The 55,314-nt window shown below is 65.9% G+C and carries 55 protein-coding genes, 1 tRNA gene and 1 riboswitch; of the genes, 22 read left to right on the top strand and 34 right to left on the bottom strand.

The window, feature by feature from the left end; translation table 11 throughout:
* The first annotated feature begins 200 nt into the window (after positions 1–200).
* Positions 201–836, top strand: a complete 636-nt coding sequence (locus TSA1_RS02290) for a LysE family translocator (RefSeq protein WP_100174919.1) — start codon at positions 201–203, stop codon at positions 834–836.
* A 173-nt stretch (positions 837–1,009) separates the two neighbouring features.
* On the opposite strand, the gene TSA1_RS02285 is transcribed toward TSA1_RS02290, so the two are convergent.
* Positions 1,010–1,636 carry a glutathione S-transferase family protein gene (locus tag TSA1_RS02285; protein ID WP_100174918.1) on the bottom strand — a complete coding sequence of 209 codons (627 nt, stop codon included), beginning with the start codon at positions 1,634–1,636 and terminating at the stop codon, positions 1,010–1,012.
* Between the two features lie 201 nt (positions 1,637–1,837).
* Between TSA1_RS02285 and pyrE the strand changes: the two genes are divergently transcribed.
* Both pyrE and TSA1_RS02275 read left to right on the top strand, forming a co-directional pair.
* The gene (gene pyrE, locus TSA1_RS02280) at positions 1,838–2,401 is read left to right on the top strand and encodes an orotate phosphoribosyltransferase (RefSeq protein WP_100174917.1); all 564 of its coding nucleotides are present in this window, start codon (positions 1,838–1,840) and stop codon (positions 2,399–2,401) included.
* 297 nt (positions 2,402–2,698) lie between these two features.
* Positions 2,699–3,478 (top strand): DUF2865 domain-containing protein, encoded by a 780-nt coding sequence (locus tag TSA1_RS02275; RefSeq protein ID WP_174718708.1) that lies wholly within the window; start codon positions 2,699–2,701, stop codon positions 3,476–3,478.
* A gap of 126 nt (positions 3,479–3,604) precedes the next feature.
* On the opposite strand, the gene TSA1_RS02270 is transcribed toward TSA1_RS02275, so the two are convergent.
* The 7 genes from TSA1_RS02270 to TSA1_RS02240 all read right to left on the bottom strand — a co-directional run bounded on the left by TSA1_RS02270 (position 3,605) and on the right by TSA1_RS02240 (position 11,390).
* Positions 3,605–4,036 (bottom strand): hypothetical protein, encoded by a 432-nt coding sequence (locus tag TSA1_RS02270; RefSeq protein WP_100174916.1) that lies wholly within the window; start codon positions 4,034–4,036, stop codon positions 3,605–3,607.
* Positions 4,037–4,152: 116 nt separating this feature from the next.
* Complete coding sequence (gene pdeM / locus TSA1_RS02265) at positions 4,153–4,824, bottom strand: ligase-associated DNA damage response endonuclease PdeM (RefSeq protein ID WP_174718707.1); 672 nt, start codon at positions 4,822–4,824, stop codon at positions 4,153–4,155.
* Positions 4,825–4,878: 54 nt separating this feature from the next.
* Positions 4,879–7,455, bottom strand: coding sequence for a ligase-associated DNA damage response DEXH box helicase (locus TSA1_RS02260; RefSeq protein ID WP_100174914.1), 2,577 nt, complete (start codon positions 7,453–7,455; stop codon positions 4,879–4,881).
* Between the two features lie 271 nt (positions 7,456–7,726).
* Positions 7,727–8,092, bottom strand: coding sequence for a nuclear transport factor 2 family protein (locus TSA1_RS02255; protein WP_100174913.1), 366 nt, complete (start codon positions 8,090–8,092; stop codon positions 7,727–7,729).
* A 213-nt stretch (positions 8,093–8,305) separates the two neighbouring features.
* Positions 8,306–8,656 (bottom strand): RidA family protein, encoded by a 351-nt coding sequence (locus tag TSA1_RS02250; RefSeq protein WP_100174912.1) that lies wholly within the window; start codon positions 8,654–8,656, stop codon positions 8,306–8,308.
* A gap of 151 nt (positions 8,657–8,807) precedes the next feature.
* Positions 8,808–9,728, bottom strand: coding sequence for an extracellular catalytic domain type 1 short-chain-length polyhydroxyalkanoate depolymerase (locus TSA1_RS02245; protein ID WP_100174911.1), 921 nt, complete (start codon positions 9,726–9,728; stop codon positions 8,808–8,810).
* 3 nt (positions 9,729–9,731) lie between these two features.
* Positions 9,732–11,390 carry an FAD-binding dehydrogenase gene (locus tag TSA1_RS02240; protein ID WP_100174910.1) on the bottom strand — a complete coding sequence of 553 codons (1,659 nt, stop codon included), beginning with the start codon at positions 11,388–11,390 and terminating at the stop codon, positions 9,732–9,734.
* Positions 11,391–11,665: 275 nt separating this feature from the next.
* Here TSA1_RS02240 and TSA1_RS02235 point away from each other — a divergent pair, with 275 nt between their 5' ends.
* From TSA1_RS02235 to TSA1_RS02215, 5 genes are all read left to right on the top strand, one after another.
* The gene (locus TSA1_RS02235; protein WP_174718706.1) at positions 11,666–12,187 is read left to right on the top strand and encodes a hypothetical protein; all 522 of its coding nucleotides are present in this window, start codon (positions 11,666–11,668) and stop codon (positions 12,185–12,187) included.
* Between the two features lie 125 nt (positions 12,188–12,312).
* Positions 12,313–12,507: a hypothetical protein gene (locus tag TSA1_RS02230; RefSeq protein WP_100174909.1), complete on the top strand. Its 195-nt coding sequence runs from the start codon at positions 12,313–12,315 to the stop codon at positions 12,505–12,507.
* Positions 12,508–12,531: 24 nt separating this feature from the next.
* On the top strand, positions 12,532–13,122 hold the full coding sequence (locus TSA1_RS02225) for an SCO family protein (protein WP_100174908.1): 591 nt from the start codon (positions 12,532–12,534) through the stop codon (positions 13,120–13,122).
* Positions 13,123–13,340: 218 nt separating this feature from the next.
* Entirely contained in the window at positions 13,341–14,291 is a 951-nt protein-coding gene (locus TSA1_RS02220; protein WP_100174907.1) for an ABC transporter substrate-binding protein, read from the top strand.
* Positions 14,292–14,444: 153 nt separating this feature from the next.
* Positions 14,445–16,088: a lysine--tRNA ligase gene (locus TSA1_RS02215; protein WP_100174906.1), complete on the top strand. Its 1,644-nt coding sequence runs from the start codon at positions 14,445–14,447 to the stop codon at positions 16,086–16,088.
* A gap of 97 nt (positions 16,089–16,185) precedes the next feature.
* Here the strand turns inward: TSA1_RS02215 and TSA1_RS02210 are convergent, their stop codons facing one another.
* Together TSA1_RS02210 and TSA1_RS02205 are read right to left on the bottom strand one after the other, a co-directional pair.
* Entirely contained in the window at positions 16,186–16,938 is a 753-nt protein-coding gene (locus TSA1_RS02210; RefSeq protein WP_100174905.1) for a carbonic anhydrase, read from the bottom strand.
* Positions 16,939–17,071: 133 nt separating this feature from the next.
* Positions 17,072–17,725 (bottom strand): S24 family peptidase, encoded by a 654-nt coding sequence (locus TSA1_RS02205; RefSeq protein ID WP_100174904.1) that lies wholly within the window; start codon positions 17,723–17,725, stop codon positions 17,072–17,074.
* A gap of 192 nt (positions 17,726–17,917) precedes the next feature.
* Between TSA1_RS02205 and TSA1_RS02200 the strand changes: the two genes are divergently transcribed.
* The 5 genes from TSA1_RS02200 to TSA1_RS02180 all read left to right on the top strand — a co-directional run bounded on the left by TSA1_RS02200 (position 17,918) and on the right by TSA1_RS02180 (position 23,370).
* Positions 17,918–18,262, top strand: a complete 345-nt coding sequence (locus tag TSA1_RS02200) for a DUF952 domain-containing protein (RefSeq protein ID WP_100174903.1) — start codon at positions 17,918–17,920, stop codon at positions 18,260–18,262.
* Positions 18,259–19,356 (top strand): quinone-dependent dihydroorotate dehydrogenase, encoded by a 1,098-nt coding sequence (locus TSA1_RS02195; RefSeq protein WP_100174902.1) that lies wholly within the window; start codon positions 18,259–18,261, stop codon positions 19,354–19,356. Before TSA1_RS02200 ends, TSA1_RS02195 begins: the two co-directional genes overlap by 4 nt.
* A 194-nt stretch (positions 19,357–19,550) precedes the next feature.
* Positions 19,551–19,865: a hypothetical protein gene (locus TSA1_RS02190; protein WP_100174901.1), complete on the top strand. Its 315-nt coding sequence runs from the start codon at positions 19,551–19,553 to the stop codon at positions 19,863–19,865.
* Positions 19,866–19,935: 70 nt separating this feature from the next.
* On the top strand, positions 19,936–21,237 hold the full coding sequence (locus TSA1_RS02185; RefSeq protein WP_100174900.1) for an efflux RND transporter periplasmic adaptor subunit: 1,302 nt from the start codon (positions 19,936–19,938) through the stop codon (positions 21,235–21,237).
* A 6-nt stretch (positions 21,238–21,243) separates the two neighbouring features.
* Positions 21,244–23,370, top strand: coding sequence for a transglycosylase SLT domain-containing protein (locus TSA1_RS02180; protein ID WP_100174899.1), 2,127 nt, complete (start codon positions 21,244–21,246; stop codon positions 23,368–23,370).
* A 20-nt stretch (positions 23,371–23,390) separates the two neighbouring features.
* Here the strand turns inward: TSA1_RS02180 and TSA1_RS02175 are convergent, their stop codons facing one another.
* The 5 genes from TSA1_RS02175 to TSA1_RS02155 all read right to left on the bottom strand — a co-directional run bounded on the left by TSA1_RS02175 (position 23,391) and on the right by TSA1_RS02155 (position 28,969).
* Positions 23,391–24,719, bottom strand: a complete 1,329-nt coding sequence (locus TSA1_RS02175) for an MATE family efflux transporter (RefSeq protein ID WP_100174898.1) — start codon at positions 24,717–24,719, stop codon at positions 23,391–23,393.
* A 1-nt stretch (position 24,720) separates the two neighbouring features.
* On the bottom strand, positions 24,721–25,455 hold the full coding sequence (locus TSA1_RS02170) for an MBL fold metallo-hydrolase (RefSeq protein ID WP_100174897.1): 735 nt from the start codon (positions 25,453–25,455) through the stop codon (positions 24,721–24,723).
* A gap of 31 nt (positions 25,456–25,486) precedes the next feature.
* Positions 25,487–25,789: a DUF6460 domain-containing protein gene (locus TSA1_RS02165; RefSeq protein ID WP_100174896.1), complete on the bottom strand. Its 303-nt coding sequence runs from the start codon at positions 25,787–25,789 to the stop codon at positions 25,487–25,489.
* Between the two features lie 268 nt (positions 25,790–26,057).
* On the bottom strand, positions 26,058–27,935 hold the full coding sequence (locus TSA1_RS02160) for an ATP-dependent DNA ligase (RefSeq protein WP_100174895.1): 1,878 nt from the start codon (positions 27,933–27,935) through the stop codon (positions 26,058–26,060).
* Positions 27,932–28,969, bottom strand: a complete 1,038-nt coding sequence (locus TSA1_RS02155; protein ID WP_100174894.1) for a ligase-associated DNA damage response exonuclease — start codon at positions 28,967–28,969, stop codon at positions 27,932–27,934. Before TSA1_RS02155 ends, TSA1_RS02160 begins: the two co-directional genes overlap by 4 nt.
* Positions 28,970–29,037: 68 nt before the next feature.
* Here TSA1_RS02155 and TSA1_RS02150 point away from each other — a divergent pair, with 68 nt between their 5' ends.
* Positions 29,038–29,964: a class I SAM-dependent DNA methyltransferase gene (locus tag TSA1_RS02150; protein ID WP_100174893.1), complete on the top strand. Its 927-nt coding sequence runs from the start codon at positions 29,038–29,040 to the stop codon at positions 29,962–29,964.
* A 116-nt stretch (positions 29,965–30,080) separates the two neighbouring features.
* Complete coding sequence (locus TSA1_RS02145) at positions 30,081–31,310, top strand: ABC transporter substrate-binding protein (protein ID WP_100174892.1); 1,230 nt, start codon at positions 30,081–30,083, stop codon at positions 31,308–31,310.
* 21 nt (positions 31,311–31,331) lie between these two features.
* Here the strand turns inward: TSA1_RS02145 and TSA1_RS02140 are convergent, their stop codons facing one another.
* The 12 genes from TSA1_RS02140 to TSA1_RS02085 form a co-directional block, all read right to left on the bottom strand.
* Complete coding sequence (locus TSA1_RS02140; RefSeq protein ID WP_100174891.1) at positions 31,332–32,183, bottom strand: amidohydrolase family protein; 852 nt, start codon at positions 32,181–32,183, stop codon at positions 31,332–31,334.
* A 3-nt stretch (positions 32,184–32,186) separates the two neighbouring features.
* Positions 32,187–33,164, bottom strand: coding sequence for an aldo/keto reductase (locus TSA1_RS02135; RefSeq protein ID WP_100174890.1), 978 nt, complete (start codon positions 33,162–33,164; stop codon positions 32,187–32,189).
* Between the two features lie 101 nt (positions 33,165–33,265).
* Positions 33,266–34,198 carry a sugar-binding protein gene (locus TSA1_RS02130; RefSeq protein ID WP_174718705.1) on the bottom strand — a complete coding sequence of 311 codons (933 nt, stop codon included), beginning with the start codon at positions 34,196–34,198 and terminating at the stop codon, positions 33,266–33,268.
* A 94-nt stretch (positions 34,199–34,292) separates the two neighbouring features.
* A complete protein-coding gene (locus TSA1_RS02125) occupies positions 34,293–35,363 on the bottom strand; it encodes an ABC transporter permease (RefSeq protein WP_174718704.1) in 1,071 nt (356 codons plus the stop codon).
* A complete protein-coding gene (locus tag TSA1_RS02120) occupies positions 35,363–36,121 on the bottom strand; it encodes an ATP-binding cassette domain-containing protein (protein WP_100174888.1) in 759 nt (252 codons plus the stop codon). The genes TSA1_RS02125 and TSA1_RS02120 overlap by 1 nt, the downstream gene beginning before the upstream one ends.
* Positions 36,122–36,133: 12 nt before the next feature.
* Positions 36,134–37,456: a xylose isomerase gene (gene xylA, locus TSA1_RS02115; RefSeq protein WP_100174887.1), complete on the bottom strand. Its 1,323-nt coding sequence runs from the start codon at positions 37,454–37,456 to the stop codon at positions 36,134–36,136.
* Positions 37,457–38,911: a xylulokinase gene (gene xylB / locus TSA1_RS02110; RefSeq protein ID WP_100174886.1), complete on the bottom strand. Its 1,455-nt coding sequence runs from the start codon at positions 38,909–38,911 to the stop codon at positions 37,457–37,459. It lies immediately after the preceding gene.
* Positions 38,912–38,993: 82 nt separating this feature from the next.
* A complete protein-coding gene (locus TSA1_RS02105; protein ID WP_100174885.1) occupies positions 38,994–40,034 on the bottom strand; it encodes a LacI family DNA-binding transcriptional regulator in 1,041 nt (346 codons plus the stop codon).
* A gap of 90 nt (positions 40,035–40,124) precedes the next feature.
* Positions 40,125–40,589 carry a GNAT family N-acetyltransferase gene (locus tag TSA1_RS02100; RefSeq protein ID WP_174718703.1) on the bottom strand — a complete coding sequence of 155 codons (465 nt, stop codon included), beginning with the start codon at positions 40,587–40,589 and terminating at the stop codon, positions 40,125–40,127.
* Positions 40,590–40,591: 2 nt separating this feature from the next.
* Positions 40,592–41,104, bottom strand: a complete 513-nt coding sequence (locus TSA1_RS02095; RefSeq protein ID WP_174718702.1) for a GNAT family N-acetyltransferase — start codon at positions 41,102–41,104, stop codon at positions 40,592–40,594.
* Positions 41,104–41,685: a helix-turn-helix domain-containing protein gene (locus TSA1_RS02090; RefSeq protein WP_174718701.1), complete on the bottom strand. Its 582-nt coding sequence runs from the start codon at positions 41,683–41,685 to the stop codon at positions 41,104–41,106. Before TSA1_RS02090 ends, TSA1_RS02095 begins: the two co-directional genes overlap by 1 nt.
* A gap of 170 nt (positions 41,686–41,855) precedes the next feature.
* Positions 41,856–41,929 (bottom strand) — tRNA-Gly (locus TSA1_RS02085).
* Between the two features lie 174 nt (positions 41,930–42,103).
* Here TSA1_RS02085 and TSA1_RS02080 point away from each other — a divergent pair.
* The 5 genes from TSA1_RS02080 (at position 42,104) to TSA1_RS02060 (ending at position 45,232) form a co-directional block, all read left to right on the top strand.
* On the top strand, positions 42,104–42,682 hold the full coding sequence (locus tag TSA1_RS02080; RefSeq protein WP_100174882.1) for a methylated-DNA--[protein]-cysteine S-methyltransferase: 579 nt from the start codon (positions 42,104–42,106) through the stop codon (positions 42,680–42,682).
* Positions 42,683–42,776: 94 nt separating this feature from the next.
* On the top strand, positions 42,777–43,616 hold the full coding sequence (locus TSA1_RS02075) for a helix-turn-helix transcriptional regulator (protein ID WP_100174881.1): 840 nt from the start codon (positions 42,777–42,779) through the stop codon (positions 43,614–43,616).
* Between the two features lie 55 nt (positions 43,617–43,671).
* Positions 43,672–44,031 carry a VOC family protein gene (locus TSA1_RS02070; RefSeq protein WP_174718700.1) on the top strand — a complete coding sequence of 120 codons (360 nt, stop codon included), beginning with the start codon at positions 43,672–43,674 and terminating at the stop codon, positions 44,029–44,031.
* 157 nt (positions 44,032–44,188) lie between these two features.
* The gene (locus TSA1_RS02065) at positions 44,189–44,590 is read left to right on the top strand and encodes an SRPBCC family protein (protein WP_100174879.1); all 402 of its coding nucleotides are present in this window, start codon (positions 44,189–44,191) and stop codon (positions 44,588–44,590) included.
* A 129-nt stretch (positions 44,591–44,719) separates the two neighbouring features.
* Positions 44,720–45,232, top strand: coding sequence for a hypothetical protein (locus TSA1_RS02060; RefSeq protein ID WP_174718699.1), 513 nt, complete (start codon positions 44,720–44,722; stop codon positions 45,230–45,232).
* Between the two features lie 79 nt (positions 45,233–45,311).
* On the opposite strand, the gene TSA1_RS02055 is transcribed toward TSA1_RS02060, so the two are convergent.
* The 4 genes from TSA1_RS02055 to TSA1_RS02040 form a co-directional block, all read right to left on the bottom strand.
* Positions 45,312–46,754, bottom strand: coding sequence for an MATE family efflux transporter (locus TSA1_RS02055; RefSeq protein ID WP_100174877.1), 1,443 nt, complete (start codon positions 46,752–46,754; stop codon positions 45,312–45,314).
* A gap of 166 nt (positions 46,755–46,920) precedes the next feature.
* Positions 46,921–47,973 carry a hypothetical protein gene (locus TSA1_RS02050; protein WP_100174876.1) on the bottom strand — a complete coding sequence of 351 codons (1,053 nt, stop codon included), beginning with the start codon at positions 47,971–47,973 and terminating at the stop codon, positions 46,921–46,923.
* Between the two features lie 105 nt (positions 47,974–48,078).
* Positions 48,079–48,495 carry a PAS domain-containing protein gene (locus TSA1_RS02045; protein WP_100174875.1) on the bottom strand — a complete coding sequence of 139 codons (417 nt, stop codon included), beginning with the start codon at positions 48,493–48,495 and terminating at the stop codon, positions 48,079–48,081.
* A gap of 105 nt (positions 48,496–48,600) precedes the next feature.
* The gene (locus TSA1_RS02040) at positions 48,601–49,737 is read right to left on the bottom strand and encodes a 2'-deoxycytidine 5'-triphosphate deaminase (RefSeq protein WP_100174874.1); all 1,137 of its coding nucleotides are present in this window, start codon (positions 49,735–49,737) and stop codon (positions 48,601–48,603) included.
* A gap of 80 nt (positions 49,738–49,817) precedes the next feature.
* Positions 49,818–49,897, top strand: a riboswitch (SAM riboswitch).
* A 74-nt stretch (positions 49,898–49,971) separates the two neighbouring features.
* On the opposite strand from TSA1_RS02040, the gene TSA1_RS02035 reads away from it, so the two are divergent.
* Positions 49,972–51,159 (top strand): O-succinylhomoserine sulfhydrylase, encoded by a 1,188-nt coding sequence (locus TSA1_RS02035; protein WP_174718697.1) that lies wholly within the window; start codon positions 49,972–49,974, stop codon positions 51,157–51,159.
* A 175-nt stretch (positions 51,160–51,334) separates the two neighbouring features.
* Here the strand turns inward: TSA1_RS02035 and TSA1_RS02030 are convergent, their stop codons facing one another.
* Genes TSA1_RS02030 through TSA1_RS02020 form a run of 3 tightly spaced genes read right to left on the bottom strand, consistent with a single transcriptional unit; the run spans position 51,335 to position 54,405 of the window.
* Entirely contained in the window at positions 51,335–52,339 is a 1,005-nt protein-coding gene (locus TSA1_RS02030) for an SGNH/GDSL hydrolase family protein (RefSeq protein WP_100174873.1), read from the bottom strand.
* A 12-nt stretch (positions 52,340–52,351) separates the two neighbouring features.
* Positions 52,352–53,125, bottom strand: a complete 774-nt coding sequence (locus TSA1_RS02025; protein WP_100174872.1) for an SGNH/GDSL hydrolase family protein — start codon at positions 53,123–53,125, stop codon at positions 52,352–52,354.
* Positions 53,125–54,405, bottom strand: a complete 1,281-nt coding sequence (locus tag TSA1_RS02020) for an OpgC domain-containing protein (protein ID WP_100174871.1) — start codon at positions 54,403–54,405, stop codon at positions 53,125–53,127. The genes TSA1_RS02025 and TSA1_RS02020 overlap by 1 nt, the downstream gene beginning before the upstream one ends.
* A gap of 209 nt (positions 54,406–54,614) precedes the next feature.
* Between TSA1_RS02020 and apaG the strand changes: the two genes are divergently transcribed.
* Positions 54,615–55,007, top strand: a complete 393-nt coding sequence (gene apaG / locus TSA1_RS02015; RefSeq protein WP_063199673.1) for a Co2+/Mg2+ efflux protein ApaG — start codon at positions 54,615–54,617, stop codon at positions 55,005–55,007.
* Positions 55,008–55,314 lie beyond the last annotated feature (307 nt).

Raw genomic sequence — 55,314 nt, 5'->3', positions numbered from 1 at the left:
ATAGCCACAGGATCGCGTGGGGCGAAGATTGCCCATGACCATGCCGTGTCAAACTTCTCCCTGGGGGTATGGGTCCCCCGCGTTCGCGGGGACGACACTGAAGTGGTCTGCGGGGACCGAATTGTCCTCCGAGCAATTGCACGATGGCCCAGTGCGGCCTTGCATATTAGAACCGTACCGTCTTCCACCCCGGTTCACCCATGCCCCACACATCCGCCCTGCTCGGCTTTGCCCTCGTCTGCCTCGGTCTCGTGCTGACGCCGGGGCCGAACATGATCTATTTGATCTCGCGCTCGATCACGCAAGGACCGGCTGCCGGCATCGTCTCGCTCGGCGGCGTCGCGCTCGGCTTCGTGTTCTACATGCTGTGCGCGGCGTTCGGCATCACCGCGCTGCTGCTCGCTGTTCCCTTTGCCTATGACGCGCTGCGCTTTGCCGGCGCCGGCTATCTGCTGTGGCTCGCCTGGCAGGCGGTGAAGCCGGGCGGACGCTCGCCATTCCAGGTAAAGCAGCTCGCGATCGACAGCCCGCGCAAATTGTTCGCGATGGGCTTTGTCACCAATCTGCTCAATCCGAAGATCGCGATGCTGTATCTTGCGCTGCTGCCGCAGTTCATCGATCCCGCCGCCGGCAGCGTGCTGACGCAGTCAGTCGTGCTGGGCGCGATCCAGATCGCGATCAGCGTCAGCGTCAACGCGATGATCGCGCTGGCCGCCGGATCGATCGCGCTGTTCCTGGCGAACCGGCCGAGCTGGATGCTGGTGCAGCGCTGGCTGATGGGCACGGTGCTGGCCGGGCTTGCCGTGCGGATGGCGGTGGAAGCGAAGAAGGTGTGAGATATTTCTTCACCCTCCCCTGGAGGGGGAGGGTCGGCTCGCATTGAGCGCAGCGACGGGGTGGGGTGAGAGTCCCTCCCCGCCGAACACTGCCCGCGTTGAGAGATCACCCCACCCCGCTCGCGCTGCGCGCGATCGACCCTCCCCCTCCAGGGGAGGGTAGGAGCTTCCCATCAATCCAGCTTCGCCTCCATGCCCCGCTTCACCGCCGGGCGGGCCATCAGGGCCTCGTACCAGCGCTTGACGTTGGGAAAATCGGCCAGATCAACCTTGTGGCGAGGATGGCGCCAGGCCCAGCCCAGGATGGCAAAATCGGCAATCGAGAGGTCGCCGGCGACGAAGTCGTGGTCGGCGAGGCGGCGGTCCAACACGCCGTAGAGCCGGCGCGTCTCGGCCATGTAACGCTTCAGGCCGTAGGCACGGTCCTGCTCGTTTTCGAGCGCGATGAAATGGTGCACCTGGCCGGGCATCGGGCCGAAGCCGCCCATCTGCCACATCAGCCATTCGTAGACCGGGACGCGCGCGCCCAGCGATTTCGGCAGGAATTTGCCGGTCTTTTCACCGAGATAGAGCAGGATCGCGCCGGATTCGAAGATGCTGACGGGCTTGCCGTCCGGGCCGTCGGGGTCGACGATTGCCGGGATCTTGTTGTTCGGGGAGAGCTTCAGGAATCCCTCGGCCATCTGCTCGCCCTTGGTGATGTTCACCGGGAACACCTTGTAGGGCAGCCCCATCTCCTCCAGCGCGACCGAGATCTTGCGGCCGTTCGGCGTGTTCCAGGTGTGCAGCTCGATGGTCATTTTCGCTTCCTTCCCATGCCCGTTTCCTCCCGGAGGAGGCGTCGGCCCGATCCGGGCTCTCACCTACTCCAGAAGGTCGCGCCCCCACAACCGGCGGCCGGGGATGGCCGATCCCTGTTGACGAGGGACGCCCCCTCTGGAATGTCGCTGCTGTCGCGGATAAATTCCGCCTTCTTTAAAAACGTTGTTCGAGGGACCGCTGTGTCGAAATCTGCCTCCCGCGCCCGCCTGTTCGAAATCATCCGCCGGCGCTCCTTCGGCCGCGGCGAGGTGACGCTCGCGTCGGGCCGCAAGAGCGATTTCTACTTCAACCTCAAGCCGACCATGCTCGACCCCGAGGGGGCGACGCTGCTCGCCGAACTGACCTATGAGACGCTGAAGGACGACAATCTCGATTTCATCGGCGGGCTCGAGATGGGCGCGGTGCCGCTCGCCGGCGCGCTGGCGCAGATCTCATGGATCAAGGGCCATCCGATCGCGGCGTTCTTCGTGCGCAAGAAGCCGAAGGAGCACGGCGCCAAGCTCGCGATCGAAGGCCTGCCCAAGGGCGAGACGCTGGCCGGCAAGCGCGTCGTGATCGTCGAGGACGTCACCACGACGGGTGGCTCGGCGATGAAGGCGGTGGAATCCGTGCGCGAGACCGGCGCCGAAGTGGTGCTGGTGCTGACCATGGTCGACCGCGAGGAAGGCGCCACCGACACGTTCGGCGCGGCCGGCCTGCCGTTCCGCTCGCTGTACAAGGCCTCGGAATTCTTGAAGGGGTAGCGATTCTCGCTCCCGTGTCCCGGGCGCGGCGCAGCGCCCCCGGCGATGCGCCGCTGAACCGGGACCCAGTCTTGTTTTCCGATCCGCATGGGCCCCGGCTCTGCAGCGCACCGCTGAAGGAGCGCTGCGCAGCGTCCGGGGCACGAGACCGGCTCCCTCCTCAACCGCTCATTTACCATCCCACGTTATGGTGAATCATGTGCTGAGTTCCCTTGGGGATCCCGGCCGGTTCAGTAGCGTCGGGTGGAGTGAGCGTTGCGTACAGTCCTGTCCCATGCGCGCCGGCGGCGTCGCGCGATGCTTGTAGCCGCCGCGCTTGCAGCACCGCTGCTTGCGGCTCCCGCCCCGGTTTCGGCCGAAGGCCTGTTCGACTTCTTCTTCGGCGGCATGCAACAGCAGCGGCCGCAGCGCGAGGTGCCGCAGCAGGCGAACTCCTACGCCGATCCCTTCACCGGCCAGCAGAATGCCGCAACCCAGCCATATGTGCCGCCAACCCGCTCGGCTGCCGCCGGCGGCTCCGGACCTGCCTTCTGCGTGCGCAGCTGCGACGGCAAATATTTCCCGCTGATGCGCGGCCTCGCCTCGCCGGCGCAGATGTGTCAGGCGTTCTGTCCCGCCAGCGCGACCAAGGTCTATTTCGGCTCCTCGATCGACGGTGCGGCGTCGCAGACCGGCGAGCGCTATGCCGACAGCGAGAACGCCTTCGCCTATCGCAAGGCGCTGCGTTCGGACTGCACCTGCAACGGCCGCGAGCCGGTCGGCCTTGCCCCGGTCGATCTCGCGCTGGACTCCTCGCTGAAAGCCGGCGATGTCATTGCCACCACCGACGGCCTCGTCGCCTATACCGGCATTCGCGTCGGCAACGACCAGGCTGCCGACTTCACCCCGGTCGCCTCCTATCCCGGCCTCACCGCCCAGGTCCGCGCCCGCCTCGGCGAGATGAAGGTGGCCCCGGTGCGCGCCGAGACGGTGTCGGCGGATGCGCCCGCCGCGGAGATCGTGCGTGAGACGCTGCCCAATGTGACGGTGCCGAAGACGACGGCGCAGAAATCGGCGAAGCGGGCTGGGTTGGAGTAGTAGCAAGGATTGTCATTCCGGGACGATGCGACAGCATCGAACTATGGTGCGCAATTGCGCACCTGAGAATCTCGAGATTCCGGGTTCATCGCTGCGCGATGCCCCGGAATGACGGCGAGCGCGCCGTCACCTCCCGATGATCACCCCGATCACGTTCGGCGCCGCCAGATATTTCTCCTCGATCGCCGCGCGCGCGGCCGCGCGGTTTTCCGCCGTCAGCAATCCGCGCTTCTCCGCCAAAATCATCCAGCAGAACCCCCACCAGTCCGTCAGCATGCCCTGATCGCCGACGAGGTCGTAGCCCTGCTCCGCCGCGAAGATACGCGCCTGCGCTTCGTCCAGCGTGTCCAGGAAAAGATGATCCTCGGTCGAGAACAGTTCGTCGCTGACGTCGTCGATGGTGTAGCCCCAGATCGACTGGCACACCGCGTTGAACTCGCGGTCGAACTGGTCGTCGTCGATCCGCTGGCGCCGCGCCGCCTGATGCAGCCGCGACAGCGAGCGCGCGAAATCGGCGATCCGGGTGAGGGCAAATTGATCGAAGGCGATGGTGGACATCTAGTCCTCGCAAAGTCTGACAGACGCTAGATATTGTGTCGGCAACGCGCCGAATCACAATGATATATCAAAGACTTGCTAAAGTGTTCTTAATTTGTTCTGGACACGCCGAAATTTCAGGAGCAGCGCGAGGCCGCAATGGCGTGGACGCGGCGGTCGCCGAGCAGATGCGCCACAAAGCCCCGGGCCGGAAAGATCTTCGCGAAGGCGGCATCGCGGATGCTGAGGCCGCCGGCATAGGCGCCGAACGCCGGCATCACCGCGCGCATCCCGTCGGAGGCGAAGCAGCGGCGCTCCAGGAAGCGGCCGCGCGCCGAGACCCGCGCCTTGGGATGGAGATGGCCGGCGACCTCGCCGCGCGCGCCGGTCGGCTCGTGACGGAAGGTGATCGGACCGATCGCAACCTCGTCCGCGACTGTGCCGCCGAGATCGCGCGGCAGCATCGGATCGTGGTTGCCGGAGATCCAGATCCAGTCGCGACCGGTCTGGAGCGCGGCGACGGCATCGCGATCGTCCGGCGACAACCGCTCATGTGCGAAGCGATCGTGAAAGCTGTCGCCGAGTGCGATGACCGTGCGCGGATCATGGCGGGAGATGACTGCAGCCAGGCGGCTCAGCGTCGCCAGCGTGTCGTAAGGCGGCAGCAGCACGCCGCGGGTGGCGAAGCTGGAGCCTTTTTCCAGATGCAGGTCGGAGACGACGAGCAGGCGCTGCTCTTCCCAGAACAGTGCGCCGGAGAGATCGGCGGCGAAGGTCACATCGCTGATGGCAACTGTGGACACGCGCATGTCGTCGACATCCCCCGAAACCTGCGCGCCTGTCGTCACGTCAAGAACCTGCTGCTATCCCATCGCCTCTTTGACGAGCTCGTCGGCGGCTTCCGCCAAGAGCTCGTCTGCAGCTTCGCCATAGACTGACTCGCGGCCGATTTCCAGCATTACGGGCACGGCCAGGGGGGAGACGCGGTCGAGTTCCCGGTGCGTGATGCGGCCGTGGATGCGCGTCAGCATGTCGCTGAGGCGGCGCAGATCGAGCAAGCCGGTAGCGGCATCGGCGCGCGCGGCGCGCAGGAGGACGTGATCGGCCTGGTGCTTGCGCAGCACGTCATAGACGAGATCGGTCGAAAACAGCACCTGGCGTCGGCTCTTCTCTTCGCCGGTGTGCCGGCGGGCGATCAGGCCGGAGATGATGGCGCAGTTTCGGAACGTGCGCTTCATCAGCGCGGACTCGGCGAGCCAGGCCTCAAGATCGTCGCCGAGCATGTCGGGGTCGAACAGCGCGTTGAGATCGATGCGGCCGTCGCGGATCATGGAGGAGAGATCGCCGAGCCCCCAGATCGCCACCGCATATTCATTGGCGACAAAGCCGAGCGGGCGCGCGCGGGCGCGCTCCAGCCGGCGCGTCAGCAGCATGCCGAGGGTCTGATGCGCGAGACGTCCCTCGAAGGGATAGCAGACCAGATAATGCTTGTTGGCGCGCGGAAAGCTCTCGACCAGAAGCTCGCGCACCGCGGGCACGCGGCTGACGTCCTTCTGCAGCGACAACCAGTCGCGCACCTGCTCCGGCAGGCCACGCCAGGCGCGCGCATCATCGAGCAGCCGGCGCACGCGTTCGGCGAGATAGGTCGAGAGCGGGAATTTGCCCCCCATATAGGACGGCACTTTCGGGTCCTTGTCATGCGCGCGCGAGACACAGACCTGGTCCTCGACCAGCGTCTCGTAGCGCACCACCTCGCCTGAGAACACGAAGGTATCGCCGGGCGAGAGGCCCTCGATGAAGGCTTCCTCGATCTCGCCGAGCAGCCGGCCGCCGCGTGCGATCACGCCGGTGGAGCCCGTACCGCCGCCGCGCGAGCGCACCAGGCGAACCTTGAGCATGTCGTCCTCGACGATGGTGCCGACATTCATCCGGTAGCTCTGCCGCACCTTGGGATTGGCGACGCGCCAGCGTCCTTCCTTGTCCTGCTTGATGCGCGCGAAGCGCTCATAGGTCTTCAGCGCGTAGCCGCCGGAGGCGACGAAATCGACGACATCGTCGAAATCCTGCCGCGACAAATCGGCGTAAGGCGCAGCAGTGCGCACCTCGGCATAGAGTTCATCAGAGAGGAACGGCTCGCCGCAGGCGCAGCCCAGCACATGCTGCGCCAGAACGTCGAGCGCGCCGGTGCGCAGCGGCGGCGTGTCCTGTGCATTCTCGGCAATGGCGTCGATCGCGACGCGGCACTCCAGCACCTCGAAACGATTGGCCGGCACCAGCACCGCGCGCGAGGCCTCGTCGAGGCGATGGTTGGCGCGGCCGATGCGCTGCATCAGGCGCGAGGAGCCCTTGGGCGCACCGATGTTGACGACGAGATCGACGTCGCCCCAATCGACGCCGAGATCGAGCGAGGACGTGCAGACCACGCCGCGCAGCCGGCCCGCCGACATCGCGTCCTCGACCTTGCGGCGCTGGGCAACGTCGAGCGAGCCGTGATGCAGCGCAATCGCAAGGCCGTCGTCGTTCATGGCCCAGAGATTCTGGAACATCATCTCGGCCTGGCTGCGGGTGTTGACGAAGACCAGCGTGGTCTTGTTCGCCTTGATCAGCTCGTAGATCTCGGGGAGCGCGTGGCGCGCGCTGTGACCGGCCCAGGGCAGGCGTTCGCGCGTGTCGAGCATCTCGACTTCAGGCGGCGCGGCACCACCGGCGACGACGATGTCGGCTGCTCGCTCCCGGCCATCGGGCTGCGGCACCAGGAAACGCGCGAGCTGCTCCGGCTCGGCCACGGTCGCCGACAGGCCGATCGCGCGCATCTGCGGCGCCAGCCGCCACAGCCGCGCGAGGCCGAGCGAGAGCAGGTCGCCGCGCTTGGACGTCACCAGCGCATGCAATTCGTCGAGCACGATGCGCTTGAGGGAGGAGAACAGGAACGGCGCATCGTCGGAGGACAGCAGCAGCGCGAGCTGCTCGGGCGTCGTCAGCAGCACATCAGGCGGATAGCGCCGCTGCCGCTGGCGCCGCGATACCGGCGTATCGCCGGTGCGGGTCTCGACCTTGATCGGCAGGCCCATCTCCGCGATCGGCCGCTCGAGGTTGCGCGCGATGTCGACGGCCAGCGCCTTGAGCGGCGAGATGTAGAGCGTGTGCAGGCCGCCGGTCCGTTGCAGGCCGCGGCCGGTGGAGACGAGGCTTTGCTTCGCGCCTGCGTCCCGCTCGACCGCCTGGGTCGAAAGCTCAACCAGCGTCGGCAGAAATCCCGCCAGCGTCTTGCCCGCGCCGGTCGGCGCAATCAACAGGGCCGAGCGGTCCTCACGCGCCTTCTCCAGCAGCGCCAATTGATGCGCACGCGGCGACCAGCCGCGGCTCGCGAACCACGCCTTGAAGCGGTCGGGCAGCAGCGCAGGCGTCTCGGCCTGACTTTTGAGGATACGGCGCGTCACGCCATGACAGGTAAGCCGCGAGAGTGGCTTCGTCGAGGGGTGTGCCCTCCCCGCTGCACGGGGAGGGTGGTCGCTCATGGCATACGGCGCGACCTGAGCACGCGCCTCGTCCTTCGAGACGGCGCTTCGCGCCTCCTCAGGATGAGGCTAAGCAGCATCAGTGCTCGTTGGAACTAGCGCAACGCACACAATCCTCATCCTGAGGGCCCGCCAAAGGCGGGCGTCTCGAAGGATGGCCACAGGCGAGATCGCTCCGCGACGGGCCGCGGTCTCACGCCCCGGCCGGCACCTGATCGAGAAATCCGGTCACGCTTCTGATCCGGCCGTCCTTCAGCACGGCGAAATCAGTGCCCTTGATCGGACTGTCGGCGCCGTCGGGACCGAGGCCCCAGGAAAAGCGGATGTGGTCGCCATAACCGTTGGGCTCGCCGATCAGAGCGAATTTGAAATCGGGAAAGCGCTGCTGCACACCCGCGATCAGCGCCTCGATGCCGTCGCGGCCATCGCCCTTCATCAGGGGATCGACATAGCTCGCATCATTCGTCCAGTTCTCGCCGAGCAGCTCGCGGCGGCGGCCGGCCGAGCGCTCGTTCCAGAGCTCGATGTAGCGGCGGGCGACGGTGGTGGGGTCGGTCATGATGCTCTCCTTCGATGGCGCCGTATTCGGCTGCCGTCACTATCGAAGGTTCGGGAGCGCCAATCGATTACCTCGCAGGTCATGCGCATGATCCGGAAAAGTGTGGAGCGGTTTTCCGATCAGATCATGCGCAAAGAGAACAAAGTCGCGCAAAAAAGAGAGCGCGATGACGTCGTCATCGCGCTCTCTTCGTATGCCTGTAGTTTGCGAAGATTACTTCGCGGCAACCACCATGATCTCGACGGTGTATTGCGGCGCAGCCAGCTTGGCTTCGACGGTGGCGCGCGCCGGGGTGTTGCCGGGCGAGACCCAGGCGTCCCACACCGCGTTCATCTCGCCGAAGGTCTTCATGTCGGTGATGTAGATCGTGGCGGAGAGCAGCTTCGACTTGTCGGTGCCGGCCTTGGCGAGATGGCCGTCGATGGTGGCCAGGATGTCCTGGGTCTGCTTCGTCACGCTTTCGCCGGCCGCCTTGTTGGCGACGACGCCGGCGAGATAGACGGTGTTGCCGTGCACGACGACCTGGCTCATGCGCGGACCGGCTTCGAAACGCTGAATGCTCATTTACGGATCTCCTCACTGGAATGGCGGCCCTGTCTAGCCCAGCACCTCGCGCTCTGCCACCCCTGGCACGCATTGCGTTGCAGGGCACGCATGTGTTGCCCCGCACGCATGCGTTGCCTGCGGCGCATGCGCCGGAGCGGCGCTTGGCGCTTCAAGGAAACTGACTGAAAAAAGCCCAGATCGTCTCGGCGCCGTCGATGTCGCCGTTCTGCGGCCCGAGCAGGCTGGCAGCGACCTTTGGGAAGCGGGCATCCGGCGCAAATCCGGGCATGCGATGGCCGCCATGGTTGACGCGATAGAGCACGACGTCGTGGCCTCCAGGGCAGCGCGATGAGATCCGCGTCACCGTGGACTGGTCCGCAGCGTTGCTGTCGGGCAGATCGGACCGTGCCGCATCGTCGGTCTCGCAGCCGTTGAGCTTGCGCCAGAAGGCCAGCGTCTCCTCGGTCGACCAGAATCCGTCTGCGGCAAAATAGCTCGATCCGCGTCCGCCGGCGTAGGGCACCAGCGGATCGGCCGTGCCGTTCATGAGCAGCATCGGCAGCGGCCGCGACGGATGGCAGGTGACGGCGGACTCGTCGGTGAGGTTCATGATCACGCTCGCGCCGGCCGCGAACAGGTCGGCGCGGGCGCAGAGAAGCGTCATCGCCATGGCGCCACCATTGGAGACTCCGGTGACATAAACCCGCTTCGGGTCGGCGGTGCCGTTCGTCACCAGCTTCTCGACGAGCTTTGCGATGAAGGCGACGTCGTCGGTGCCCTCGGGCGGGCCGCGGAGCGCCGGCCCCGCCTTGGTTCGCGCATCGGCCCATGCATGGTTGAGGCCGTCGGGAAACACCACGGCAAGACCTTCACGCTTGGCGACCTGCGGCCACGCCGTCCGCGCCACCATGTCGGCGCCGCGCTGGGTCTTGCCGTGCAGCGCGACCACGAGCGGCGCCGGCGTCTTCGCCGGAAGCTGCGCCGTGTAGGAGCGCTTCACACCGTTGACGTCGATCGTCTCGGCGGATGCTCCTGATGCGGCGGCCAATGCCGCGACCAGCGCGCCGATGCGCAGCATCCACCGCCGCATCAGCTACCCCACCGCTTTCGCCGCAGCACGGCCGGCATTGCGGCCCGAGAACAGGCAGCCGCCGAGGAAGGTGCCTTCCAGCGAGCGATAGCCGTGCACACCGCCGCCGCCGAAGCCGGCGGCTTCGCCGACCGCGTAGAGGCCGGGAATGACGCTGCCCTCGGCGCCGAACACGCGCGAGTCGAGATCGGTCTCGAAACCGCCCAGCGTCTTGCGGGTGAGGATGTTGAGCTTGACCGCGATCAGCGGTCCCTGCGCGGGATCCAGGATCCTGTGCGGGGACGCGGTGCGGATCAGCTTGTCGCCGATGTAGCGCCGCGCATTGTGGATGTTCATCACCTGCGCATCCTTGACGTAAGGGTTGGCGATCTCGCGGTCGCGCGCCTCGATCTGCAGCTTGATGTGCTCGAGCTTGAGGAGGTCGCTGCCGGCAAGCTTGTTCATCTCCGCGACAAGATCCTCGAGCTTGTCGCGTACGATGAAGTCGACACCATGGCTTTTGAACGCCTCCACCGGCGCCGGTGCACCCTTGTTGGTGGCGCGCTTGATCGTCATGCGCCAGCTCTTGCCGGTCAAATCGGGGTTCTGCTCCGAGCCCGACAGCGCAAACTCCTTCTTGATGATGCTCTGGGTCAGGATGAACCAGGAATATTCATAGCCTGATGACATGATGTATTTGAGCTGGCCGAGCGTATCGGAGCCAGGGAACAGCGGCGCCGGCAGCCGCGTGCCTGTGGCGTCGAACCACATCGAGGACGGGCCCGGCAGGATGCGGATGCCGTGGCGCGGCCAAATGGGATTCCAGTTCTGGATGCCCTCGACATAATGCCACATGCGGTCGCGATTGATCAGGCGCGCGCCTGTCTTCTCCGTGATACCGATCATGCGGCCGTCGACATGCTCGGGCACGCCGGAGATCATGAACTTTGGCGGCGTGCCGAGCCGCTCCGGCCAGTTCTGGCGTACCAGCTCGTGATTGCCGCCGATGCCGCCGGACGCCACGATCACGGCCTGCGCCTTCAGCGCAAATTCGCCGACCACGTTGCGGGAGGAGCTCTTGCCACGCTCGACATCATCGGGCGCGAGCACGGCGCCGCCGACGCCATCCACCGTGCCATTGGTGATGGAGAGCGCATCGACGCGGTGGCGGAACCTGAAGATCAGCCGGCCGCTCTTGACCGCCTCGCGCGCGCGGCGCTCGAACGGCTCGACGATCCCAGGCCCGGTGCCCCAGGTGACGTGAAAGCGCGGTACCGAATTGCCGTGCCCCATCGCATCGTAACCGCCGCGCTCGGCCCAACCGACCACGGGGAAGATGCGATGGCCCATCGCGCGCAGCCAGGCGCGCTTCTCGCCGGCCGCGAACGCGACATAGGCTTCGGCCCATTGGCGCGGCCAGAAATCCTCGTCGCGGTCGAAGCCGGCGGTGCCGAGCCAGTCCTGCATGGCGAGATCGTAGGAGTCCTTGATGCCGAGCCGGCGCTGTTCCGGCGAATTGACCAGGAACAATCCGCCGAACGACCAGAACGCCTGGCCGCCAATCGACTGCTCGCCTTCCTGGTCGACCACGATCACGCGCTTGCCCGCGTCCGCGATCTCGGTCGCAGCGACGAGGCCCGACAGCCCGGCGCCGACGACGATGACGTCCGTCTCCTCAGCCATGTATTTCCCCCTGCACTATTATTCCCACCTCGATGGGTTCCCCTGTATTCGCCCGGATTGAAGCCAGCGGTTGTAACTGAGATCAAGGCCGTGGCACGCAAGACATCCTTAACTTGTTCCACTTTGGGATAGAGACCCAGCGAGTGCAGCGCGGACGCAACACTGGATTTGAATTTGTTTTGATCGAGCCGGCCTGCCTAGACAAAACCTCGGTTACGACGGACGCTAGCCGTGCATCACCACCGGACACGCAGATTCGACTGGGGCGGGGGACAATGAGGTTTCTGACGGGGTTGCTTGCGGCGGTTCTGTTGATCGCTGGCATGGGGGCTTCTCACGCGGTGGTTCGGATCGCGGATGACCGCGGTGGCCGGATTGGAACCTACGTCGACAAGTACCAGGACCTGCGTCAATCCGGCGAAACCGTCATCATCGACGGCCTGTGCGCCTCCGCCTGTACCATCGTCCTCGGCGCCATCCCGCATGACCGCATCTGCGTGACCTCGAGCGCGACGCTCGGCTTCCACGCTGCGTGGGATTTCGGCAGCAATGGCCGCGCCGTCACCAATCCCGAGGCGACCCAGATGCTCTATGCGATGTACCCCTCGCAGGTGAAGCGCTGGATCAGCCAGCGCGGCGGTCTCACCCCGCACATGCTGTTCCTGAAGGGCAAGCAGCTCCAGGCCATGTACAAGCCCTGCTACCTGGACGCGCAGGCCTCGACCATCAAGCCGTCGCGCCGGCCGCTCCCCCAGGCCGATCAGCTCGAATCCGCCCGCGGCCAGCTGCTGCGCTGACGTTCCCCGGACTGACGTTCTCGACCTGACCGGATCGTTCCGGCCCGCCGGCAGCGCTTGCCCGCGGGCGGGCCAGAGCCTATCTGAAGGCTTGGAACCGGGGCCTTCGCCCCCCGATCGTTGTCATGGCTCAACCTCTGCACCCCTCGCATCCGTTACAGGACAATTCGTCCACTGCCGGCCGGACGCCGTCCGTGCTGCTGTGGGCGGGCGTGGCGACCTTTGGATTGCTCGTGCTCGGCGCGCTGGCGCTGTGGTTCCACTACGGCACGCAGATGTTCTTCGAAATGATCCGGGCCGGTTTCGCCGCCTGCTTCTGATCCGCGACAGGAAGTTTTCCGCTCATGAGCTCCGCCACCCGTCCGCTGGTGATCGCAACCGCCTTCGCCGCAAGCCTCGTTGTCGGGCTCCTGATCATGTTCTGGGCCATGGGCGGGGTCAGCAAGGTGGCCCAGCCGGCCGCGATCGGCGGCCCGTTCCAGCTTACCGACCAGAACGGCAAGACCGTCACCGACAAGAGCCTGAAGGGCAAGCCGACCCTGATCTTCTTCGGCTACACCCATTGCCCCGACGTCTGCCCGACCTCGCTGTTCGAGATCTCGGAAGTGCTGCGCGCGCTGGGCAAGGATGCCGACAAGGTCAATGCCGTCTTCATCTCGGTCGATCCCGAGCGCGACACGCCGGCGACCATGAAGGACTATCTGTCGAGCTTCGATCCGCACCTCGAAGGCCTGTCCGGCGATCCCGCCGAGACCGCCAAGGTCATCACCTCCTACCGGGTCTACGCCAAGAAGGTCCCGACCAAGGACGGCGACTACACCATGGACCACACCGCTCTGATCTACCTGATGGACCGCGACGGCCGTTTCGTCTCGCCGTTCAACCTGAAGCGGACGCCGGAAGAGGCGGCGGCGGATTTGAAGAAGTATCTCTGAGGCCTGCGTTCGGGCCGAACCGTTTCCACACCGTCATGGCCGGGCTTGTCCCGGCCATCCACGTTCCTGGGCGGGTCAGGAAAGGACGTGGATGCCCGGGACAAGCCCGGGCATGACGGCGGAGGGACCTTTGCCCAGCCCATAATCGGCGCTCGCGTTCCCGGCGGGATGGTCTATAACGCCCTCCGTTCCCAATGATATCAGTTCATTTCCGGCCGATGGCTCCATCGCAACAGGCGAAATCGTTCAAATCTGCCCGTGGCTTGCTGACGGCGCTGGCCGCCGGCCTCTGCCTGCTGGGATGCGCCCCGGCCGTCAACGCGCAGGCGCCCGCCAAGCAGCCTCCAGCGGCGCCCCAGGCCACGCCGCAGGTCGCGCCCCAATCCGCCCCTCAAACTGCGGCCCCCCAGGCCGTGCCCGGCTTCTGGGACCCAAGGCGGCGCCCCGAACGGCCGGACCTGTCGCGCCTGACCGTGATCCGCTTCCTGACCGAGACCGACTACCCGCCGTTCAACTACACCGGCGCCGACGGCAACCCGGCCGGCTTCAACGTCGATCTCGCCCGCAGCCTGTGCGAGGAGATCAAGGTCACCTGCACGGTGCAGATGCGCCGCTTCGAGACGCTGGTGGACGCGCTCACCTCCAACCGGGGCGATGCCATCATCGCCTCGATGGCGGTGAGCCCGCAGCTGCGCGCCCGGGTCGACTTCAGCGATCCCTATTACCGCGTGCCGGCGCGCTTCGCCTCGCGCAAGGACGCGGTGATGCCGGAGATCCGACCGGAATTTCTCGAGGGCAAGAAGGTCGGCGTCATCGCCGGCTCCGCGCACGAGGCCTATCTGAAGGCCATGTTCACCGACGCCGAGCTGCACCCCTATCCCAACGACGATGCGATGCGCACAGCCTTACGCAAGGGCGAGGTCGACTTCATCTTCGGCGACGCCATCTCGCTGGCGTTCTGGATCAACGGCACCGATTCCGGCGATTGCTGCGCCTTCTCCGGCGGCCCCTTCGTCGAGAGCCGCTTCTTCGGCGAAGGCATCGGCATCGCCGTCCGCAAAGGCAACGACGTGCTGCGCCAGGCCCTGAACTGGGCGCTGTTCCGGGTCTGGGAAAAAGGCCGCTACACCGATCTGTGGCTGCGGTATTTCTCGGTGAGCCCGTTCTAACCAATCAATCGTCATTCCGGGGCGCGCGAAGCGCGAATCCGGAATCTCGAGATTCCGGGTTCGATGCTGCGCATCGCCCCGGAATGACGACCAAGACTATTTTTGCATTCCGCGCAAAAATCGCTATTTTCCGCGGCCCGGAGGCCCTTCTTGATGTCCGTTATCGATCCCAGCATGAGCCCGAGCGACTTACGTGCGCTCGCCGAACAATCCAACGCCTGGCCGTTCGAGCAGGCGAAGGCCGTTGTCGCGCGGCTGAAGAAGAGCCCGAAGGACGAGGTGCTGTTCGAGACCGGCTACGGGCCGTCGGGCCTGCCGCATATCGGCACGTTCGGCGAGGTCGCCCGCACCTCGATGGTGCGCCATGCCTTCCGCGTGCTGACCGAGGACAAGATCAAGACGCGCCTGCTCGCCTTCTCCGACGACATGGACGGCTTCCGCAAGGTGCCCGACAACGTCCCCAACAAGGAGATGCTGGCGCCGCATATCGGCAAGCCGCTGACGCAGGTGCCAGATCCGTTCTCCAACGAATACCCCTCGTTCGGCCACCACAACAATGCGCGGCTGCGCGCCTTCCTCGATCATTTCGGCTTCGACTACGAGTTCGCGAGCTCGACCGACTATTACACGTCCGGCCGCTTCGACGCGACGCTGCTCAGGATGCTCGAAGCCTACGACAAGGTGATGGAGATCATCCTGCCGACGCTCGGCCCCGATCGCCGCGCCACCTATTCGCCGTTCCTGCCGATCAGCAAGACCACGGGCATCGTGCTGCAGGTGCCGATGATCCGCCGCGACGTCGCGGCCGGTACGGTGACCTATCTCGACCCCGACACCAACCAGGAAGTCGAGACGCCGGTCACCGGGGGCAACGTCAAGTGCCAGTGGAAGGCCGACTGGGCGATGCGCTGGGTCGCGCTCGGCGTCGATTACGAGATGGCCGGCAAGGACCTGATCGATTCCGTGAAGCTGTCCGGCGCGATCGCCAGGGCGCTCGGAGGCACGCCGCCCGAAGGCTTCAACTACGAGCTCTTCCTCGACGAGAAGGGCCAGAAGATCTCGAAGTCGAAGGGCAACGGCCTCACCATCGACGAATGGCTGCGCTACGCCTCGCCGGAATCGCTGTCGCTGTTCATGTACCGCGAGCCGAAGGCGGCGAAGCGGCTGTTTTTCGACGTCATCCCGCGCCAGGTCGATGACTATCAGCAATTCATCGATGGCTTTCCCAAGCAGGACGGCAAGCAGCAGCTCGGCAATCCGGTCTGGCACATCCACAACGGCAAGCCACCGAAGGGCGACATGCCCGTCACTTTCCAGCTCTTGCTGACATTGGTGTCCTCGTCGAACGCGGAGAATGCCGAGACGCTGTGGGGCTTCATCGGACGCTACCGTCCCGGCGTGAGCCCGCAGACGCATCCGAAGCTGGATGCCATGGTCGGCTACGCCATCAACTATTACCGTGACTTCGTCGCGCCGACGAAGCAGTTCCGCGTGCCTACCGACACCGAGCGCGCGGCGCTACAGGATCTGCGCGATGCGCTGTCGCAGCTTGCGCCGGACGCAACGCCAGAGGACATCCAGAACGTCGTCTACGAGATCGGTCGCCGCGAGCCGTTCCTCGACCAGGTCAAGAAGGGCAAGGACGGCCGTCCGGGCGTGACGCTGGACTGGTTCAACATGCTCTATCAGGTGCTGCTCGGCCAGGAGAAGGGTCCGCGCTTCGGCTCCTTCGTCGCGGTGTACGGCGTGCAGAATGCCGTGAACATGATCGACGGCGCGCTGGCGCGGAGTGCTTGAGGCACGCGTTGCTCTTCGCCCCACATTCCGCTGTCGTCCCGGCCTAGTGCGCAATTGCGCACGGGCGCCGGGACGACACGTTGATTGGAGCACCAGCTCAGATCGACTTCAGCACGTAACGCCTGTTGTCCTTCTGCACCGGGCGCGCGTTCATCGGATAGAGCTTTGCGAACGCCGCGACGTCCGTGGCCGAGACCTGGATCGGGGTGGTCAGCAGCAGCCATTCGACCACCTCCGAACAGGGCGGCGTCGTCAGCGAGCCGGGATAGCGGAAATAGCTGAGCTTCGAGGGCAGCATGGCGTGCGGATCGATGCCGGCATCGGCCTTCACGGCCGGGCCTTCCGCCGCCGGCATGGTCTTGACGATCTTGCCGAAAGCCGGGTTCGCCCGGCCCTCGGCCATCAGCACGCCGACCACGGCGAGCCCGCCGGCCTCGTTGCGGTGGACGAAATGCGCCTCCATCGGAAAGTTCTTGCCGCCGATCATGTGCTCGCTCGGCCGGTGGAAGTGCACCTGCAGCAGCTTGTACTTGACATCGCCGAGCATCAAGGTGCTGCCCTCGGCGAAGTTGAGCTGGATCGTGTGCCCGTTGTTGACGATGGTGTCGGCGCTCTTGCCCCAGTTCAGCTTCAGCACCGGCAGTTGCGACTTGATCGTCGCCTCGATGTCGATCGGCGATTGCTGCAGGCCGACCGCGCAGGCCTTGTTGGCCGCATCGAGCTCGCCCCATTTGGCCGGGCCGCCGGCGCCTTCGTAACTCCAATGCGCGCCTTCGGCGGCGAAGGCCGGCTTGCAGAGCGGACAAAGTGCGAGACCCGCGAGGGCCTTCAATGCGTGACGGCGATTCATCGTATTCCCCTAAGATAAAGCTGGAGCGGTAGTATCGGCCGCAACCTATGCGAGAGGGCCGGTGAGTCGCAATGGCGATCGGGACGAAGCGCGGCCCCCAGGAATGCGAGTCAGGAGGCGGTTAAGGTCACGGTCACTGGCTCGTCCACACGATGCGCGCAATCCACGCCACCTCGCCAGCCGCCATCGTGCGCACGGCCTGCGACGCATCGAGCGATTGCAGCTCCAGTGCCTTGGCGGTGCGGCGCCGCAGCGTTGCGATCGTCACCTCGCCCGCCTTGCTCCTCACCAGCACGCGATCGCCTTTGCGGATCGGCGCACCCGGCGACACCAGGACGATGTCGCCGTCGCGATAGACAGGTGCGAACGCATCGCCGGAAATCTCCAGCGCAAAAGTGCGGCTGTCCCCGGTGGCGGGAAGCGCTGTTTCGGTCCAGCCCTTGCCGGAAGGCAGACCGGACTCGTCGAAGGCCCCGCTCGCGCCGGCCAGCCCGAAGCCGAGCAGCGGGACCGAGCGGGCCTCGCCCGCGTCGTCGTCGATCAGCTTCGCAAAGCTCTCGATCGAGGCGTCGGCGGCGGCCAGCGCCTTCGCGATCGATTCGGTCGAGGGCCAGCGTTCGCGGCCGTCGGAGGTGACGCGCTTGGACCTGTTGAAGGTGGTGGGATCGAGCCCGGCGCGCTTGGCAAGGCCGGACGGCGACAGACCGGCGCGCGCCGCCAGCCGATCCAGCGCGACCCAGATCTGGTCGTGAGTGAGTATCCTCTGCGCTTTGGCCTGTCTGACCATGGAAGGCCCAGCCCGTCGCAACTCAGGAAAACTGTCCTCAAATCAACCGGTTTTCCGTTTTTCGCGCAAGAGGTCGCGGCTAACTCTTGAGTTCGTCAGGGGCGGCCTTTACGGTCGCGCCGGGGTCTCTCGGGACCCGCACGAGACGAAAAAACCCAAGAGACTCAAAGAGCAAACAGGGCTGCGCAAGCGGTGGTCAAGATCTACAAAATCTGTCCGGCCTCGGCCTGGCGTGAGGCGGAACGGCAGGGTGTCTACCGCGGCAGCGCGGACGACGCGCGCGACGGTTTCATCCATTTCTCGACCGCCGCCCAGGTTCCCGAGACCCTGCGCAAGCACTATTTCGGACAGCGCGCGCTGTTCCTGGTCGAGGTCGACGGCGACGCGTTCGGCAGCGAGCTGCGCTGGGAGCGCTCGCGCAATGAGGAGCTTTTTCCGCATCTCTATGGCGAGCTCGATTTCGGCGCCGTCATCGCGGTGATGAACCTCAATATCCGCTCCGACGGCGGCCACGACGTTCCGGAGCTTGCCCCGTGATCCGCGCTTTCGACGCTTTTTCGCTGCCGGTGCTGCGCTGGCTCGATCCGGAAGATGCGCATCGCCTGGCGATCCAGGGCCTGCGCTTCCTGCCGCCGATCAAGCCGCGCACCGATGATCCCAAGCTCGCGATGCGCGCCTTCGGACTCAACTTTCCCAACCCGATCGGCATGGCCGCCGGCTTCGACAAGAGCGCGGAGGTGCCGGACGCGCTGCTGCGGCTCGGCTTCGGCTTCGTCGAGATCGGCTCGGTGACGCCGAAGCCGCAGGCCGGCAATCCGCGGCCGCGGCTGTTTCGCCTGGAGCGCGACGAAGCCATCATCAACCGCATGGGCTTCAACAATGACGGCGCGGACGTGGCACTGCGCCGGCTTGCGGCGCGCGCGCAGCACGGCGGCATCGTCGGCGTCAATGTCGGCGCCAACAAGGATTCGCTGGATCGCGTCGCCGACTACGTCAAGCTGATCGAGACCTTCGCGCCGGTCGCGAGCTATTTCACCGTCAACGTCTCCTCGCCGAACACGCCGGGCCTGCGCAACTTGCAGGAAGGCGCGCTGCTCGACGATCTTCTCGCGCGCGTGATCGACGCGCGCGAGCGCGTGCGCCAGAAGGCCGGCGACACGCCGGTGCTGCTCAAGATCGCGCCGGATCTGAGCCTCGCCCAGCTCGATGATGTCGTGCAGGTCGCGCGCTCGCGCAGGGTCGACGGCATGATCGTGTCGAACACGACGATTTCGCGGCCGAGCACGCTGCGGGAGGAGATGCGCGCCAAGGAGCAAGGCGGCCTGTCCGGCCGGCCGCTATTCCGCCTGTCGACGCGGATGGTCGCGGAGACCTATGTGCGCGTCGAGGGCGCATTCCCGCTGATCGGCGTCGGCGGCGTGGACTCCGGCGGCGCCGCGCTGACCAAGATCCGCGCGGGCGCGAGCCTGATCCAGCTCTATTCGTCGCTGGTCTACAAGGGCCTCGGCCTCGTCGACGAGATCAAGCGCGACCTCACCTCGACGCTGCTTCGCACCGGGCGCGACTCGCTGTCCGAGATCGTCGGCGCCGATGCGGCGACGCTCACCGCCGAAGACTGGCCGGGGACGTAGCTCTTCGCTTCTCCCACTTGCGGGAGAGAGTGCGGTCAACGCACAGCACAATCTTATGTTGCAGAGCAATACGGACGCCGCGGGCAGCGATGCCCCTGACGATCATGTTGCAGGGCACAGCGAGACAGTGCTTGAAGCTGCTGCGACTTTATGTCTCTCTAGCGCATTATTTGATTTTGTTTCAGGGGGCGAGCGTGGGCGACGTCGTCGATCAATATCGCGTCAGGGTTCGCGGCAAGACCAATCTGTGGGGCGGTCAGGCAATTCCCGAGCTGTTTGCGCCCGTCGGATACCTGACAGTGCGCAACGAGGAATTCGGTGAGACCGTGACGCTGACATCCGAGCGGCCGAAGAATGACGGCAGCAAGGAAATCAAGGACATCGGCAAGATCGGTCGCGGCGAAACCTACACGGTGAAGCTCAACGAGCTGACCGCCGTCTCCGCCGTTCAGGATGACGGACGGCCAACTTTCGTGACCTGCACGCTGTTGATCCAGAGCACGGCGTAGGCCGCGCACCGCAGCGTTCTTTCGATATTGATCTCATACTTTGTCAATCGACCGCTTGCCGGGGGGCGTTATGGCACTGAGTGCGCGCGTTGTTACGCTGAAATCTGCTGCAAGACTGTCTGCCGATCTGGCCTTCGGCGACACCGGAATGATCGACGATATCGAGCACGTTGTCGGATTGGGGACACGCGTTGCCGCCTACTCCCCGCGAGCTTCGCTTTACAGTCGCCTCGGCGAGCCGGAGGTCGGACCGGACAGCAAGCCGACCGGGCGGCTCGTATTCGACTCACGCCGCCTCCGCGCCGAATTGTTGCCGAAGGCCGCGTTCGTGCTCGAAAACGAAGTGGCGGCGGCCGAGCTCGACCAGGCGATCCTGGCTCGGCAAAACGAATGGCTCACGCTCTATCGCTACGCCGACGACCTATTCACGGAGATCGACAAAGCCTCTCAAAGCAAGCTTGCCAGCCTCACCTTGCTGCGGGGCCTCGTCGACGACCATCACAATCAGATAGAGAAAGCCTATTCGGACGAGGAGGCGCTGAACGATCCGCTGAAGCTGATCGACAATCCCAAGCATGATCCCGCCATCCGCCCGACCACCATTAACACCGTCAAGCTGTCGGGGGTCGGAACGGTGGAAAAGGGCTCCGACATGCAACACGAAGGTCTGGGCTTCAACGGTGGCGTTCCATGGACGCACGAGCTGCAGCACCAGGTCTATGTGGCCGGGAAGAAGACCGCGGCAGGCAGCTGGGAGCCTTACACCGATCCCGAACCTGCGCTCGTTGCCCAGCAGATCACTTCGATCGTGCAGAGCGACGGCATCACGCACCCCCGCCTGGAAAACCACATGCGCCACGAGCGCATGGTTGTGGATCTGTCGGACGAATTGCTGGCGGCAAGCGTTTATTCCAAGCGCATTCCGTATCTGAAGCAGATCTGGAAGAACGAGCTCGACGGCATCGATCTGGAGATCCGCAAACTGCAACTGGCTTATATCGGAACGTTCCTGTTCAGCTCGTTCGACGGAAGCGTGACCGCAACCTTCAAGCAGCGTGGGGACCGCGCGAAGCTCGGTGAGCCGGTCGCGCGCGTCGAGAACGATTCGACATTGCTGCTGTCCGGGCAGGTGGTGTGCGCCGCCGCGCCTGTGATTGGTCAGCCTATCAAGGTCGTCACCAAGCAGGTCTACGGCGACAACGCATCCCCGTCGCTGACATTGAACGGCAGTGTCGTTCAGGTCCGGGGTGTCGACGGTCTTGCCGGCAGATGGAACGTCATTTTCGAGGTCGCCAACTCAGGTGCCGTGAAGATACCGGCGGGCTACGACTTCGATCCGGACCCAAGGTATACAACGGTCAGCATCGGCTGATCCGCCATGGCGCCTCCCGTCAAGCCGGCAGCTCCAGCGATCACGGCACGAACGGCGGACAGTCTCACCGCCGATTGGCCGGCAGTCGCGGATGTCGGCTACATCGTGCGCGCGCGCGATGCGGCCGGCCTTGTGCGTGAAATCTCCATCGCGGTGGCGCCGGCAAAGATCGATGGCCTGGCGGCGAACGAGCAATACAGCGTTACGCTCGAGGCGAGGAATGTCGACGGGGGCTCTGGCGAGTCCACCGCGACGGTGGACTGGACCGCGCCCCCCGAACCGCAGGCTGTTCCCGCGGTCTATGCGTCTCTCCGGGACGGGATCGTCAGCGTCGGCTGGGATCTCACGGCGGAACTCGCCACGCTACGTCACCCGGACACGGTCGCGATCGAGGTTGGCCGGTCCGATGCAGCCAACTTTCTCGTTCGGCTCGTCGGTCGCGGGAAAATCCGCGATCTTCTCCTCGATTGGCAGGCGCCTGTCGGCCTCCTGCAGTATCGGCTGAGATTGCGGGCCGAACGACCACCTCCGGACGCAGCTTCTGTTTCCAGCTGGGGCCCCGCGGTGGCTGTCGTCAAACCGATGCCGGCCGGCTCCTCGCAACATGCACCGTTGCAACTCGACGGGATGAACCGACCGACGCTCGGCGGGCTCTCGTCGCGCGCGTTGGCGCTAGCTGAGGAGGAGGAGGGAGGCGACGAGGGAGGAGATGGCGACGACGAAGGCAATGAAGGTGACGATAACAGCAACTCCAATGGTAACTCAAACGGCGGCGGCAATAATTCGGCCGGGCCGAGCCCAGGTGGCGATCCGCAGACGTCCCCATCGGACAATGATGGTGACGAGAACCGCGGCAGGGACGGGGCGTCCGGTCGCCCGAGCGACAGCGATCCGGTAGACGGCAGAGCGGTCCGCAATGCGGTTGAGATCAACGATACCGGCAGTGGCCCGATCGCGCGCGTCGAATTGATGGGAGGCTACGAGGTCCGGAAGACCAGTGAAGGCGTCTGGGAGCGCCATGTCGAGAACGATGGGCGGGGGAAGTATCACGCCATTGGCGGCTGGGAGTTTCGTGGCTCCGACAGCAGCGAATCCGATCGATCTGGCGGAGGCCCGGAGAGAGAGCCGGGCTCCACGTCGTTCGCCAGGGTGCAGGATATCATGCCGAAATCCGAATCCGTTGATCATGCTTCCGATGGCGGCGCAGCCGCATTGCCGGACGAGGCGGCGGCGCGGGACTCCGGCAGCGATACCGGCCGGTCGCGGATCGAAACGTGGGAGACGGGTGATCGGTTCTCCCGATCGGACAGGAATTCCGGAATGACGTTACGCAGCGATCGCGGTGACGCGAGACGGGCAGGTCCGGACGACGTGGCTCCGGAGCGGCCGAGAGCCCCCGCCAAGGCCGGATCCGCCAAATCAAAATCATCCCGCGGCCGAAGCGTGGCTCCAAGCCTGACCGATCGGTTCATGAACCTTCTGCGGGGTGTCTGGGGGACACGTTCTGCCGTGCAGGGCCCGGCCGCAAGATCGTCGCGAGGTGGCCGCCTCGGCAAGCTTGCAACCGGCTCGGCCGAGACCAACGCGGCGATCCGGGAGGCGGCAAACAGATACGGCTTTGACGTGAGCTTCATGCAGGCTGTCGCGTCCATCGAGTCAAGTATGGATCCGAAGGTCGTCAACCGACTCGGTTACTCCGGGCTCTATCAATTTGGTAAGCCTGCATGGAAGGACTTCGGGCAGGGCGGCGACAGACGGGACGCGCGGGATAGCGCGATGGCCGCGGCGCGCATGTTCGACAAGAACAGGCAGAGGTTGGAGAAGAAATTCGGGCGTGCGCCGACCCCAACAGAGCTTTACATCGCGCATCAGCAAGGTGCCGGCTTTTATACCCAGGGCGCCAACAGCAAATTCATGCAGGGAAATCCATATCCCGGGATGCGCGGAGAGCAGACGGCCCAATCTTTCGAGGCGGGCTGGGGGGCGGAGATAGAGCGGCGCATGCGGTATTTTGAGTCTCTCAGCCGCGGCGCGCCGGACCAGTCGCTGGCGCCCGACAACCGGGGAGCGTCGCAAGAGACGATGCAATCGCTCTATCCTGAGGGCTCCGGTCAACCGGTCAGGCTTCCCTGAAGGGGAGCCAAGGTCCGCGCTTAGCGAGGAGAAGAAAACGTCGCCCTGAATTGCGCCGGATACCTTGCGGCCTGCAAGCCGCCGCGCGAGACGTAGGAGGCCATCAGCGCCCACCACAGCCCGGCATTTCCGAATGATTGCAGCGCCCACCAGGTGGCGAGGAAGATCGCGAGCGAGGCCAGCATCAGGTTGCGCATCTCGCGCGCCCAGGTCGCGCCGATATAGATGCCGTCGAAGCCGAAGGCGAACACGCCGGGAATGGGCGCGATCACGACGAAAGGCAGGAATTCGCGCGCGGCTCGGCGGACGTCGTCACTCGTCGTCATGACATCGATCAGCGCCGGCCCGAACAGCGCGAACAGCACGGCGACGACGATCGCGAAGCCGAGCCCCCAAAGCAGCACCAGCCGGGTCGACGCGGCAAAGCCTTTTGGATCGCGGGCGCCGAGCGTGCGGCCGCAGAGCTGCTGGGCTGCATTGGCGAGGCCGTCGAGGAAGAAAGCGCTGATCAGCAGGAAATTGTTGAGGACGGAGTTGGCGGCGAGCGTGACGTCGCCGGCCTGCGCGCCCTTGGCGGTGAAGAACAGGAACACGACGATCAGCGCCGCGGTGCGGATCATGATGTCGGAATTCACCGCCAGCAGTCGCAACAGCTTGTCGCGGTCGAGCAGGTTCGCGTACGGCACGGCGAAGCCGGAATCGGCATAGTGCCGGCAGACGATCACGCCGAGGGCAAGTCCGACCGCCTCCGACAGCAGCGCGGCGATCGCGGCACCGGCGATGCCGGTATCGTAGACCAGCACCAGCAGAATCGTCGCTGCCATGTTGACGAGATTGATGACGACCTGAAGCAGCAGGGCAGCATTGGCACGGGCGAGGCCAATCAGCCAGCCGAGGATGACGTAATTGGCCAGCGCGAAGGGCGACGACCAGATCCGGATCCTGAAATAGGTCTTTGCTGCCCGCGTCACGCCCTCGCTGCCGCCCATGAGGTCGAACAGGAGTGCAGCCAGCGGCAGTTGCAGGATGATCAGAACGGCGCCGATCAGGCCGGCAACGATGAAGCCGCGCGCCAGGATCGCGGCCGGCTCGCGCGTCTCGCCGGCGCCGAGCGCCTGCGCGGTGAAGGCGAGCGTGCTCATGCGCAGAAAGCCGAACAGCCAGAACAGGCAGTCGAAGATGACGGAGGCCATCGCGACGCCGCCGAGCAGCGCCGCATCGTCGAGCCGGCCGATTGCGGTGGTCGAGACCACGCCGATCAGGGGCGTCGTGAGGTTCGCAACCATCGCGGGACCCGCGATGGCGAACACCTGACGGGAGCCGATCTTGAGCGGGACAGGCGCGTGCATGTCAGAATACGAGGACCATGCCGTCTTCGGCGGCGAGATGCGCAATATCATCCAGCCGCGACAGCACGTCGTCACTCATATGGGTGAGGACAAGGCGTTTTGCGCCGATGTCGGGCAGATGCTGTTCCAAGGTCTTCAGGCTGAGATGGTTCTTGACCACCTTCTCGTACATGTAGGCCTCGGCAATGAAAAGGTCCGCGCCATGCGCCAGCGGAATGAGCGTCTCCGTCCATTCGGTGTCGGCGCTGTAAGCGAGCGTGCGGCCCTCGGCCTCGACGCGGTAGGCGAGGAAGGGACCACCGGATTCGCCGTGCACGACGGGATAGGGCGTCACCGTCACGGTGCCGAAGGTCCGGCTTTGCCCGGGCGCGAGCTCGACGACATCGAGCTCGAAGCGCTGCCTGGTCTTCGAGGAATGCTCGAACAAGACCTCCATCACCTCACGCAGCCGCCGCTCGATGCCCTGCGGGCCCGCGATCGTCAGCGGCCTGGTCCGCCGCGAGAATTGCGCGTCGAGCAGGAGGAATGGCAGGCCAGCAAAATGGTCGCCGTGGAAATGCGTGATCAGGATGAGATCGATCTCGTTGCGGTCGATCTCGAGCCGCTTCAGCGCCGGCAGGGCCGACGCGCCGCAATCGATCAGGAAGTTGGCCTCGCGCCCGGAGACATGGAAACAGGTGTTGAGCCTGCCGCCGGAGCCGAAGGCGTCGCCGCAGCCGACAAAGCGGAGTTGCATCGGCTGTGGGCTCCTTCCGGACGGGCTGGACCTAGCGGCGCGGCGTGCCGAACAGGCGTGACAGCAGCCAGATCGGGATCACGATGACCGCGCCGAGCAGGAAGTAGCGCCACAGCCAGTTGATGGTGTCGAAACCGAGATCCCACAGGCGCTGGAACAGCAGGCGGATGCTGGTGAGGATGTTCCAGGGATCGAATCCGATCGCGGCCAGCACGACGCCGACCAGGATCGAGAGCAGGACCAGCCGAAACGCGACCGCCAGCGGCGAGCCACCGAGAAAGCGGTTCAGGCCATCACTGCGGCCGGCCGGCAAATCTCTGACGTCTTGGACCATCGCAAACTCCTCGGGGCGAATTCGACCCCATTATAGGGCACGGCGGGGCACATGGGGAACCCGCAAGCGAGCGTCAATCGGGTTACGGGAGTTTAATTCGGGCAGGCCCGTGCCGCGAGCTCCCTCACCTCTCTCACTTGCGGGAGAGGTCGCGCCGAAGGCGCGGGTGAGGGCTTTCGCCTCTTGGGGATTCCCGATGCGGAGATACCCTCTCCCCAGCCCTCTCCCACAAGGGGGAGAGGGAGCGCACCGCCTTCGTGGCGGCGCCTCACGCCTCAATCTCCGCCGCTTCCGCTTTCAGCATCTTCTCCAACGTCTCCAGCCGGTCGGCTTCCCGCGGCGGCTTGTCCCAGCGCAGGCGGCTGATGCGGGGGAAACGCATGGCAACGCCGGATTTGTGCCGCGGCGAGCGCTGCAGGCCCTCGAAGGCGACCTCCAGCACCAGCCCCTGCTCCGGCTCGTGCACGACGTGGCGGACGGGGCCGAATTTTTCCGTGGTGTTGCGGCGGACGAAGCGGTCGATCTGCAACAACTCCTCGTCGGTGAAGCCGAAATAGGCCTTGCCGACCGGCACCAGCTCGTCGCCGCCCTCGCCCGCGGTCCAGACGCCAAAGGTGTAGTCGGAATAATAGGAGGAGCGCTTGCCGTGACCGCGCTGCGCGTACATCAGCACGGCGTCGATGATGTGCGGATCGCGCTTCCACTTCCACCATTGGCCCTTGGGACGTCCGGGCAGATAAGGCGCATCGCGCCGCTTCAGCATCACGCCCTCGACGGCATCGGCATCTTCGCCCGCGCCGGCGCTTGCGGGATCGGCGCGCGCGGCCGTCAGCGCCTCCCAGCTTGCGATGGGCACGGTCGGCGACAGATCGATGCGGGGATCGCCGAGCTTCCCGATGAAGATCTCCAGCCGTTCACGCCGCTCCGCGAACGGCAGCTCGCGCAAATCGTTCTCGTCATCGCCGAGCAGGTCGTAGGCGCGAAGATGGATCGGAAACTCCTTGATCAGCTTGGGCGAGACGACCTTGCGATTGAGCCGCTGCTGCAGGACGTTGAAGCTCTGCACGCGGCCCTCGCGCAGGATCAAGAGCTCACCGTCGATCGCACCCGGCAAACGAAGCGACGGCACGAGATCCGGAAAGCTCCCCGTGATGTCCTCGCCGGTGCGCGAATAGAGCCGCGCAATGATGTGGCCGCGCTCGTCGCGGCCGGCGACCGCCTGCACGCGAATGCCGTCCCATTTCCATTCGGCGATGTAGTCGGCGGGATCGAGCGCAGCGAAATCCGCATCCTCGATCGCGTGCGCCAGCATCACCGGCCGGAACGGCGCGGGATCGCGATTGACCGGCTTGTCGCCGCGGCCTTCCAGCCAGGCGAACAGGTCGAGATAGGGCGGGCTGAGCCCCGGCCAGATCAGCTCGACCTCATGCGGGTCCTTGTCGCCGAGCGCCGCGGCCGCGGTCTTGGCGAGGCGCGCGGAGATGCCGATCCGCAGCGCCCCGGTGACGAGTTTCAGCAGCGCCCAGCGGCCGGTCTCGTCGAGCTCGTCGAGCCAGCGCGCGAGCTGCTTCGGTAACTCGGTCTTGCCCAGCGTGCGCAGCGTGGTGACGACCTCGGTGAGCGTCGGGGGTGGCGGATTGTTGTGGTTGCTTGGGTGGAGCGGCTCATCGGCATCTCGCCCGGAGTACCCCCCTCCCTGACCCTCCCCCACAAGGGGGGAGGGAACGGAGAGAGTAATGCGTCCATCACTTTGGGAATCGCGATCAGTCGTGCTGCTCGCTGGTGGCCGCGGGTTCCGCTGCGCTCCCTCCCCCCTTGTGGGGGAGGGCGGGGGAGAGGGGTGGCCGGGAAAAGGTTTGTCGTTGCTTGCGACGCGCCGCGGCCACATCAACGCCACCGTCTCGGAGAGATCGCCGACATAGTCGTAGCTCAGCCCAAACAGCACTTCATCCGTGCGCGATGCGATGAGATCGCGGATCAGCGCCGGCTTGGCATGCTTGAAGCTGAGCGCACCGGTGAGCGCGGCCAGCGCATAGCCGCGATCGGGATCGCCGACCTCGCGGAAATAGCCGGCCAGCAGACGCAGCTTGTTGTTGCGGCCGGGCTCGTAGGCGAGACGGTCGAGCAGTTCGGCGAAGCGGTTCATGCTTCGGCCTCGTCAGTGGCCGGCGCCTCGCTCTCCTCCTCGTCGCCATAGCCGACAAGATCGAGCGGCTGCGCCTTCAGGCCCTGCGACCTGCACCAATGCACCAGCGCATCTTCCTGGCCGTGGGTGACCCAGATCTCGCCGGCCCCGGTCGCGCCGATCGTGGCGGTGAGACCGTCCCAATCGGCGTGGTCGGAGATCACCAGCGGCAGCTCGACGCCGCGCTGCCGCGCCCGGGCGCGCACCCGCATCCAGCCCGAGGCGAATGCCGTGACGGGATCGGGAAAGCGGCGCGTCCAGAGGTCAGATGTCGCCGAGGGCGGTGCCAGCGTGATGGTGCCGGCGAGCGCCGCCTTCTTCACCCCCTTCACCGGCCTGAGCTCGCCGAGGTCGATGCCGCGGCTCTGGTAGTACGCGGTAATCGTCTCCATTGCGCCATGCAGATAGATCGGCGCATCGTAGCCGGCCTGCCGCAGCAGCTTGATCACGCGCTGCGCCTTGCCGAGTGAATAGGCGCCGACGAGATGCGCGCGCTCCGGAAACAGCGTGACGGACGCGAGCAGCTTCCTGACCTCGTCGCTCGCATCGCCATGCCGGAACACCGGCAGGCCGAACGTGGCTTCGGTGATGAAGACGTCGCAGGGCACCAGCTCGAACGGCGTGCAGGTCGGGTCGGGCGCGTCCTTGTAGTCGCCGGAGGCGACGATGCAGGTGTCCTTGCACGTCACCGCGATCTGCGCCGAACCCAGCACATGGCCGGCGGGATGAAACTTCACGCTGACGTCGCCGAGCCGGATCTCCTCGCCATAGCCAATGGCCTGCGTCGACCCAGCAAAGTTCTCGCCATAGCGCAGCCGCATCATATCCAGCGTTTCCTGCGTCGCCAGCACGGCGCCATGGCCGGGGCGGGCATGGTCGGAATGGCCGTGGGTGATCACGGCCCGCTCCACGGGGCGGACGGGGTCGATATGAAAGCCACCGGGCTTGCAGCATAGACCGGCAGCAGCTGGCAACAGGATGTCTTGCGGACGCATGCCTGATATATAGGTGGGGTCGCCGTATCTTCGAGTCGCCCCGCCTGCTTCGCTCCTTTGGTTCCTCAATGCCTCTGCGCCTGTTCCTGTCCTCGGGCGATCTCATCGCCGACCGTCGCTTCGAATTCGCCCGCGATCTCCAGCTCAAGGGTGATCTGCCCGCCGCCGCCGACCTGCTGGAACAAGCGCTCGAGATCGCGCCGAACTTCACCTCGGCCTGGTTCACGCTGGGCGAAATCCGCGACGAGCTCGGCGAGCGCGACAAGGCCATCGCCGCCTTCCGGAAGGCGCGCGAGTCTGACCCGGACGACCAGCACGGCGCCGGCTTGCGTTTGATACGGCTGGGCGACGAGCAACTCTCCGAGATGCCGAAGGCCTACGTGCAGGCCTTGTTCGATCAATACGCGCCGCATTTCGAGGATGTGCTGGTCAACGATCTCGAATACCGCGCGCCGTCCCTGATCTTCAAGGCGGTGATCGCCGCACGCGTCGCCGCCAGGAAGCCGGCTCTGTTCAAGCGTGCCATCGATCTCGGCTGCGGCACCGGCCTCGCGGCAGCCGCCTTCGCCAAGCAGGTCGATCATTTCACCGGCATCGACCTGTCGTCCGGCATGATCAAGGAGGCGCGCGCGACGGGTCTGTACGCCGAGCTCGAAGTCGCCGACATGATCGATGGCTTGCGCGGCAAGCCCAATGCAAGCGCGAACCTGATGATTGCGGCGGACGCATTTGTGTATCTGTCGGATCTCGCACCGGTGCTGACGGAAGCAAGGCGCGTGCTTGCAGCGGGCGGCGTGCTCGCCTTCACGCTCGAGACCCACGATGGCAACGGCATCATACTCGGCGAAGGCTTGCGCTATGCCCATGCAGCGGAATATGTGCGGAGCGCGCTGGTCAGGGCCGGGCTGAAGCTTCTGACATTGCAGGCGGCCTCACCGCGCATCGAGAACAACGAGCCGGTGCGCGGCCTCGTCGTCGTCGCCGAGAAAACTTGAGTCTAGGCGCTAAGCGTCCCGCGATTTGAGCGTCATTGCGTCGCAAAGTTGCGACTTCCCACTTGCGAGCCGAGCTGCGATGCCAGCACAATGCGCGCGCTAGGGAGAAACAAATAATGACGAAGAATCCATCGCGGCGCGATTTCAGCGCCGCCGCGCTCGCCACCATCGCCGCATCCACCCTGCCCGCGCCCTACGTCTGGGCCGCAGAGAAAAAATACGATGCGGGCGCCAGCGACACCGAGATCAAGATCGGGCAGACCGTGCCGCATTCCGGTCCCGGCTCGCTCTACGGCGTGCTGGGGCGCATCGGCGAAGCCTACTTCCAGATGCTGAACGAGAAGGGCGGCATCAACGGACGCAAGGTCAAGTTCCTGACCATGGACGACGCCTATAGCGCGCCGAAATGCGTCGAGGCCACGCGGCGCCTGGTCGAGCAGGAGGAGGTGCTCGCACTCTACGGCTCGCTCGGCACCGCGCCGCAGACCGCCGTGCACAAATATCTGAACTCCAAGGGCGTGCCGCAGCTGCTGCTCAATACCGGCGCATCGAAGTGGAACAACCCGAAGGAGTTCAAATGGACGATGGCGGGCCTGCCGCTCTATCCGACCGAGGCGCGCATCCTGGCCCGCCACGTCGTCAGTGTGAAGCCGAACGCCAAGATCGGCATCCTCTACCAGAACGACGACTTTGGTCGCGACTTCCTCGGTCCCTTCAAGAAGGTTCTGGAAGACGCCGGCGGCACCGCAAAGGTGATCATGGAGCAGACCTATGATCTGACCGAGCCGACCGTCGATTCCCAGCTCATCAACCTCTCGAAGTCGGGCGCCGACGTGTTCTACAACATCTCGACCGGCAAGGCGTCGTCGCAGTCGATCCGGAAAGTCGCCGAGCTCGGCTGGAAGCCGCTGCAGCTTCTTTCCGCGGGCTCGACCGGCCGCTCGATCCTCAATGCCGCGGGGCTCGAGAACGCCACCGGCATCGTCGCCATCCGCTATAACAAGGAGGTCGGCCTGCCCAAATGGGAGAAGGACCCCGACGTGATGGCGTTCGAGGAATTGCGCAAGAAGTACACCCCGGCCATCGACCCCGACAACACCATCGCCTTCGCCGGCTACGGCCAGGCGGTGACCATGGGCGAGATTCTGCGGCGCTGCGGCGACGACCTCACCCGCGCCAACGTGTTGAAGCAGGCCTCCAACCTCAAGGGCTTCCACTCGCCCTACTTCCTCGACGGCGTCACCTACGACTACACGCCCGACGACTACACGCCGATGAAGACGCTCTTCATCTCCACCTTCACCGGCAAGGACTGGGACATTTCCGACAAGCCGATGTCGGAGTAGTCGAGCGCGCACGCCGCAGCGCTATTCTGCGATCGTCAGCCGATACGCCCGCGTCGCATTCACACCAAGAGCCTTGGCCCGCACCTGCGGGCCAAGCTTCGTCAGGCAGGCCTCCAGCGCGCTCTTGATCTCGCCATAGCTTCCCGCAAGCAGGCACACCGGCCAGTCCGAGCCGAAGATCAGCCTGTCCTCGCCGAAACAGCTTGCGGCATGCGCGACGAACGGAAACAGGCGCCCCGCGTCCCAATCGTTCCAGATCGCCTCGGTCGCGAGCCCGGAGATCTTGCACCAGACATTGCCGCACGCCCCGAGCGCCCTGATGCGATCGGACCATTCGGAGCTTCCACCATCGGCGATCGGCGGCTTGGCCGCGTGGTCGAGCACGAAGCGCGCCTGCGGAAAGGCCTGCGCGATGGCGATCGCGGCGGGCAGCTCGCGGCTGCGGACGAGGACATCGTAGGCGAGATCGCGCGCGAACACGGCGGTGAGGCCGCGCTGGACGTCCTCGCGCAGCAGCCAATCGGGATCGGTCTCGTCATGCACCTGGTGGCGGATGCCGACGAGCTTGTCCCCGCCCGGCAAGCCGCGCAACCGATCGAGCGTGTCGCCGAGCGCGCCGTCCGTCAGGTCGGCCCAACCAACGACACCGATCACCGACGGTGTGGCATGTGCAATCGCCAGGAATTCCTCGGTCTCCTCCAGGGAGGAGCGGCATTGCACCACGATGCTGGCATCGATGCCGTTAGCTTTCAACAGTGGCGCGAGATCGGCCGGACCGAAGGCACGCCGGATCGGCGCGAGCTCGTCCGCCGCCATCCACGGATAATCGGCACGCGCGGGATCCCAGAAATGCTGGTGGGCGTCGATGATCATGCCTCACGCTCCGCCCGGCAGCGGCGCACGCGCATCGACGAGGTTTCGCGCGCGCAGCTCCTGCCAGAACACAGCTGGCACCGCCTTCTCCGACATCGCGATGTTGTCGGCGACCTCGCCCGCATTGCGCGCACCCATCACGGCGACCGTGACCGCCGGATGCGCCATGCAGAACTGCAGCGCGGCGGCCTTCAGCTCGGTGCCATGCTTGCGGCAGAGCGCGTCGAGTTCGAGCGCCCGCGCCACCAGCGCCGCATCGGCATCCCGATAGTTGAACTTCGCGCCCGCATGCGGATTGGCCAGGATGCCGCTGTTGTAGATGCCGCCCAGCAGGATGCCGATGCCCTTCGCCGTGCAGACCGGAAACAACGCGTCCAGCGCGCCCTGGTCGAGCAGCGTGTAGCGGCCGGCGAGCAGGAAGCAGTCGACCGGCACGGCTTCGGCGAAGCGGACCGGCATCTCCGACTGGTTCATGCCGGCGCCGATCGCCTTGACCGTGCCATCGGCGCGCAGGCGCTGCAGCGCGCGGAAGGCACCGGTGACGGCTTCGTCATAGTGATCGTCAGGGTCGTGCACGAGCAGGACGTCGACGCGGTCGAGCCCGAGACGGGCAAGACTCTCCTCCACCGAGCGCATCACGCCGTCATAACTGAAATCGAACACCGGCCGTTCGCGCGGCGTGCCCTTGTAATGCTCGTCCTCGGTGGCGCCGCCATCGGGCGCACGCAGCAGGCGGCCGACCTTGGTCGAGATGGCGTAGGAGTCGCGCTTCTGTTGCCGCAGGAACGCGCCGAGCCGCCGCTCGGCAAGACCAAAGCCGTAGAGCGGTGCGGTATCGAAGAAGCGCACTCCCGCGGACCAGGCGCGCGCGATCGTCGCTTGCGCATCGGCCTCGGTGACGGGGGTGAACAATCCGCCGAGCGGGGCGGAACCGAGACCGAGTGAGGTAACGTCGAGCGAGCCGAGCCGCGAGCGCTTCATTCCCATTGCCTTGTCTTCATTCCAACAGTCCAAATCATCTCCCCCGCTTGCGAAAATCGCAAGCGGGGGAGGCATGCAGGAACGCGGGGCTGGCGACGCTCCTACTTCAACATCTGCGCGACGTTGTCCTTGGTGACAAGGTCGAGGCCGGTGTAGACGATCTCCGGCACCTTCTCGCCCTTCTTGATGGCGAGCAGCGTGTCCATCGCCTTCTCGCCCATCTCGAACGGACGCTGGCCGACCAGCGCATTGGCGTAGCCGTCGCGCAGCAGCTCGAGCTGCATCTTCAGCGTATCGGCGACGACGAGCGTGAACTTGCCGGAATCGATGTCCTTCTTGTTCCTGCTGGCGAAGGCCTTGAAGCCTTCGGGCGCGAACATCGGCCAGCCGCCGATGGGAACGATGGCGGCGAGATCGGGCGTTGCGGTGCGCATATCCGTCATCTGCTGAACCGCGAGTGCGGGATCGTCGTTGCAGAAGGTCGGGGAGCCCGCGACCTCGGCCCATTTCGAGCCCTTCAGCGCCTCGCGCACGCCGTCGACGCGCTCGGCGAGGTTCTTGGCGCCGGGGCCGCCGGAGACCATGGCGTATTTGCCGCCGTCGGGCCGCATCTTCAGCAATTGCTTGCCGAGCGCGACGCCGAACTCCTTGTTGTTGGTGCCGATATAGGCGATGCGCTTGGAGCCGGGCGCATCGGCATCGAAGGTGATGACGGGGATGCCGGCCGCGGTCGCCGCCTCGATCGACTTGGTCATGGCCGCGACGTCGGCCACCGAGATGGCGAGGCCGTCGACCTTCTGGGTGACGAAGTCCTGGATGATCTGGGCCTGCGTCGCCGGCTCGTGCTCGACCGGGCCCTTGTAGATGCACTCGATGTTGCCGAGCTCCTTGGCCCGCTTGAGGCAGCCGTCGCGCGCGAAGTCGAAGAACGGGTTGTTCATCGCCTTGGGCACGATCACGAAGCGGTAGTTCGCGGCGAATGCCGGCGTTGCCATCATTGCGACGGCAATGCCGGCCAGAAGAAATTTCCTCATTGTCTCCTCCACCCTTGTTTGGTGCCTATCCTCTTGGAAGTGCCCGGGAAGCGGACAGGCGGCATGTTGTTGGTCTTCCCGAGATGACGACAATTCAGCTCATCCGCGAACGGATGCGGTCGACCAGCACGGCCAGGATGATGATCACACCCACCAGCGTTTGCTGCCAGTAGGAGGAGACCTGCGCCAGCACGAGGCCGTTGCGGATCACCTCCAGCAGCACGCAGCCGACGATGGCCCCGAGCGGACCGCCGATGCCGCCGGCGAGGTTTGCGCCGCCGATCACGGCCGCCGCGATCACGTTGAGCTCGTAGGACGTCGCCATGTTGGCGGGCGCCGAGCCGAGCCAGCCGGAGATGATGATGCCCTGCAGGCCGGCAGCGAGCGCGCAGATCACATAGACCTCGATCTTGACCCGCACGACGGGAATGCCGGTGAGCTCGGCCGCCTTCTCGTTGCCGCCAAGCGCGAAGACGTGACGGCCGAACGCGCTGTGGTGCAGGACCACGGCCATCGCCAGCGCGAGGATCACGAGATAGATGAAGGGCACGGGCACGCCGAGCACGTCGCCCGATGTCGCCGCGTAAAAATAGTCGGCATCAGGCCCGCCCGGAAAGCTGCCGCGGCCGTTGGAGACGACATAGCCGAGCCCGCGCACGATCGAGAGCATGCCGAGCGTGGTGACGAAGGGCGACAGGCCGAGCACGGCGATGCAGAAGCCGTTGACGAGCCCCGCGATCAGCGCGACGCCAAGTCCCGCAAGGATCGAGACCAGCAGGATCAGGCCCGGCACGTTGGCCAGCACGGTCTTGCCGTCGGCCGCCATGTGCACCAGCGGCGAGCCGGGCGCCGACAGCTCGGTCATGACCATCGAGGTGATCATGGCCGAGAAGCACATCATCGATCCCACCGACAAATCGATGCCGCCGGTGATGATGACGAAGGTGACGCCGAGCGTCGCGATGGCGATGAAGGAAAAGTTCTTCGCCACGTTCTGCATATTGCCTTCGGTGAAGAAATAGGGACTGGCGAAATGCATGATCACCAGCAGCACGGCGAGCGCCAGCAGCACATAGCCGGTCTGGGAGGCGAAGATGCCACGCTGCCACCATTTGATCTTGCCGACATTCGAGAAGGTGATCGGGGATTCCAAGGGCATGGCCATCACGCCGCCTCCTTCGCGCCAGTGATGAGGGCGGTGATTTCCTCCGGGCTCGTCTCCTGGATCGGTTTGTCAGCCCGCTTCTCGCCCCGGCGCATGACGATGACGCGGTCGCACACCGCGAACACGTCGGGCATGCGGTGCGAGATCAGCATCACGGCGACGCCCTGCTCCTTCAGCCGATGGATCAGGCCGAGCACCTGCTCGACCTGGCGCACCGAGATCGCGGCGGTCGGCTCGTCCATCATCACCAGCCGCGCATTGGAGAGCCGGGTCCGCGCGATCGCGACGGCCTGGCGCTGGCCGCCCGACATCTGCTTGACGAGATCGTCGGGGCGCGTTTCCGAGCGCAGCTCGCCGAACAGCTCCAGCGCGCGCGCCGCCATCGCCTTGTGGTCGAGCAGGGCAATGGGTCCGAACTTGCGCTTCAGCTCGCGGCCGAGGAACACGTTCGCGGCGGCCGTCAGATTGTCGGCGAGCGCGAGGTCCTGATAGACGACCTCGATGCCGACGCCGCGCGCATCGACGGGCCGGTTGAAATGGACCGCATCGCCGGCGAAGCGGATCTCGCCATGGCTGGGGCGGAAATTACCGGCGATGATCTTGACCAGCGTCGACTTGCCCGCGCCGTTGTCGCCCATCAGGCCGACCACCTCGCCCGGCAGGACCTGCATGTCGACGTCGTGCAGCGCGCGGATGGCGCCGAACTCCTTGCCGATGCCCTGGAGTTCGAGGACCGGGGTCGCGTCAGCATGTGCCATCAGCGGACTTCCTCAGACATGGCGGTTGACCAGGGATTCCAGATATTCCTGCCGGCCCGAGCGCGGCTGCGGGTCGAAGCCGGGTTGAAGCGCGCGGTCGGCGAGATCGGCGAGCGAGCGCTGGCCGCCGAGAATGGCGCGGCCCTCGGAGCCGGACCATCCGTCATAGCGCTTCGCGAGCGGGGCGGTGAGCACGCCGCCATCCAGCATGTTGGCGGCGGCGAGAAACGCGCGGGCGCAGGCATCCATCGAGCCGACATGGGCGTGGATGAGATCATCCGGGTCGATCGATTGCCGCCGGATTTTTGCGTCGAAGTTGAGCCCGCCCGAGGTGAAGCCGCCGCGATTGAGGATCTCGTGGAACACCAGCGCCAGTTCCGGCACGTTCATCGCGAACTGGTCGGTGTCCCAGCCGAGCAGGTCGTCGCCGCGGTTGATGTCGAGCGAGCCGAACACGCCGAGCGCCTCGGCGAGCGCGACCTCGTGATGGAAGGAGTGCCCGGCGAGGATGGCGTGGTTCTGCTCGATGTTGAGCTTGACGTCGTTCAGGAGGTCGTAGCGTTCGAGGAAGCCGTAGCAGGTGGCAACGTCGAAATCATATTGATGCTTGGTCGGCTCCTTCGGCTTCGGCTCGATCAGGATCGGGCCCTTGAAGCCTATTCTGTGCTTGTGCTCGACGACGAGCGAGACGAAGCGGCCGAGCTGGTCGAGCTCGCGCTTGAGATCGGTGTTGAGCAGCGTCTCATAGCCCTCGCGGCCGCCCCACAGCACGTAGTTCTGGCCGCCGAGGCGGTGCGTCACCTCCAGCGCGGCGCGGACCTGGCCGGCGGCATAGGTGAAGATCTCGGGGTCCGGATTGGTCGCGGCGCCCGCCATGTAGCGACGATGCGTGAACAGGTTTGCCGTGCCCCAGAGCAGGCGGACCTTGGCTGATGCCATCTTCTGTTCGAACAGATCGGCGATCGCGTTGAGATTGGCGACGGACTCGGCGAGCGACGCGCCCTCCGGCGCGGCGTCGACGTCGTGGAAGGTGAAGAAGGGCACGTCGAGCAGGCGGAACAGCTCGAACGCGACGTCGGCCTTGGCGCGCGCCTGCGCCATCGCGTCGGTGCCGTGATGCCAGGGCCGCAAGAACGTCTCGCCGCCGAAGGGATCGCCGCCCGGCCAGCACAGCGAATGCCAGTAGCAGACCGCAAAGCGTAAGTGGTCCTCGAGCCGGCGGCCGTGGACGATGCGGTCCTTGTCGTACCAGCGGAAGGCATGCGGAGAGGCGGCATCCTCGCCGGCAAAGGCGACGGGTGCGCTTGCATCGAAGAATTTGGCTGACGCGTTCACTTAAATCGTCTCCTTCAATGCGGGATAGAGCGCACGCCAGTGCCGATAGGCCTCGTCATAGGCGGCGGTCACGGATGCGCGGGGCGTGAAGCTCGCAAGCCGCCGCGGGCGGGTGCAGATTTCGGCCGGCGCTTCGCCGGTTGCAGCGAGCCGGCCGAGCCTGGAGGCACCGAGCGCCGCCCCGACCTCGCCCTCCTCGACGCGATGGACGGGAATGCCGAGCACGTCGGCGCAGATCTGCGCCCAGAGCGGCGAGCGCGAGCCGCCGCCGACGAGATCCACTTCGGAGATGGGTCCGCTCGCCGCGCTCAGCGCCGCCAGATTGTCGCGCGCGGCAAAGGCGACGCCTTCGAGCACGGCCTGCACGATCCGGCTGCGCCCGGTCGCACCGCGCAGGCCGATGAGGGCGCCGCTCGCGGCGGCATCATTGTGCGGCGTCCGCTCGCCATCGAGATAGGGCAGGAATTTGATCGGGCTTGGCCCGTCGACGCGCTCGCCGAGCGGCGCCAGGAGCGCCGCGGCCGGCGTCTGCATCACATCGGCAAGCCAGGCGAGCGAGGCCGCGGCCGACAACATCACACCCATCTGATGCCAGAGGCCTGGCAGCGCGTGGCAGAAGGCATGCACGGCCGACGCCGGCGCCGGTGCGAAGCGATCGGTGACGCGGAACAGCACGCCGGATGTCCCCAGCGACAGGAACGCATCGCCGGGCGCGATGGCGCCGAGCCCGATCGCGCTTGCGGCATTGTCGCCGGCGCCGCCCGCGACGACGACGTTCTTCGCCATGCCCCAGCGCTGCGCGTAGTCCGGCGCGAGCACCGCGCTGACCTCGCTGCCCTCGACGAGGCGCGGCATGTGGTGGAGATCGAGGCCGGTGGCATGCAGCAGCAGGGCCGACCAGCGCCGCTCGCCGACATCGAGCCACAGCGTGCCCGCCGCGTCGGACATGTCCTCGATCATTTCGCCGGTCAGGCGATAGCGGACATAGGCCTTGGGCAGCAGCACCTTTGCGACGCGCGCGAAAATGTCGTGTTCGTGCCGCGCCACCCAGAGCAGCTTCGGCGCGGTGAAACCAGGCATCGCCAGATTGCCGGCGATCGCGTGCAGCGAGGGACAGCGCCGCTCCAGCATGGCGCATTCGGCCTGCGAGCGGCCGTCGTTCCACAGGATCGCGGGGCGCAGCGGCTTGCCATCCTCGTCCAGCAGCGTCGCGCCATGCATCTGGCCCGAGAGGCCGATGCCGCGAACCTGCGCCACCTCGCGCGGATGGCGGCGTGCGAGATCGTCGACCGCGCCGATCGCCGCATCGACCCAGGACTCAGGATCCTGCTCGGACCACAACGGCGCCGGATGCGACAGGACGAGCTCGCGCGTTGCCGTCGCGAGGATCGCGCCGGCTTCGCTCACGAGCACCGCCTTGACGCCGGACGTGCCGATGTCCAGTCCGAGATACAAATCGTCCTCCTCTTTACCTTTTGCGATGCGCGATCTTGATCGTCGCGCTCTCCACCACGGCCCGTTCGAGATCCACCTGCCGCTAGGGCAGATTGTCCCGCATCACGATGTCGATCCTGATCTTCTCCTGTTCGCGCAAGATCGGCTCGCCGCGGGCGAGCGCCAGCAGCACGCGCACGGCGGCGCGCGCCTCATGTCCGGGGTTCTGCGAGATCGCGGCATCCATCACGCCCTGCAGCAGCAGCCGGCGCGTCAGCACGGTGACGTCGTGACCGACGAACACCACATCAATGCGGCCGGCATCGCTCAACGCCTTGGCGACGCCCTGGGTGCCGGCGCCGACGTTGTAAAGGCCGACGATGTCGGCATGCCTGCCGAGCAGCCGCGCCAGTACCTGTTCCGAACGGTCGTCCTCATCGCGCCCTTCCAGCACCGGCAGCACGCTGAGGTCGGGGAATTCCGACGCCATCACCTGGTTGAAGCCGAAGATGCGCTCGGCGTGGTCGCGCAGGCCCTGCGAGCCCGCGACGATCGCGACCTTGCCGGACCTCTGGCCGACCAGCCGCCCGACCAGCGCCCCGGCGGTGCGTCCCGCGGCGATGTTGTCGATGCCGACATAATGGTGACGGCGTGACGACGGCACGTCCGACACCAGGGTCACCACCTTGGTGCCGGCATCGACGAGATCGTTGATGGCGGCGCGGACGCTCGGATGATCCAGCGCCACCACGGCGACGCCGTCGTAATCGCCCGACAGCGCCTCGAGTGAGGCCGCAAGCACGGACGGATCGAACACGTCGGTTGCGACCATTTCGACGCTGAGACGGCGGGCCGAGAGCCAGGCCGACATCTCGCCGAGATAGGCCTCGATCTGCTGCATGAACGGGTTCGGCCCCGACGGCATCACGAAGGCAAAGCGGCGGGCGCGGCCGCGGGCGAGCTCGGCGGCGGCGACATGGGGCTGGAACGAATTGCGCTCGATCGCCGCCTGGACGCGCCGCACCGTGTCCGGCCGCACCCCCGGCCGGTTGTGCAGCACGCGGTCTACCGTCGCCAGGCTAACGCCCGCCTCGCGGGCGATGTCTTTCAGCGTTAGCGCGGTCGCGGTCAGGGTCTCGGCCATGGCTGAAGGCTAGCAGAGGTGTTTTGAGGTACGCAACTCATTTTGAGGGGCAGGACGATGCTTTCAAGCCCGGGTTGCACCGGGCCGTAGCTAGCCGCCGGTCAGATCCAGCGTCAGGAACAGGCTGTTGGGATCCTCGGCGTAGCCCTCGAACGGGCCGCACGGGACGAAGCCGTGCGCCCGGTAGAGCGCATGCGCCGGCTTGAAATAGTCCCACGAGCCGGTCTCGAGGCTGAGGCGCGCCAAGCCGCGCGCGCGGGCTTCCGTGATGATGTGGCGGAGCATCTCACCGCCAAAGCCGCGCCGCCGCGTGGTCTGAAGCGTGTGCATCGACTTCACCTCGCCATGGCTAGCCGAGAGCGTCTTCAGCGCACCGGTCGCAACCAGCAGCTCGCCGTCCCAACCGGTCCAGAACGCGATGTCGCTGGCGCGAAGGCCCGCCAGATCGAGCGCATGTGCGCTGCCGGGCGCGGTCTGCGCCCGCGCCGCCGTGACGTGATGATCGAGCAGCGCGATGACGCGGGGATCGAAAGTGTCGCCGGTGCGGATCTGCATGGTCAGGGCCTCACGTCGCTGGCAAGCTGCTTCTGCATGAAGACGAGGTCGAGCCAGCGGCCGAACTTGCAGCCGACCTCCGGCATGCGCGCGACCTCGACGAAGCCGAGCGAGGCGTGCAGTGCGATGGAGGCGACATTGGTGCCGTCGATGCCGGCGATCATCGCGTGCTTGTTCATGGCGGTGGCGCGCTCGATCAGCGCCGCGACAAGACTGCGCCCGATGCCCGCCCTGTGGTGCCGCTCGTCGACATAGACCGAGTTTTCCACGGTGTGGCGATAGCCGGGAAAGGGACGGAAATCGCCGAATGAGGCGAAGCCGACGACGTCCCCGCCCTTCATCGCGACCAGCACGGGATAGCCGGCCTGCTGCCGCGCGAGAATCCATTGACGCCGCGAGTCGAGATCCGACGGACCGTCGGTCCAGACCGCCGTGGTGTTGAGCGCGGCGTAGTTGTAGATGGTGAGGATATCGGCAGCATCCTCCAGCGTGGCATCCCGCACGATCAGCGACATCACATTTTCCCGTATGAAGCGCCGCGCCGCGTGATGATGACGTAACGCGCGTCCTGCTTGGTTTCGTTCTCGAAGATCACCGCGCGCATCACGTCGAAATCCAGACAGTCGCCTTCGCGCAAGCGGACCGCCTTGGCGTCGATATGCACGGCGATCGCGCCCTCCAGCATCAAGAGCTGCTGGGTGAAGGCGTTGCGGCCCCAGGGGCTGTAGGGCACCCGCGCGCCGGCCGGCAAATCGACCACGATGATCTCGATGCCGCTCGCCGCATCCGTCGGCGAGGCGTGCCGCCTTCGATAGCCGCTGTCGGGATCGCGCCAATGCGGCTGGTCGGCGAGGCGCACCAGCCGCTCCGGAGGCTTCTCGGCGAGCGCGACGACATCGCTCAGCGACACGTCGAGCGCCGCGCAGAGCCGGCCGAGCAGTGACGCCGTGGCGCTGCTCTGCGCCCGCTCCACCCGCCCGATCATGGCCCGGCTGACGCCGGAGCGCGCTGCCAGTTCGTTCAACGTCATGCCGGCCTGCGTGCGAAGCGTCTTCAAGCGGCGACCGATCGCGCGGTCGAGTTTCTGCTGGTCCATGGCCTTCATCCGAATATTGCCCGACAGAGGACCGCACCCATCAGGGCGAGCGGAGCTTAAGGCTGGCGGGGTGCGCGTGCCGAGAGCGTGCAGCCAATATATTAGAATCTTTGCGCAGGGCCTGGGCGGCTCGCCGGCCTGGATCGGATGGAAACGCAATAGGGAAGCTTTGGAGCGGGCGAAGGGAATCGAACCCTCGTATGCAGCTTGGGAAGCTGCCGTTCTACCATTGAACTACGCCCGCGGATGCGCTGCTCCGCGCCCGTCCTGATTAGCCGAGACGGCGCCTGCCGCCAAGCGGTTTGGCGCGCCCGGCCCGACAGTTGTTAACGTCCTGATAAGATTCCAGGTGCGCCGGATTGTGGCGGTGTTATGATCGGATGTCTGGGGCGAAACGTGCACTGAGTGGGGCGTGTGCATGGTGGGGCGCGGCTATTCGATATTCGACACGGCCGTCGGTCGTTGCGGCATCATCTGGAGCAGCACCGGCGTCGTTGCCGTGCAATTGCCGGAGGCGCGGGAGATCGACACCCGCCGCCGGATTTTCCAGGCCCATCCCGAGGCGCGCGAGCACCGGCCGTCCGAAAATGCCGAGCTTGCAATCGAGGGCATCGTGAGCCTGCTGCAAGGCGGCGACCCCGACTTTTCCGAGGTCAGCCTGGATGCCGGCGGCGTACCCGGCTTTAACCGGCGCGTCTATGAGTTCGCCTGCTCGATTCCGCGCGGGGAGACGCGCACCTATCACGAGATCGCCAAGGCGCTGGGCGCCTCAGGCGCCGCGCACTCGGTGGCGCAGGCGATCGCCAAGAATCCCTACATGCTGATCGTGCCCTGCCACCGGGTGCTGGAGGCCGGCAACTACGCCGACCGGCCCTCGCCCTATGGCGGGGTGATCTCCAAGCGGCGGCTGCTGGCGCTGGAGGGCGCCCACCCCGTCGCCAGCAAGACGCTGTTCGAGGTGCTGCTGCCCGTTGCCCCGCCCCGTGCCCCCACCTGAGGGACGAACTTGATCGCGCCTCAGTTCTGTTTTTGGGCATGATCTCGTCGGAAAACCGCTGACACTTTTCCGGATCATGCCTAGATAAGGCGGCATGGACGCGACCACGCTGCTGACGACACAATCGATCACGGTCTGTGAGTTCCGCTGCGACGCGGGACCGGACGATATGCCATTTGCCGAATGCCGCACCGGGCATTCCATCGCCTATGTGCGCGCGGGCAGCTTCGGATGCCATTGCCGTGCCGGGTTCTTCGAGCTGGTCGCGGGCTCGATGCTGGTCGGCGCGCCCGGCGAGGAATACACCTGCACGCATGAGCATGTCAGCGGCGATGTCTGCCTCGGATTCTTCTTCAGCGAGGACATGGTCGATGCTCTCGGTGGACGGCGCGAGATCTGGCGGGTCGGCGCCACGCCGCCGCTGCCCGAATTGATGGTCTTGGGCGAGCTCGCCCAGACGGCGGCAGATGGCAACAGCGACATCGGCCTCGACGAGGTCGGCCAGATCCTGGCCGGCCGCTTCGTCGACGTCGTTTCGGGCAAGCCGCGCAAGCCGGCCACGCCCACCGCGCGCGACCGCCGCCGCGCGGTGGAGGCCGCGCTATGGATCGACGACAATTCCCACGCCGAGGTCGATCTCGAACAGGCCGCGAAGCAGGCCGGCCTCAGCCCGTTCCATTTCCTCCGGCTGTTCTCCGGCGCGCTCGGCGTCACCCCGCATCAATATCTCGTGCGCTCGCGGCTGCGCCACGCGGCACGGCTGCTCGCGGATGACGACATCGCGGTCACCGATGTCGCCTATGACGTCGGCTTCGGCGATCTCTCCAATTTCGTCCGCACGTTCCACCGCGCCGCCGGCGTATCGCCGACGAAGTTCCGGCAAGCGTCGAGGGGCGAGCGCAAGATTCTCCAAGAGCGGATCGCCCTCAACTGACTAGGGTCGGCTCCGGCGCGCGCCAGTCGCGGCGCGCCTTGCAATGGAGACGACCATGTATGACCACATCGGACTGCGCGTTGCCGATCTCGACGCCGCCACGCGCTTCTACACCGCGGTGCTCGCCCCGCTCGGCTACGTGCTGTGCTCGAGCGGCGACGGCTATGCCGGCTTCGGTCCGAAGGGCGAGCCGGCGCTGTGGCTGCATCTCAACAAGGGACGCAAGGCCGACGGCGCGCATATTGCGTTCCGCGCCGGGAGCCATGACGCGGTCAAGGCGTTCCACAGCGAAGGCCTGAAGAACGGCGGCCGCGACAATGGCGGCGCCGGGCCGCGCAAGGATTACAGTCCGACCTATTACGCAGCGTTCCTGATCGACCCCGACGGCAACAATGTCGAGGCGGTTTGCACGTGACGCTCACGAGATCTCGTAGGGGGCAAAGCGACTTGTCCGCCGTAGCTCGAAGAGCGGAGGCGGAAGCGTGCCCACCGACTGCCCACGTCAATTCAAATGGTGGGCACGGCGCTACGCGCCTTTGCCCACTCCACAAGACTGATTTTGAGGAAATCCCATGGCCACCATCCACAACGACATCCCCGTCAACGCCCCCGCGCGCGACGTCTGGGACGCCGTGCGCGACTTCGGTGCGCTGCATGAGCGGCTGGTGCCGGGCTTCGTCACCGCCTGCACGCTCGACGGCGATGCGCGAATCGTCACCTTCGCCAACGGTTCGGTGGCGCGTGAGGTGCTGGTCGCTTGCGACGAGGTGAGGCAGCGTCTCGTTTATGCCATCAACAACGAGCGGCTGAAGCACTACAGCGCCTCGGTGCAGGTCATCGCCGACGGCGAGCGGACAAGCCGCCTGGTCTGGATCATCGACATGCTGCCGAACGAGCTTGCTGCCTATGTCGAGGAACAGACCCGCCAGGCCGAGACCGCCTTGCACAAGGCCTTCCCGCCCGCTGCGGCGTGAGCTGCCCTCCAGGCTCTGCTGCTCCGTGAGTTTTCTCACAGATCGCCGCCCTCGCCAGCCGTAACCATGGCGGCGTGCGTCCGGTTGGCTCCACTCTCCCGGCGGGGCTGCGCACGCGAGGAGCATGCCATGAGAGGTGCGGACAAGGTGATCTGCCAGGCAGCCGCCGTGCTGCTGCTGTTTTCCGTCGCAAGCACGCCCGCGAAGGCGCAGCTCGCGGGGTTCGGCGGCGGAGGCAGCGAGGACATGATGACGCAGATGGCGCCGATGCTGGAGATGATGAAGGCGAAGATGGGCAAGCGCCGCTTCGCCATGATGATGCAGACCATGGGCCCGATGATGAGCCGCATGATGGAGAATGGCGGCGGCGGGCTCGGTGGTCTCGGTGGCATGATGGGCGGCGGCGGCCTGAATGGCCTGTCCGCCGGCAATCTCGGCGGCGGCTTCGGCGCGCCGAATTACGGCGGCTACGCGCCGATGAGCGGCGGCACCATCCCGGCCGGCTTCGGCGGCGGCGGTGGCGACATCATGGGCATGCTCGGCGGCGTCGGAGGCGGCGACATGATGGCGATGATCCCGCAACTGATGCGGCTCGCCAATGTCGGCGGCGGCAGCGGCCATCGCCGCCATCGGCATCGCTAGAGCATGATCCGGAAAAGAGTGTAGCGGTCTGCCGAAAGGATCATGCTCAAACAACTACCTAAAGCGCGATCATCGCGCTTTAGTCGGCGCCTGATAGTGCTGGCCTGATCGCGGGCAAGCTCGCGCGCGGCCCCCAGCGCGTCAGCAGGACGCTGGAGGACGAGAGCAGGCCGAGCAGGACCATCGAGCTTGCGGCCAACCAGAAAAAGCTCTGCGCGGTGGCCCCGTGGGTCGACAGCCACCAGCCTGCGGCGGAGATGTAGACCAACCGCGCCGTCTGCGCCAGCACCGGCCCAATCACCTTGGCGGCGCCTTGCGACGAGAAATACATCACCGTGGCAATGCCGAAGAACGCGTAGAACGGTCCGACCGTCGAGAGATATTGATGGCTTGCCGCACGCACGGCCGCGCTGTCGGTGAAGATGTTGATCCAGAGATCGGGAAACATCGCGACGACGCAGGCCGGCGCGCCGACGGCGACGAAGGCGGCGACGCTGGCGATCCAGGCGACGCGCCGGGCCCGCGCGATGTTGCCGGCGCCGATCGCCATCCCGACCATCGGCACGCAGGCGATGCCGAACGAGAACGCGATCGAGGTCAGCAGGAATTCCAGCCGCGCGCCGATACCGTAACCGGCGAGGATCGCGGTGCCGAACTGCGCCAGCATGTGGGTGAAGATCGAGATCGTCAGCACCGATTGCAGCGGCGAGAAGCAGGCGATGGCGCCGACCTTCAGGATGTCGAAAAACATCGCCCATTGGATGCGCAGGCCGCGCAGCTTCGGCGTGACGCGCGCGCGCCCGGAGAACAGGACCCAGCCCATGATGCAGATGTTCATGGAATAGGCGATCAGCGCGCCGGCCGCGACGCCGCGCATGCCGAACTGCGGCACCGGACCGAGCCCGAGGCCGAGCGTGCCTCCGAGCACGATCTGCCAGGCCGCGGAGTTGAGGATGAGGAACGAGGGCAGCTTCATGTTGCCGGTGCCGCGCAGCACGCCGGCCATGGTGTTGAGCAGCCAGGGCAGCACGGCGCCGCCGAAGAACACCTGCGTGTAGGCGATCGCATGGGTCAGCACATCGCCGCGGCCGCCGAGCATCTCGAGCACTTTCGGCCCGAAGATCAGCATGCCCAGCATGAAGACGAGGCCGAAGCTGATGCCGATCAGCATCGCATGCATGGCGAGCGTGGCCGCGCGCTCGCGATCGCCGGCGCCGAGCGCGCGTGCAATGGCGGATGCCACCGCACCGCCCATCGCGCCGCCCGACATCGTCATGGTCAGGATGATGGTCGGGAACACCAGCGCCATCGCCGCCAGCGCCTCGACGCCGAGCCGGCCGATATAGGAGGTCTCGGCGATCACCGTGCAGGTGCCGGCCGACAGCGCGATCACGTTGGGCCAGGCAAGCGACAGCAGCGTGCGCAGGATCGGCCCGTCCACCAGCGCGCTTCGCACCGGCCGCGGGGGCGGCGGCAACGGGCGCTCTTGTTCATCGACCGGGATTTCGGCGATGTCGGACATGTCCCCTCCGGGCACGGGCGCCATTTGCGGCGCGGCAATGCATAGGTGTACCAATCAATTTGTTCGCGCGCAGGGCGCAGCGAGGCCGTGTTAGCACGGTGCGGAGCGATTCCTCCTGCGCCAGATGCAGGCGTGCCCTGCGGCAGTGCATTTCGACGGATGAAGGCTATTCGATCGTCCAGACCAACGGCCGGCGGCCGCCGGCGGCGGGGCGCACATGCACGGCGATATGCCGGCCGCACCCGGCAGCGAGGCCTTCGAACAGTCCCTCCAGCACCTTGGCGCAGGCGGGATGATCATCGGCGACGTCGTCCATCAGCTTCCAGCTCCGCTGGCGGAGTTCGAACGTGCCTTCGGACTGCGTCATCTCGGCCGCGTCATCCTGCGCGGCGAACAGCGCATTCAGGAACGATGCGAATTCACTTCTCCCACCGCGCCCCATCGCCAGCGCCGCCGCAACCTCGTCGAAATATTGCATACCGATCAGCTTGCCGGTGAGCCGCAGCAGATAGCCGGCGTCCTCCGGGCCGAACAGCTGCACCATCACGGGCGCGGCGGTGCGGACATATTCCATCGCGTAATTCCGATAGGCCTTCTCCAGGCGCGGCTTCGGCCAGCTCGCAACGGGAAGTGCCGGCGCGATCTTCGCATCGAACAGCGGCGCTTCGAGATGACGCGCGAACACGAGCCGCTGGTCCAGCTCGAGCGGATGATCGTATTGATGGTAGTAACCTTCCAGCCCGTCCTGGCCGTCGACGCTCTGCTTGGTGCAGACGAAGCCGAGCCTGAGATCACCGAGCGCAACGCCGTTGTTGGCGTGCCAGCCGCGCAGCATCGCGCGGCTCACCTCGCCCGGCACGCCGCAGATCGCGGTGCCCTTCCAGATCCAGCGCGGCGGCGGATAGCGGATCCAGGCCTTGGTATCGCTCTCATACATGTATTCGACATGCACGCCGCCGATCCAGTTGGAGAGATAGTGATATTGCGCGGCCGCCACCGCCGGCGGCAGATGATCGATCCCGAGCTTCCTGAGGCCGGGCAGGAAGCGCTCCTGCTGCTGGCGGCGGAAGACGCGGAAGACGAATTCCGCCGCATCGGCGGTGCCGCGCCGCGTCACCACGGTGAGGATGAGGCCGGTGAAGTAGGCGTGATAGAGGTCGGCGACCGCGCGCCAGCGCTTCCATTGGGCTTCCTGCGCGGCGTCTGAGGCGGCGGCCATGTTCGCTCCCGATCCTTGATTTTGATCGAGTGTGTCACTGCACCTTCCGGCAGGCAACATGACGCCCGTGCAGGGCGCCCTGCGCGATCGCCTGCCAATTCCGCATCACGAAGTTTGCGGCGGCGTCCTGGCTGCGCGCTCGCGCTCGACCCGCTCGGTGACATCGCGGGCCATCGCCACGGATCCAAGCACGTTGCCGCCGGAATCCCGCACCAGCGCGAAGGTCATCTCGATGTAGAGCTTGCGTCCGCTCTTGTGTAGCGCGCGGGTCAGCGTCGGCTTGCCCGCAAGCTTCATCGCGCCGCTGGCGAGTGCGGCCTCGAAGCCCTTCCAGTGCGCGGCGCGCAGATGCTCGGGAATGATCAAGTCGAGATTCTGGCCGAGCGCTTCCGCCGCGGAGAAGCCGAACAGCGTCGTCGCGGCGCCGTTCCAGCGCATGATTGTGCCGGAGCGATCCGAATAGATCAGCGCATCCGCGACGTTCTCGGCGATCTTTGCGTCGAGTTCGGATGGATTGCTCATGCCGTCACCTCGTAGCCCGGATGAAGCGGAGCGCAATCCGGGATCGCGCTACAAGTGAGACTGCCCCGGATTACGCTTGCGCTCCATCCGGGCTACAGGATCGCGCTACACCCGGAAATGCTTCGATAGTTTGAGGCCCTGGGCCTGGTAGTTCGAGCCGATGCGCTGGCCGTACATCGCGTCGGGGCGGGCCAGCATCTTCTCGTAGACGAGGCGGCCGACGATCTGGCCGTGCTCGAGGATGAACGGCACTTCGCGCGAACGCACCTCCAGCACGGCGCGCGATCCCAGCCCGCCGGCGCCGGCATAGCCGAAGCCGGGATCGAAGAATCCGGCATAATGCACACGGAATTCGCCGACCAGCGGATCGAACGGCACCATCTCCGCGGCGTAGTCGGGCGGCACCTGCACGGCTTCCTTGGAGGCGAGGATGTAGAACTCGCCGGGATCGAGGATCAGGCTGCCGTCGGGACGGGCCGAGATCGGCTCCCAGAAGTCCTCGACGGAATAGCCGGCGCGGCGATCGACGTCGACGACGCCGGTGTGGCGCTTGGCGCGGTAGCCGACGAAGCCGCTGGCTTTCTCGCCGGACAAATCGACCGAGACGGCGACGCCGCCTGAGAGATCGGCATCGTCGATGTCGACGAGGCGCTCGGCGGCATGCAGCGCATCGAGCTCGTCGGCATTGAGGATGGCATCGCCGGTGCGGAAGCGCACCTGGCTGAGGCGCGAGCCCTCGCTGACCAGCACCGGAAACGTCTTCGGGCTGATCTCGGCATAGAGCGGGCCGTGATAGCCGGCGCCGATCATGTCGAAGCGACGGGTGCCGTCGGCGATCACGCGGGTGAAGACGTCGAGCCGGCCGGTCGAGCTCTTCGGGTTGGCGGCCGCGACGATCTCCGGCGGCAGCGCCAGACTCTCCAGCAGCGGCACGATGTAGACGCAGTTGGTCTCCAGCACCGCGCCGTCGGCGAGGCTGAACTCGTGCAGCTTCAATTCGTCGATGCGCTCGGCGACCGTGGCACCGGGCCCCGGCAGGAAGCTGGCGCGGACGCGATAGGCGATGTCGCCGAGGCGCAGATCGAGGCTGGCCGGCTGGATCTGGCTCTCGACGAAGTCGTAGGCGGGCAGGATGAGGCCTGCCTCCGCCATCGCCGCGATCATGCGGTCGGGCAGGATACCATTGGCGTCGGGCGCGACCGTGAACGTCAACCGGGGGTCCTCATCAGGGCTCAAATGCATCCGGACATGCCGGAAATACAGGTCTTTTACGGCTATCCGATGGACGCCTTGACGGAAAGGGCATTGCGGAATATGAGCATCACTTATCCCGTGGTGATTTGAGCCGGCCGGCTTGCAGCCACGTTAAATAAGTCGCTAAACAGGCCGGGGACCTCTGAGATCCCGGCCCGTGGACATGTCCAGGCCGGTTTTTTTGTGCCCGCTTTCGACGAAGCGGTCATGTCGGAGGTATCTATGTCGAAGTCGCCTGCCAACTACCGTCCCGAAACCCGCCTGGTCCATTCCGGCACCCTGCGCTCGCAATTTGGCGAGACGTCGGAGGCGCTGTTCCTGACCCAGGGCTATGTCTACGACACCGCCGAGCAATGCGAGGCGCGGTTCAAGGGCGAGGACCCCGGCTTCATCTATTCGCGCTACTCCAACCCGACCATCGCAATGTTCGAGCGCCGCATGATCGAGCTCGAGGGGGCCGAGGCCGCCCGCTCGGCTGCAACCGGCATGGCCGCGGTGACGACCGCGATCCTGGCGCCGCTCAAGGCCGGCGATCACGTCGTCGCCTCGCGCGCGCTGTTCGGCTCGTGCCTCTACGTGATCCAGGACCTGCTGCCGCGCTACGGCATCGAGACCACGCTGGTCGACGGCTCCGACCTCGACCAGTGGCAGCGTGCGCTCAGGCCCAACACCAAGACGTTCTTCCTGGAGAGCCCGACCAATCCGACGCTCGACGTGCTCGACATCCCAGGAATCGCCGAAATCGCGCACAGCGGCGGCGCGCGGCTCGTCGTCGACAACGTGTTCGCGACGCCGATCTGGCAGAGCCCGCTCGCGCTCGGGGCCGACGTCGTGGTCTATTCCGCGACCAAGCATATCGACGGCCAGGGCCGTTGTCTCGGCGGCATCATCCTGTCGTCGGAAGCGTTCGTCGCCGAGCACCTGCATAATTTCATGCGCCAGACCGGCCCGTCGATCTCGCCGTTCAACGCCTGGGTCCTGCTCAAGGGCCTGGAGACGCTGGGCGTGCGCGTCCGCGCGCAGACCGATACCGCATCGCGCATCGCCGACGTGCTGGCGAGCCATCCGAAGATTTCGCGGCTGGTCTATCCCGGCCGCGCCGATCATCCGCAGGCGGCCCTGGTGAAAAAGCAGATGCGCGGCGGCTCGACGCTGGTCGGCTTCGAGGTCAAGGGCGGCAAGCAGGCGGCGTTCCGCGTGCTCAATGAATTGAAGCTTGCGAAGATCTCGAACAATCTCGGCGATGCCAAGTCTCTCGTCACGCATCCGGCGACCACGACGCATCAGCGCCTGAAGCCGGAGGACCGTGCCGCGCTCGGCATCAGCGAGGGCTTCATCCGCTTTTCCGCGGGGCTCGAGCATGCCGACGATCTGATCGAGGATCTGACGGCGGCGTTGGAGAAGGCGTGAGGCTCTTACCCTCCCCTGGAGGGGGAGGGTCGCTGCGCATGCAGCGAAGCGGAATGCGTAGCGGGGTGGGGTGACAGTCTCTCCACATACAACACTGCCCGCGTGGAGAGATCACCCCCCCCGCTCGCGCTGCGCGCGATCGACCCTCCCCCTTCAGGGGAGGGTGAAGCAGACCTCACATCGGCCGATATGTCCGCACGTCCGCCGGCACGTTGACCCCGAGCTTGATCTGGCCGACCGAGCGGATGATGTCGTCGCCGAGCAGCTGGGCGAAGCAGGCATAGCCCCAGTCGTTCATGTGCAATCCGTCGGCGATGACGAAGCTCTCGACCGGGATCGACTGGTTCTCGTGCCAGTCGCGCATCACCTCGAAGCGCGGGAAGATGCCGACATGACGGAGCTCGGCGACCTTGCCGAGCAGATTCACCATCTTGCCGGCGCTCTCCTTGCGCTGGTTGACGGCGGGCGAATATTGCGGGTCGACCAGCACGATGTCGGCATCGCCGGCGGCCTGGATGCGGCTGATGCCGTCCTCGACCATTTTTGCGGTCTCGCCGGGATCGAGATTGCGCAGCACGGCGTTGGTGCCGACCTGCCAGATCACGAGGTCCGGATGCGCGTCGATCACCTGCGTCTGCAGGCGTTTCATCATCTCGGGCGCGTCCTCGCCGCCGACGCCGGCATTGACGACGGTGATGTCGGCGGTGGGATAGTGCCGGCGCAGCTGCGCGGCGAGGCGGTTCGGATAGTTGAACTCCGGCGAGCTCGCGCCGAAGCCCTGAGTCGACGATGAGCCGAACGCGACGATGACGACGGGCTTGCCGGCGACCAGCTTGCCCGCGACATGCGGCAGCGAGCCCATCGCCTTCGAGCCGCCCTTTGGCGGCAGGCAGGGCACGCGGCTGAAAATATCGGCGGCGGATTTGGCGACCTGCTTCACCCTGTCGATGGCGCGCGTCGTGACGCCGCGCTGCTCGGGCGAGGTCGCGGCCACGGTGGTCTGGGACGGCGGCGCGGGCGCGGGATCAGCCGACTGCGCTGGCGCAGGCGTCGCCTGCGCTGCTTGGGTCGCGGCTTGCGTCTGCGCGTGGGACTGCACGGCCGGCGCCAGCAACAACAGCACTGCTGCTGCAGGCGCGGCCAGCCATGCCGTCAGGCGAAAAGGGCGGAGAGAACTCATTAACGCTAGACCTCAATTTTGCTGCTGGGCCGGCTCCAGGTGAGCGGCGTCGATCACGAACTGTGCCAACGCCCGGCCTAGGCAATCATGGACCTGCTTCGCCAGCTCAGGCCCGCGGGACGGGCTGAACAGGTCGAACTGGCCCTGCTCATTCCACTGCCGCATGATCGCGAAACGATCGAACAGCGGAATATCGTGCTCCTGCGCCACCACCCGCATATTGTCGAGATAAGGCGGCGCCGAGATCATGGTCTCCGTACGCGGGCTGTATTGCAAGTTCATCAAGACGACGTCAGCCCCCGCCTTTTGCAGCGCAACAACCCCGTCGGTCACCGCGCTGCGAAATTCATCGGGATCGATCGATCGGATAGCATCCACGGTCCCGGTCTGCCAGATCACCAAGGTAGGCGTTTTTGCTTCCATCAGCTTAACGAATATGGACGCGGTCTCCTCTGCCGTTTTCTTGCTCTGTATTTCTACGGAGACGTGCACCACCTCGGACGCCGGCAGCTTCTCCTTGAGGATCGCCTCCATGCGCGCCGGATAGGAGCTGCCTTCCGACGACGGAATCGTGGTCGAGCGGCTGCCGATGACCAGGATTTCGAGCGGTTTCCCGGCCTTGATGGCGTCGGCGACCTTGGGGAGCTGACTCTCGCTGGTCAGCAGATAGGACGGCAATTCGCACGCCGCGGGCGCGGCAGGCGCAGCAGCATCCCCCGCGCGCGCCACAGGCGCGGCGAGGCTACCGCATAGCAGGATCAGGCTCAGGAGAACCTTCGCCTTCATCAGCCCCCTCCCGCCAGATCGGCGTTGCCGACGGCGTTTTTGGTTTTCGCACCGCTCTTGTCAGCCACGCGCTTGTACCACGAAATCACCCAGGCCACGCCCCACATGATCAGGACCCCGGAGAGACTAATCAGCGCATGCATGGCCGCGCCGCCGGAGACTTCGGCGAGAATGAAATGCCCGGCGAAGGCCAGGAAGACGCCGAGACAGAAGATCTCGAGGGAATGCTGGCCGCATAGAATCAATGGGCGCAGCCAGCGCGATTTCAAGCCCGGCCAATCCCGGGGCAGGAAGCGCACGGTGAGCGCGGCCAACGCCAGGAAATGCGTGAAGCGCAGCACGTCGAGGTCGGTCTTGTCGATCGGATACATCCACTGCTCGATCCGCTTCGGCATGAACTGTGACAGTTGCGGCACGTACCAGGTCAGCGTCACGTAGAACGCCGCGACGAGATAGGCGATCGCGATCCACATCGTCACGGGCGAGGCCAGGATGCGCGACATGCGTCGCGCACCTCCCAGCGCGCACCATGCCCCGAACACGAACAGCAATTGCCAGGCGAAGGGATTGAAGGCCCAGAAGCCGTTCGGATAGGCCGACAGGTAGAGGTCGTACTCCCAGGTGACCGCGTAGAGCACGACCGAGAGGCCGAGCGTGACGTCAGGCCGCCATTTCATCGACCACAGGATCAGGGGCAGCGCCAGCATCAGCACGATGTAGAGCGGCAGCACGTCCATGTTGACGGGGCGGAAACGCAGCAGCAGCGCCTGCACGATGGTGACGTCGGGCTGCTTGAGGAAATCCATGATGCCCATCTCTTCGGTGTAGAGCGGGTTCTCGAAGCTGGTCGCGACGTAGGATATCTCGGCGAGGAAGATCGTGAACAGGAAGACGTGGGCGACGTAGATCTGCCAGACCCGGCGCAGGATGCGCGCCGTGGCGATGACGACGCCGCTCTCCAGCATCGCCCTGCCGTAGACGAAGGCGGCGGTGTAGCCGGAGATGAAGATGAAGATCTCGGTGGCGTCGCTGAAGCCGTAATTGCGGATGGTGAACCAGGTGAGCAGGCTGGGTGGCAGGTGGTCGATGAAGATCAGCCACAGCGCGAGCCCGCGGAACAGGTCGAGCCGGAGCTCGCGCTCGCCGATGGCAGGCAGCGTGATGGCCGGCGCCCTCGCGCGCGGCCTCGCTCCCGCGGGCTTGCTGTCGACGGACGCGCTGTCGACGGGCTTGGCGGTTCCCGCGATCGTCGATCCCGTCACTTGGTCGGCAATGGTCATCGGGGGCCAAAAACCCTTCCGCAAATCGCGACGTCTCGAGGAGTGTACCGGTCCGCTTCCGAACTCGCAAAGCGGCCGGACCATGTGGGGTATCCCTTTGCGGGCGTTTCCCTCGCCGGTGTCCTTCCCTTCGAATTCTGGCGGGACGATGTCGCCAAGGCCGGCCGCGGCGTTTGGTTCCGGCGCCGGATTTCGGTATGGTGGCAGCCATGTACCGCGCCGTGACCCGCCACATCGAAGTGACCGTCGAGCCGAACTTTGTTCCGGAGCAGTCGTCGGCCGACCGTTCCCGCTATTTCTGGTCCTACACCATCGTCATCACCAACTCGGGCGAGGAGACCGTGCAGCTCAAGACGCGGCATTGGATCATCACCGACGCCTCCGGCCGCCAGCAGGAGGTCAAGGGCGAGGGCGTGGTCGGCGAGCAGCCGATCCTGGCCCCCGGCGAGCGCTTCGAATACACTTCCGGCGTGCCGCTCTCGACCGCCTCCGGCTTCATGACCGGCCGCTACCAGATGGTCACCGAGAGCGGCGAGCGCTTCGAGATCGACGTGCCGGCGTTCTCGCTGGATAGCCCTGACAGCAAGCGGGTGTTGAATTAGGGGCGGGCGTTTCGTGTCCCGGACGAGCTGCAACGCGCAAGCGTTGCGGCACGGAGCCGGGACCCAGGGCGGCACGGCACGCGGATGGATGGGCCCCGGCTCTGCAGCGCATCACTTCGTGCTGCGCTGCGTCCGGGGCATGAGACCATCTTTCCATCGAATCCCAAATCGCAGACATGCCTTTTCGTTCTCGCGGCTTGAAACGCCCGAGCTTTGCTTCGTCGCTCCACCCTCGTAAATCCAAGAGGGCGCAGGGAAGGCCGGGTGCCGGCTGGCACCCGCGGTCTGCTGCGCGAAAGACACGCGC

Source organism: Bradyrhizobium nitroreducens (assembly GCF_002776695.1).
GTDB lineage: Bacteria > Pseudomonadota > Alphaproteobacteria > Rhizobiales > Xanthobacteraceae > Bradyrhizobium > Bradyrhizobium nitroreducens.
This window is presented reverse-complemented; position numbering and strand designations above follow the sequence as displayed.

What these genes read in the sequence shown, in the direction of transcription:
- TSA1_RS02125 (WP_174718704.1), bottom strand. Translation starts at nt 35,363, where the DNA reads ATGGCCATGCCCTTGGAATCCCCGATCACCTTCTCGAATGTCGGCAAG.
- TSA1_RS02065 (WP_100174879.1), top strand. Translation starts at nt 44,189, where the DNA reads ATGGCCACCATCCACAACGACATCCCCGTCAACGCCCCCGCGCGCGAC.
- TSA1_RS02270 (WP_100174916.1), bottom strand. Translation starts at nt 4,036, where the DNA reads ATGTCCACCATCGCCTTCGATCAATTTGCCCTCACCCGGATCGCCGAT.
- TSA1_RS02070 (WP_174718700.1), top strand. Translation starts at nt 43,672, where the DNA reads ATGTATGACCACATCGGACTGCGCGTTGCCGATCTCGACGCCGCCACG.
- TSA1_RS02250 (WP_100174912.1), bottom strand. Translation starts at nt 8,656, where the DNA reads ATGAGCATTCAGCGTTTCGAAGCCGGTCCGCGCATGAGCCAGGTCGTC.
- TSA1_RS02240 (WP_100174910.1), bottom strand. Translation starts at nt 11,390, where the DNA reads ATGGCTGAGGAGACGGACGTCATCGTCGTCGGCGCCGGGCTGTCGGGC.
- TSA1_RS02150 (WP_100174893.1), top strand. Translation starts at nt 29,038, where the DNA reads ATGCCTCTGCGCCTGTTCCTGTCCTCGGGCGATCTCATCGCCGACCGT.
- TSA1_RS02210 (WP_100174905.1), bottom strand. Translation starts at nt 16,938, where the DNA reads ATGAATCGCCGTCACGCATTGAAGGCCCTCGCGGGTCTCGCACTTTGT.
- TSA1_RS02030 (WP_100174873.1), bottom strand. Translation starts at nt 52,339, where the DNA reads ATGAGTTCTCTCCGCCCTTTTCGCCTGACGGCATGGCTGGCCGCGCCT.
- TSA1_RS02245 (WP_100174911.1), bottom strand. Translation starts at nt 9,728, where the DNA reads ATGCGGCGGTGGATGCTGCGCATCGGCGCGCTGGTCGCGGCATTGGCC.
- TSA1_RS02100 (WP_174718703.1), bottom strand. Translation starts at nt 40,589, where the DNA reads ATGCAGATCCGCACCGGCGACACTTTCGATCCCCGCGTCATCGCGCTG.
- TSA1_RS02285 (WP_100174918.1), bottom strand. Translation starts at nt 1,636, where the DNA reads ATGACCATCGAGCTGCACACCTGGAACACGCCGAACGGCCGCAAGATC.
- TSA1_RS02060 (WP_174718699.1), top strand. Translation starts at nt 44,720, where the DNA reads ATGAGAGGTGCGGACAAGGTGATCTGCCAGGCAGCCGCCGTGCTGCTG.
- TSA1_RS02290 (WP_100174919.1), top strand. Translation starts at nt 201, where the DNA reads ATGCCCCACACATCCGCCCTGCTCGGCTTTGCCCTCGTCTGCCTCGGT.
- TSA1_RS02205 (WP_100174904.1), bottom strand. Translation starts at nt 17,725, where the DNA reads ATGGTCAGACAGGCCAAAGCGCAGAGGATACTCACTCACGACCAGATC.
- TSA1_RS02180 (WP_100174899.1), top strand. Translation starts at nt 21,244, where the DNA reads ATGGCGCCTCCCGTCAAGCCGGCAGCTCCAGCGATCACGGCACGAACG.
- TSA1_RS02165 (WP_100174896.1), bottom strand. Translation starts at nt 25,789, where the DNA reads ATGGTCCAAGACGTCAGAGATTTGCCGGCCGGCCGCAGTGATGGCCTG.
- TSA1_RS02225 (WP_100174908.1), top strand. Translation starts at nt 12,532, where the DNA reads ATGAGCTCCGCCACCCGTCCGCTGGTGATCGCAACCGCCTTCGCCGCA.
- TSA1_RS02080 (WP_100174882.1), top strand. Translation starts at nt 42,104, where the DNA reads ATGGTGGGGCGCGGCTATTCGATATTCGACACGGCCGTCGGTCGTTGC.
- TSA1_RS02075 (WP_100174881.1), top strand. Translation starts at nt 42,777, where the DNA reads ATGGACGCGACCACGCTGCTGACGACACAATCGATCACGGTCTGTGAG.
- TSA1_RS02140 (WP_100174891.1), bottom strand. Translation starts at nt 32,183, where the DNA reads ATGATCATCGACGCCCACCAGCATTTCTGGGATCCCGCGCGTGCCGAT.
- TSA1_RS02215 (WP_100174906.1), top strand. Translation starts at nt 14,445, where the DNA reads ATGTCCGTTATCGATCCCAGCATGAGCCCGAGCGACTTACGTGCGCTC.
- TSA1_RS02055 (WP_100174877.1), bottom strand. Translation starts at nt 46,754, where the DNA reads ATGTCCGACATCGCCGAAATCCCGGTCGATGAACAAGAGCGCCCGTTG.
- apaG (WP_063199673.1), top strand. Translation starts at nt 54,615, where the DNA reads ATGTACCGCGCCGTGACCCGCCACATCGAAGTGACCGTCGAGCCGAAC.
- TSA1_RS02230 (WP_100174909.1), top strand. Translation starts at nt 12,313, where the DNA reads ATGGCTCAACCTCTGCACCCCTCGCATCCGTTACAGGACAATTCGTCC.
- TSA1_RS02120 (WP_100174888.1), bottom strand. Translation starts at nt 36,121, where the DNA reads ATGGCACATGCTGACGCGACCCCGGTCCTCGAACTCCAGGGCATCGGC.
- TSA1_RS02025 (WP_100174872.1), bottom strand. Translation starts at nt 53,125, where the DNA reads ATGAAGGCGAAGGTTCTCCTGAGCCTGATCCTGCTATGCGGTAGCCTC.
- pdeM (WP_174718707.1), bottom strand. Translation starts at nt 4,824, where the DNA reads ATGCGCGTGTCCACAGTTGCCATCAGCGATGTGACCTTCGCCGCCGAT.
- TSA1_RS02050 (WP_100174876.1), bottom strand. Translation starts at nt 47,973, where the DNA reads ATGGCCGCCGCCTCAGACGCCGCGCAGGAAGCCCAATGGAAGCGCTGG.
- TSA1_RS02135 (WP_100174890.1), bottom strand. Translation starts at nt 33,164, where the DNA reads ATGAAGCGCTCGCGGCTCGGCTCGCTCGACGTTACCTCACTCGGTCTC.
- TSA1_RS02040 (WP_100174874.1), bottom strand. Translation starts at nt 49,737, where the DNA reads ATGCATTTGAGCCCTGATGAGGACCCCCGGTTGACGTTCACGGTCGCG.
- TSA1_RS02145 (WP_100174892.1), top strand. Translation starts at nt 30,081, where the DNA reads ATGACGAAGAATCCATCGCGGCGCGATTTCAGCGCCGCCGCGCTCGCC.
- TSA1_RS02255 (WP_100174913.1), bottom strand. Translation starts at nt 8,092, where the DNA reads ATGACCGACCCCACCACCGTCGCCCGCCGCTACATCGAGCTCTGGAAC.
- TSA1_RS02185 (WP_100174900.1), top strand. Translation starts at nt 19,936, where the DNA reads ATGGCACTGAGTGCGCGCGTTGTTACGCTGAAATCTGCTGCAAGACTG.
- TSA1_RS02105 (WP_100174885.1), bottom strand. Translation starts at nt 40,034, where the DNA reads ATGGCCGAGACCCTGACCGCGACCGCGCTAACGCTGAAAGACATCGCC.
- TSA1_RS02175 (WP_100174898.1), bottom strand. Translation starts at nt 24,719, where the DNA reads ATGCACGCGCCTGTCCCGCTCAAGATCGGCTCCCGTCAGGTGTTCGCC.
- TSA1_RS02155 (WP_100174894.1), bottom strand. Translation starts at nt 28,969, where the DNA reads ATGCGTCCGCAAGACATCCTGTTGCCAGCTGCTGCCGGTCTATGCTGC.
- TSA1_RS02275 (WP_174718708.1), top strand. Translation starts at nt 2,699, where the DNA reads ATGCTTGTAGCCGCCGCGCTTGCAGCACCGCTGCTTGCGGCTCCCGCC.
- TSA1_RS02220 (WP_100174907.1), top strand. Translation starts at nt 13,341, where the DNA reads ATGGCTCCATCGCAACAGGCGAAATCGTTCAAATCTGCCCGTGGCTTG.
- TSA1_RS02090 (WP_174718701.1), bottom strand. Translation starts at nt 41,685, where the DNA reads ATGGACCAGCAGAAACTCGACCGCGCGATCGGTCGCCGCTTGAAGACG.
- TSA1_RS02020 (WP_100174871.1), bottom strand. Translation starts at nt 54,405, where the DNA reads ATGACCATTGCCGACCAAGTGACGGGATCGACGATCGCGGGAACCGCC.
- TSA1_RS02235 (WP_174718706.1), top strand. Translation starts at nt 11,666, where the DNA reads ATGAGGTTTCTGACGGGGTTGCTTGCGGCGGTTCTGTTGATCGCTGGC.
- TSA1_RS02045 (WP_100174875.1), bottom strand. Translation starts at nt 48,495, where the DNA reads ATGAGCAATCCATCCGAACTCGACGCAAAGATCGCCGAGAACGTCGCG.
- TSA1_RS02170 (WP_100174897.1), bottom strand. Translation starts at nt 25,455, where the DNA reads ATGCAACTCCGCTTTGTCGGCTGCGGCGACGCCTTCGGCTCCGGCGGC.
- TSA1_RS02130 (WP_174718705.1), bottom strand. Translation starts at nt 34,198, where the DNA reads ATGAGGAAATTTCTTCTGGCCGGCATTGCCGTCGCAATGATGGCAACG.
- TSA1_RS02035 (WP_174718697.1), top strand. Translation starts at nt 49,972, where the DNA reads ATGTCGAAGTCGCCTGCCAACTACCGTCCCGAAACCCGCCTGGTCCAT.
- TSA1_RS02095 (WP_174718702.1), bottom strand. Translation starts at nt 41,104, where the DNA reads ATGTCGCTGATCGTGCGGGATGCCACGCTGGAGGATGCTGCCGATATC.
- TSA1_RS02160 (WP_100174895.1), bottom strand. Translation starts at nt 27,935, where the DNA reads ATGAACCGCTTCGCCGAACTGCTCGACCGTCTCGCCTACGAGCCCGGC.